The organism is Flavobacterium sp. T12S277, from assembly GCF_048514875.1.
Lineage (GTDB): Bacteria > Bacteroidota > Bacteroidia > Flavobacteriales > Flavobacteriaceae > Flavobacterium.
This window is the reverse complement of record NZ_JBLYEG010000019.1, coordinates 1-57671: the sequence shown is the minus strand read 5'-3', so window position 1 is coordinate 57671 and position 57671 is coordinate 1. Positions and strand designations below refer to the sequence as shown.

The 57671-nt window shown below is 36.1% G+C and carries 49 protein-coding genes and 1 riboswitch (1 of these 50 running past the window's edge); of the genes, 11 read left to right on the top strand and 38 right to left on the bottom strand.

What is annotated here, in order from left to right:
• Both ACN1CN_RS20745 and ACN1CN_RS20740 read right to left on the bottom strand, forming a co-directional pair.
• Positions 1 to 2023, bottom strand: partial view of a polysaccharide lyase family 8 super-sandwich domain-containing protein gene (locus ACN1CN_RS20745; RefSeq protein ID WP_419137321.1) — the 5' portion only. Its footprint begins 761 nt before the window's first position; 2023 of the gene's 2784 nt are visible here — the first part of the coding sequence; its start codon is at positions 2021 to 2023; its stop codon lies beyond the left edge, outside the window.
• Positions 2024 to 2293: 270 nt separating this feature from the next.
• The gene (locus ACN1CN_RS20740) at positions 2294 to 3496 is read right to left on the bottom strand and encodes a glycoside hydrolase family 88 protein (protein WP_419137319.1); all 1203 of its coding nucleotides are present in this window, start codon (positions 3494 to 3496) and stop codon (positions 2294 to 2296) included.
• Between the two features lie 644 nt (positions 3497 to 4140).
• Here ACN1CN_RS20740 and ACN1CN_RS20735 point away from each other — a divergent pair.
• Both ACN1CN_RS20735 and ACN1CN_RS20730 read left to right on the top strand, forming a co-directional pair.
• Positions 4141 to 5013, top strand: a complete 873-nt coding sequence (locus tag ACN1CN_RS20735; protein WP_264524838.1) for a helix-turn-helix domain-containing protein — start codon at positions 4141 to 4143, stop codon at positions 5011 to 5013.
• 96 nt (positions 5014 to 5109) lie between these two features.
• Positions 5110 to 6477 carry an amidohydrolase gene (locus tag ACN1CN_RS20730; protein ID WP_419137317.1) on the top strand — a complete coding sequence of 456 codons (1368 nt, stop codon included), beginning with the start codon at positions 5110 to 5112 and terminating at the stop codon, positions 6475 to 6477.
• A 211-nt stretch (positions 6478 to 6688) separates the two neighbouring features.
• On the opposite strand, the gene ACN1CN_RS20725 is transcribed toward ACN1CN_RS20730, so the two are convergent.
• Positions 6689 to 7672: a beta-ketoacyl-ACP synthase III gene (locus ACN1CN_RS20725; RefSeq protein WP_264524836.1), complete on the bottom strand. Its 984-nt coding sequence runs from the start codon at positions 7670 to 7672 to the stop codon at positions 6689 to 6691.
• 472 nt (positions 7673 to 8144) lie between these two features.
• Positions 8145 to 8348, top strand: a riboswitch (cobalamin riboswitch).
• 114 nt (positions 8349 to 8462) lie between these two features.
• Here ACN1CN_RS20725 and ACN1CN_RS20720 point away from each other — a divergent pair.
• The 4 genes from ACN1CN_RS20720 (at position 8463) to ACN1CN_RS20705 (ending at position 15243) form a co-directional block, all read left to right on the top strand.
• A complete protein-coding gene (locus ACN1CN_RS20720) occupies positions 8463 to 10511 on the top strand; it encodes a TonB-dependent receptor (protein ID WP_419137315.1) in 2049 nt (682 codons plus the stop codon).
• The gene (locus ACN1CN_RS20715; RefSeq protein ID WP_291287034.1) at positions 10508 to 11653 is read left to right on the top strand and encodes a YncE family protein; all 1146 of its coding nucleotides are present in this window, start codon (positions 10508 to 10510) and stop codon (positions 11651 to 11653) included. Before ACN1CN_RS20720 ends, ACN1CN_RS20715 begins: the two co-directional genes overlap by 4 nt.
• Before the next feature lie 88 nt (positions 11654 to 11741).
• Positions 11742 to 12953, top strand: a complete 1212-nt coding sequence (locus ACN1CN_RS20710) for a cell surface protein (protein ID WP_419137313.1) — start codon at positions 11742 to 11744, stop codon at positions 12951 to 12953.
• Positions 12954 to 12975: 22 nt separating this feature from the next.
• Entirely contained in the window at positions 12976 to 15243 is a 2268-nt protein-coding gene (locus tag ACN1CN_RS20705; RefSeq protein ID WP_419137312.1) for a DUF5074 domain-containing protein, read from the top strand.
• Positions 15244 to 15354: 111 nt separating this feature from the next.
• Here ACN1CN_RS20705 and ACN1CN_RS20700 read toward each other — a convergent pair whose 3' ends face one another.
• The 17 genes from ACN1CN_RS20700 to ACN1CN_RS20620 form a co-directional block, all read right to left on the bottom strand.
• Positions 15355 to 15825 (bottom strand): phage holin family protein, encoded by a 471-nt coding sequence (locus ACN1CN_RS20700; protein ID WP_419137310.1) that lies wholly within the window; start codon positions 15823 to 15825, stop codon positions 15355 to 15357.
• Positions 15826 to 15843: 18 nt separating this feature from the next.
• Positions 15844 to 16308, bottom strand: a complete 465-nt coding sequence (locus ACN1CN_RS20695) for a hypothetical protein (RefSeq protein WP_291287030.1) — start codon at positions 16306 to 16308, stop codon at positions 15844 to 15846.
• A gap of 73 nt (positions 16309 to 16381) precedes the next feature.
• Positions 16382 to 18595: a fibronectin type III domain-containing protein gene (locus ACN1CN_RS20690; RefSeq protein WP_419137308.1), complete on the bottom strand. Its 2214-nt coding sequence runs from the start codon at positions 18593 to 18595 to the stop codon at positions 16382 to 16384.
• 53 nt (positions 18596 to 18648) lie between these two features.
• Positions 18649 to 19308, bottom strand: a complete 660-nt coding sequence (locus ACN1CN_RS20685) for a hypothetical protein (protein WP_419137306.1) — start codon at positions 19306 to 19308, stop codon at positions 18649 to 18651.
• Between the two features lie 15 nt (positions 19309 to 19323).
• Positions 19324 to 20370: a hypothetical protein gene (locus ACN1CN_RS20680; protein WP_419137304.1), complete on the bottom strand. Its 1047-nt coding sequence runs from the start codon at positions 20368 to 20370 to the stop codon at positions 19324 to 19326.
• Positions 20371 to 20539: 169 nt separating this feature from the next.
• A complete protein-coding gene (locus tag ACN1CN_RS20675) occupies positions 20540 to 20842 on the bottom strand; it encodes a hypothetical protein (protein ID WP_264524825.1) in 303 nt (100 codons plus the stop codon).
• Entirely contained in the window at positions 20829 to 21116 is a 288-nt protein-coding gene (locus tag ACN1CN_RS20670) for a hypothetical protein (RefSeq protein WP_264524824.1), read from the bottom strand. The genes ACN1CN_RS20675 and ACN1CN_RS20670 overlap by 14 nt, the downstream gene beginning before the upstream one ends.
• A gap of 223 nt (positions 21117 to 21339) precedes the next feature.
• A complete protein-coding gene (locus ACN1CN_RS20665; protein WP_419137302.1) occupies positions 21340 to 21672 on the bottom strand; it encodes a hypothetical protein in 333 nt (110 codons plus the stop codon).
• A gap of 4 nt (positions 21673 to 21676) precedes the next feature.
• Complete coding sequence (locus ACN1CN_RS20660; protein WP_419137300.1) at positions 21677 to 22147, bottom strand: hypothetical protein; 471 nt, start codon at positions 22145 to 22147, stop codon at positions 21677 to 21679.
• A 4-nt stretch (positions 22148 to 22151) separates the two neighbouring features.
• Positions 22152 to 22634 carry a M15 family metallopeptidase gene (locus ACN1CN_RS20655; protein ID WP_419137298.1) on the bottom strand — a complete coding sequence of 161 codons (483 nt, stop codon included), beginning with the start codon at positions 22632 to 22634 and terminating at the stop codon, positions 22152 to 22154.
• A 390-nt stretch (positions 22635 to 23024) separates the two neighbouring features.
• Positions 23025 to 23336, bottom strand: a complete 312-nt coding sequence (locus tag ACN1CN_RS20650; protein WP_419137296.1) for a hypothetical protein — start codon at positions 23334 to 23336, stop codon at positions 23025 to 23027.
• Between the two features lie 3 nt (positions 23337 to 23339).
• Positions 23340 to 25520, bottom strand: a complete 2181-nt coding sequence (locus tag ACN1CN_RS20645) for a zincin-like metallopeptidase toxin domain-containing protein (RefSeq protein WP_419137294.1) — start codon at positions 25518 to 25520, stop codon at positions 23340 to 23342.
• Between the two features lie 36 nt (positions 25521 to 25556).
• Positions 25557 to 25901 carry a hypothetical protein gene (locus ACN1CN_RS20640; protein ID WP_419137292.1) on the bottom strand — a complete coding sequence of 115 codons (345 nt, stop codon included), beginning with the start codon at positions 25899 to 25901 and terminating at the stop codon, positions 25557 to 25559.
• Positions 25902 to 26258: 357 nt separating this feature from the next.
• On the bottom strand, positions 26259 to 26684 hold the full coding sequence (locus tag ACN1CN_RS20635; RefSeq protein ID WP_035684757.1) for a hypothetical protein: 426 nt from the start codon (positions 26682 to 26684) through the stop codon (positions 26259 to 26261).
• 138 nt (positions 26685 to 26822) lie between these two features.
• Positions 26823 to 28154, bottom strand: coding sequence for a DUF2586 domain-containing protein (locus ACN1CN_RS20630; RefSeq protein ID WP_419137289.1), 1332 nt, complete (start codon positions 28152 to 28154; stop codon positions 26823 to 26825).
• Positions 28155 to 28441: 287 nt separating this feature from the next.
• Positions 28442 to 28621: a hypothetical protein gene (locus ACN1CN_RS20625; RefSeq protein ID WP_264524815.1), complete on the bottom strand. Its 180-nt coding sequence runs from the start codon at positions 28619 to 28621 to the stop codon at positions 28442 to 28444.
• Positions 28622 to 28714: 93 nt separating this feature from the next.
• On the bottom strand, positions 28715 to 29290 hold the full coding sequence (locus tag ACN1CN_RS20620; protein WP_419137287.1) for a hypothetical protein: 576 nt from the start codon (positions 29288 to 29290) through the stop codon (positions 28715 to 28717).
• 283 nt (positions 29291 to 29573) lie between these two features.
• Between ACN1CN_RS20620 and ACN1CN_RS20615 the strand changes: the two genes are divergently transcribed.
• Positions 29574 to 30377 (top strand): XRE family transcriptional regulator, encoded by an 804-nt coding sequence (locus ACN1CN_RS20615; protein WP_419137285.1) that lies wholly within the window; start codon positions 29574 to 29576, stop codon positions 30375 to 30377.
• A gap of 55 nt (positions 30378 to 30432) precedes the next feature.
• Here ACN1CN_RS20615 and ACN1CN_RS20610 read toward each other — a convergent pair whose 3' ends face one another.
• The 11 genes from ACN1CN_RS20610 to ACN1CN_RS20560 form a co-directional block, all read right to left on the bottom strand.
• A complete protein-coding gene (locus tag ACN1CN_RS20610) occupies positions 30433 to 31197 on the bottom strand; it encodes a hypothetical protein (RefSeq protein ID WP_419137283.1) in 765 nt (254 codons plus the stop codon).
• A gap of 52 nt (positions 31198 to 31249) precedes the next feature.
• Complete coding sequence (locus tag ACN1CN_RS20605) at positions 31250 to 32464, bottom strand: hypothetical protein (protein ID WP_419137281.1); 1215 nt, start codon at positions 32462 to 32464, stop codon at positions 31250 to 31252.
• A gap of 11 nt (positions 32465 to 32475) precedes the next feature.
• Complete coding sequence (locus ACN1CN_RS20600; protein ID WP_419137279.1) at positions 32476 to 32817, bottom strand: DUF4280 domain-containing protein; 342 nt, start codon at positions 32815 to 32817, stop codon at positions 32476 to 32478.
• A 4-nt stretch (positions 32818 to 32821) separates the two neighbouring features.
• On the bottom strand, positions 32822 to 33829 hold the full coding sequence (locus ACN1CN_RS20595; RefSeq protein ID WP_419137277.1) for a hypothetical protein: 1008 nt from the start codon (positions 33827 to 33829) through the stop codon (positions 32822 to 32824).
• Between the two features lie 10 nt (positions 33830 to 33839).
• Positions 33840 to 35141, bottom strand: coding sequence for a hypothetical protein (locus ACN1CN_RS20590; RefSeq protein WP_419137275.1), 1302 nt, complete (start codon positions 35139 to 35141; stop codon positions 33840 to 33842).
• Positions 35134 to 35691 carry a DUF6046 domain-containing protein gene (locus tag ACN1CN_RS20585; protein ID WP_264524807.1) on the bottom strand — a complete coding sequence of 186 codons (558 nt, stop codon included), beginning with the start codon at positions 35689 to 35691 and terminating at the stop codon, positions 35134 to 35136. Before ACN1CN_RS20585 ends, ACN1CN_RS20590 begins: the two co-directional genes overlap by 8 nt.
• A 15-nt stretch (positions 35692 to 35706) precedes the next feature.
• Positions 35707 to 36177, bottom strand: a complete 471-nt coding sequence (locus tag ACN1CN_RS20580) for a hypothetical protein (protein WP_264524806.1) — start codon at positions 36175 to 36177, stop codon at positions 35707 to 35709.
• 61 nt (positions 36178 to 36238) lie between these two features.
• The gene (locus tag ACN1CN_RS20575) at positions 36239 to 36433 is read right to left on the bottom strand and encodes a hypothetical protein (protein ID WP_291287009.1); all 195 of its coding nucleotides are present in this window, start codon (positions 36431 to 36433) and stop codon (positions 36239 to 36241) included.
• Positions 36434 to 36795: 362 nt separating this feature from the next.
• Positions 36796 to 39000 carry a hypothetical protein gene (locus ACN1CN_RS20570; RefSeq protein WP_419137272.1) on the bottom strand — a complete coding sequence of 735 codons (2205 nt, stop codon included), beginning with the start codon at positions 38998 to 39000 and terminating at the stop codon, positions 36796 to 36798.
• Between the two features lie 296 nt (positions 39001 to 39296).
• The gene (locus ACN1CN_RS20565) at positions 39297 to 39488 is read right to left on the bottom strand and encodes a hypothetical protein (protein WP_419137270.1); all 192 of its coding nucleotides are present in this window, start codon (positions 39486 to 39488) and stop codon (positions 39297 to 39299) included.
• 20 nt (positions 39489 to 39508) lie between these two features.
• Positions 39509 to 41746 (bottom strand): hypothetical protein, encoded by a 2238-nt coding sequence (locus tag ACN1CN_RS20560; protein ID WP_419137268.1) that lies wholly within the window; start codon positions 41744 to 41746, stop codon positions 39509 to 39511.
• Between the two features lie 338 nt (positions 41747 to 42084).
• Here ACN1CN_RS20560 and ACN1CN_RS20555 point away from each other — a divergent pair, with 338 nt between their 5' ends.
• Together ACN1CN_RS20555 and ACN1CN_RS20550 are read left to right on the top strand one after the other, a co-directional pair.
• Entirely contained in the window at positions 42085 to 45966 is a 3882-nt protein-coding gene (locus tag ACN1CN_RS20555; protein ID WP_419137266.1) for a M23 family metallopeptidase, read from the top strand.
• Positions 45963 to 46652, top strand: a complete 690-nt coding sequence (locus tag ACN1CN_RS20550; RefSeq protein ID WP_419137264.1) for a hypothetical protein — start codon at positions 45963 to 45965, stop codon at positions 46650 to 46652. Before ACN1CN_RS20555 ends, ACN1CN_RS20550 begins: the two co-directional genes overlap by 4 nt.
• Positions 46653 to 46745: 93 nt before the next feature.
• On the opposite strand, the gene ACN1CN_RS20545 is transcribed toward ACN1CN_RS20550, so the two are convergent.
• From ACN1CN_RS20545 to ACN1CN_RS20515, 7 genes are all read right to left on the bottom strand, one after another.
• Positions 46746 to 47492, bottom strand: a complete 747-nt coding sequence (locus ACN1CN_RS20545; RefSeq protein ID WP_419137262.1) for a HesA/MoeB/ThiF family protein — start codon at positions 47490 to 47492, stop codon at positions 46746 to 46748.
• 346 nt (positions 47493 to 47838) lie between these two features.
• Positions 47839 to 49812 (bottom strand): cytochrome c biogenesis protein CcdA, encoded by a 1974-nt coding sequence (locus ACN1CN_RS20540; protein WP_419137260.1) that lies wholly within the window; start codon positions 49810 to 49812, stop codon positions 47839 to 47841.
• A gap of 48 nt (positions 49813 to 49860) precedes the next feature.
• The gene (locus ACN1CN_RS20535) at positions 49861 to 50667 is read right to left on the bottom strand and encodes a hypothetical protein (RefSeq protein ID WP_264524795.1); all 807 of its coding nucleotides are present in this window, start codon (positions 50665 to 50667) and stop codon (positions 49861 to 49863) included.
• A 2-nt stretch (positions 50668 to 50669) separates the two neighbouring features.
• On the bottom strand, positions 50670 to 51191 hold the full coding sequence (locus ACN1CN_RS20530) for a heavy-metal-associated domain-containing protein (RefSeq protein ID WP_419137258.1): 522 nt from the start codon (positions 51189 to 51191) through the stop codon (positions 50670 to 50672).
• A 1-nt stretch (position 51192) separates the two neighbouring features.
• On the bottom strand, positions 51193 to 51681 hold the full coding sequence (locus tag ACN1CN_RS20525) for a TlpA family protein disulfide reductase (protein ID WP_291286999.1): 489 nt from the start codon (positions 51679 to 51681) through the stop codon (positions 51193 to 51195).
• A 64-nt stretch (positions 51682 to 51745) separates the two neighbouring features.
• A complete protein-coding gene (locus ACN1CN_RS20520; RefSeq protein WP_264524792.1) occupies positions 51746 to 52126 on the bottom strand; it encodes a heavy-metal-associated domain-containing protein in 381 nt (126 codons plus the stop codon).
• 160 nt (positions 52127 to 52286) lie between these two features.
• On the bottom strand, positions 52287 to 52640 hold the full coding sequence (locus ACN1CN_RS20515) for a DUF6769 family protein (RefSeq protein ID WP_419137255.1): 354 nt from the start codon (positions 52638 to 52640) through the stop codon (positions 52287 to 52289).
• A 377-nt stretch (positions 52641 to 53017) separates the two neighbouring features.
• Here ACN1CN_RS20515 and ACN1CN_RS20510 point away from each other — a divergent pair, with 377 nt between their 5' ends.
• On the top strand, positions 53018 to 54190 hold the full coding sequence (locus ACN1CN_RS20510) for a hypothetical protein (RefSeq protein WP_419137253.1): 1173 nt from the start codon (positions 53018 to 53020) through the stop codon (positions 54188 to 54190).
• 207 nt (positions 54191 to 54397) lie between these two features.
• Positions 54398 to 57631 (top strand): sugar-binding protein, encoded by a 3234-nt coding sequence (locus ACN1CN_RS20505; RefSeq protein WP_419137251.1) that lies wholly within the window; start codon positions 54398 to 54400, stop codon positions 57629 to 57631.
• The last annotated feature ends 40 nt before the right edge of the window (positions 57632 to 57671 follow it).

Genomic DNA, 57671 nt, shown 5'->3' with positions numbered 1-57671 from the left:
CAACCGCGTATTGAAATTTGGCTGAAACCGGGGCAGTTCCATGATTGATAAAGGCAGTGGTAAAATTACCCGAAGTATTGGTGGTGTTGCTGTTGTTGCGGGAGTTTTGCTCCAATCGGTTAATGGTGACGGCATCGGTATTGCTTGAATTGCCCGGAACAACGTAGCCATTGCCTATGGCATCTGTTGCCCAAAAACTTCCCGTTTGCGTAAGGGTAAAAGTATTGCCTGTAGTAGCCGTACCGTTAACATAAGTCGCTGTTGTTGTATTGGCCAGCGCTGTTTGAAACAGAGTGGTATGAATAGGGTAGGTTCCGTTGGTATCCTTGATATTAGAACCCAGACAGAGAATCATATTTTTAAAGAAAAAATTAGACTTCAAAGCCGTCATTCCGGTAGCCGAATTGTAATCTTTATAATCCATACCAAAAACACCATTATGGTCTAAAGAGCCTACTGCCAGAAATGATTTACCGTTCATCTCTCTCATATTCCCTGTTTCAAGTATGTTTAGCGGAAGATACGCAACCGTTGTTCCGGGAAGATGCGACCAATCCCAGCCATTTTCGGTATAACCGTTTGAAATTCGGGTTACGGGAACTCCAGTTGTCAGCAATTCCATAGCGCCTGCAGAGGTATATCTTCCAAAGACATTCTCGGTGGCCGAATCCTCAAAATGCCAGATGTGTTTACTGGTTCCTTTAATACTCGCCTGATAACCATTGTATTTGTGAACGCTCAATCCGGCAAAGGGGAAATTAAATTGACCTTCGGTTATTTCAGGCAGGGGGCTAATTCCGGCATTTAAAGTCTGCATGATGTCCATCACACCACCCGGTGTATAAACCAATGTAATCGATAAGGCTGTTTGTCTCAGTAAAGCGGTATTGGCGGTTGCAGAGAGTGCCCAGAGTCTGACAAATTCTCTTCCCGCTTCCAGATTGGCAACAGGATCGGTTACATATAAAGTAGCAAGTGCGGGTCTCAAATCGTTTATCGCATCAGTATTGGTGGGAAATCTTCCGGCAAGACCTAAAGGCATTTCAAAACCTTTACTAAACTTACTGTAATTTAAAATGGCGTTTTTGAGATTGCTTTGTGCTTCAGGATTTAATTCATAAGAAGTGTTTTTCAGCATCATATTCATGATCGAAGATTGTTGCAGCGCTTCGACTCCGTACGAGTTGGAATAAGCACCTCTGTGATGATAGGTAATAAAATCGGGTTTAATACAATCGTTCCAGCCGTTGCTTATTTTGAGAGCATTGTCGATAAATCGTTTCAGGAAATCCATATCAGTCACTTTTGTAGTTGAAGCATCGTCCTGAGCCAGTACATAACAAAATCGTTGCTGAATCGATGAACGAATAACATCGGAATTGTAACCGGGATTGGTGAAATTGAAATTAGGATAATCCGGCGAAATAAAAGCGGTTAAGCTCTTAAGTGCCCCGAGATGATGGGTAAATTCTCCGGCAGCAACCAGTTCGTCTTTCATCAAAAAAACGGCAGTAGCATATCCTGAGGAGCGCAAACATATCCCGTGACCGCTGGTAATTACTTCTTCGGTGGCAGGAATGGAAACATAAGCAAAATCAGTAGTGCTGCTGATGCCTTTTGCTTTCATATAGTTGAAAAGCGCCAAAATAGAATCTCGTAATGCAGGGCTGTGGTAATCGGGATTAGGACTGGCGACTGAGCCTTTCAGCTGGTACAAAAAGACTAAGCGGATGAGCTTTTGTTCGACCAAAACCTGATATGCAGTCTGATCGGCACCAACTGTAAAATTCCATACCGGTCCGGGATTGGCAAAATCGTATGCCGAGAGGTTTTTGGCAGCGATGCCATTGCTCAGATAACGGCTGTATCTTTCGTTGACCTGTGTTTTAGAATAATCGAGATTCTCGCCCGTGAGCCAGTTTCGATATTTGACGGCAATCTCGTTTACAACACTCAACTGAGCGTACGAAAAGTTAAAAACTAAGGCTATTAGCCCGACGGATAAAAGGAATTTTTTGTGCATAAGAGTGGTTATTAATAGATTAGTGGTTAGTAATTTATTGTGTGGTATTCTTAGCAGCTAACCCGCAAAACTTCCGACGGTTAGAATCGGAGGTTTTGCGGGCTTGTAATGAAGTTGTTGGGTTTGGAATTATCTTAAAAAAATACTGTCAGTGGTTTTTTTTGCAAACAGTTAATAGTTTGGGCTAATATTTTTTTTGTAATTTCTAAACAAAAGAACTTCCTGTTTTATTTCTTTTACGCAAACAGCTTATTGCATGAACGGTTCCTTTCAGATTTCAATTTTTTTAAGAGCTGCGTATCTTTTTAAAGCTTCGAGATAATAGTAATCGGCATAATCAAGTGGGGTGTCAATTTCTGAATTGTATAAAAAAGCACCCACGCTGTGTTTCAGTAAAAAATAATTGTTTTCTCCGGGTTTCGCGAGGTAGGCATCAGAGGATAAGGATTTCAGAATCTCTTCGGCATATTGGGCGTATTTTCTTCCATCCTTAACCTGAGTACTCAAATCAAGCAGGGCTGAAGCGATTACGGCTGCTGCCGAAGCGTCCCTGGGAGCAAGTTCAGCAGTGTCCATTGCGTTGTGTACATCAAAATCCCAAACCGGTATTTTGTCTTTTGGCATACGCGGATGGTTCATAAGAAAAGCGGCAATGCTTTCGGCCTGTTGTAAAAACTTCGGGTTTTTGGTATTGGCATAACACATGGTGTATCCGTACAATCCCCAAGCCTGACCTCGTGCCCAGGCCGAATCGTCGGTAACACCCTGATGTGTTCCTTTGCGCAATACTTTACCCGTTTTTGGATCATAATCAACCAAATGATACGAACTGAAATCTTTTCTAAAATGATTTTTTATGGTGGTCAAAGCGTGCGTATTGGCTGCGGTGGCATATTCCGGTTTATCAAACGAATTGGCACTCCAATACAAATATTCAAGGTTCATCATATTGTCGATAATCACCGGATAATGCAGCCAGGTAAAATCCCAGGAACGAATGGCACCTACGGTTGGACTAAAGCGGGCATAAAGATTTGCTGCTCCGTCAGCCAGTACCGGAAGATAAGTCTTGTCCCCGGTAATTCGGTAAGCATTTCCATAAGAACAGTACAGCATGAAACCTACATCATGCGTGTTTTTTATATTTCGAATCGAATCTAAAGCAAGCGTAAACTTTTTGGCCTCTTCTGCCAAAATCTTATCCCCGGTGAGTTCGTAGCCATACCACAGACTTCCCGGAAAAAAACCGGTAGTCCAGTCTGTTAAACCGGCTAATCTCACCGTTCCGTCAGGATTTACAGAGCGCGGATTTTTCCCCGGTTTGTAAGTCTGTGCTGCTTTGTTTAACTGGAAACGGATAGTTTCGGTTGTTTTTTTTAACCAAACTAATGATGGGTCTTCGGGTTTGAGATTGGCAAATGAGTTTATGGTAATAGCAAAGACTGCTACTAATAAGCTTAGGTTTTTTTTCATGTGTACTCTTTTAGATTTATGATCTGTTCGTTCTAATGCTTTGATGAAGCGAAGTTAGATTTGAGATTCAAAATCGTCTTTCAGTTTTTATCATAAAACTTTTAAATTTGTTTAAACAGTCTGTTTTTACAGCATTAAAAAGAGTTTTTGGAAGAATCCGGTTCTTTCAATAGCTGATTTCCCGGGAGTGGTGGATGTGGTCTTTAAATTTTGCTAAGCCCGTGAAGCATAACTTTAAAATCTAAAATTAAGATAGATCTTACAAAAATATATTTTTTTAGATAATGCCATGTGGTTTATTTTAAGTGAAACGACTTTTCTGCGAAGTTGCAAGCTATGTTTCTATGTGTTAAAACAAGAATGTGTTTAAAATTTTCTAACCACATAGAAACATAGATTTTATACTCAATGTTAGAGTGATTTAAGAAAATTATAATTTTTTCACCTAGCCTTTTGTGGCTTATTTTAAGTGACACGCCTTTTCCGCGAAGTGTAATCTATGTTTCTATGTGTTAAAACAAAAGTGCGTTTAGAATCTTCTAGTTACATAGAAATTTTATGTATTAAAAATAATCCCACCCAACAGGCTACTTATTGATTAATTACATAATTTTGAAAATAGCTAACCAACACGATCAATTCCTTTGAGCAAAAATGCGATTCCAACTTTGTCTGTTTTAAATATACTTGGCGAACAAACGTTTGGTATTACCCTGTTTCGACACAGTGTTAAAGGACGCAATGAGTTTGAACAGCCTCATAAACACGATTTCTATCTTGTTTTTATGGTAGAGAATGGTTCCGGATTTCATAGTGTTGATTTTAAACAAACCAAAGTAGCCGATTATCAGATTCATTTTGTAGGGGCCGGACAGGTGCACAATTGGTCACTTGATGTAAATACGAATGGTTTTCAGCTGATGATTTCTCCTGCGATCATGACCGTTTTTTCTAATTTATCGCAGCTGCCATTTTTCGGACAGAGTTCGCCCTTCTGCCTTTCTCTAAACAAAAGCAGTTTTCAGAAAATTAAAAGCCAGCTGGAAGAAATCGAATCAGATTTACTTCAAGATGATTTGTTGACCAAAGAAATAGTGCTGCTGAGATTGCATCTGCTGTTTAAAGTATTGCAAAAGGATTACGTTCTGCAATTTCCGGATCATGATGTTGCGGCCAAATCAGAAAAAATTATAAAAAAGTTCAAGACACTGATTGAAGATCATTTTACAACCCAATTCTCGGTAAACTTTTATGCCGGGGAGTTGAATGTGACTTCTAATTATCTAAATATTCTTTCCCAAAAATTCCTGAACAAATCGGCTGGCGATGTTATTAAAGAAAGAACCATTCTTGAAGCCAAACGATTGTTAATCAGTACTGATTTGTCGGTAAAAGAAATTGCCTATCAGTTGGGTTTTAATGATAATGGCTATTTTGCCAAAGTTTTCAAAAAATACATAGGGAAAACACCAACCGATTTTAAGGAAAATTATAATCTGTACCATTCTTATCATTAATCTTCCTGTTTTAGTTTTAAAAAATTAGGTGAATTTTGCAGTTCACCATTATTTTTTGAGGGCTGGTTTCTCAGGAATATTTCACACTATTAACCAATGAGCGACAACACAATAAATCGAAAACAATTTTTAAGAATGGGAGCTGCAGCAACTGGAGCTGCATTGTTTTCCGGAATAGGCGGTACCGCAATGGCACATTCTATAGAAGAACCGGAACATATAACAGCCGCTGCGAAAGAATATATTTTAACCAATGTAAGACTGGAAGACGGTTTTGAGTACAATGAAAAAAAAGAAGTAATTGCGACCAAAACCAGTTTGTACAATGTGCATATAGCGGATGGAAAAATTAAAAATATTACCACCGCCAAACCTGATGGGAAACTAAAAAAAGTAGATGCTAAAGGTCTTTTGATGCTTCCGGGATTGCGTGACATGCACATCCATATTGATAAAACATTTTACGGTGGAAAATGGAATGCCGCACCAAGAAAGGGATTCACGGTAAAAGACATGATTACGCTGGAGCAAAAAATAATTCCGGAACTGCTTGTTGATTCTCAATACAAAGCAGAGCAGGCCATTCAGTTGATGAAAAGTCAGGGGAGCTATTTTGCCCGTTGTCAGTGTAATATTGATCCTGTGAGCGGATTAAAAAGTCTCGAGCATTTATTGGCAGCTTTGGAGAATAATAAAGACAGTTTTGGATGGGAGATTGTGGCTTTTCCACAGCATGGAATTTTATATTCGCAATCCGAACCCTTACTGAGAGAAGCCGCAAAAATGGGCGTAGATTTTATTGGCGGACTTGATCCTACAACTGTTGATGGAAATATGGAGAAATCACTTGACAGCATGTTCCAGATCGCGATAGACCATAATAAAGGCATTGACATACATTTGCACGAATCGCCTCCTTCAGGAAAAGCGGCTATCGAATATATCATCAAAAGAACCGAAGAGAACAAACAACTACAAGGAAAAACCTATATCAGTCATGGTTTTGCGCTGGCCAGAATGGATCCGAAAGATTTAGAAGGAATAGCCGAAAAAATGGGAGCACTTGGTATAGGCGTAATTTCGACAGTGCCAATCGGAAAAACCATCATGCCTATTCCGACTTTAAAGAAGTACGGTGTAAAACTGATGACGGGTACCGACAGTATTGTAGACCACTGGATGCCTTTTGGAACCTGTGACATGCTGGAAAAAGCAAAATTATGCGCACAGCTTTATGGCTGGACCGATGAGTACAATTTGAGCCGTGCTTTGCATATTGCCACTACAAATGAGGTGTTGCCACTTAACGATGCAGGCGTACGTGTATGGCCGGCAGCCGGTGATGACGCTCATTTTATTTTGGTAAAAGCAAGCTGTTCGGCCGAAGCAGTAGCCCGTTTACCCAAAAGAGAAGGTGTGTTTTTCAACGGTAAAATCATAGCGGGACAGATTGCGGGTCTTTAAAAAGCTTTTAATCAAGTTGCCCATTGGCAGAAAATTTAGTAAAAGTACCCGAATAAGAAATTGTCAGAGGCATTTCTAATTTAAGTTATACCTATAAAAAAAACAATCAGTATGAAGTACGTACTGATTGTTTTTTGTTTAAAATCGATTTTGATCTTATGATTAGTAATACGGCATCATAAGAATATAGTGTAATGTTTTTGTATAGTATTTACCATTTGATGTACATACTGCCCCAGGAAAATCCTGCTCCAAAAGCTGTAATAACAATGTTATCTCCTTTTTTAAAATCTTTTTTGAAATCCCAAAGACATAGCGGAATAGTTGCTGCCGTAGTGTTACCGTATTTTTGAATGTTTACTTTAAACTTTTCAATAGGAATACCAACTTCTTCACTTACTGCCTGAATGATTCTTAAGTTTGCCTGATGTGGAATAACCCAGTCTATCATATCCGGAGTCAATGAAGCTTTTTCCATTAGCTCTTTAGAAGTACCACTCATGTTTCTCACCGCATGTTTAAAAACGGTTCTTCCTTCCTGATGTACAAAGTGTTGTTTGTTTTGAATGGTTTCTTCTGTTGTTGATAAAAGAGAACCTCCGGCACGTACAGAAAGGAATTCAGCACCTGTTCCGTCTGTTCTGAAAATGTTCTGCTGTATACCGTGTCCTTCCGTATTAGGCTGCAATAGTACCGCACCTGCACCATCACCAAATAAAATACAGCTGTTTCGGTCTTCATAGTTCACGATCGAACTCATTTTATCGGCTCCAACCACAATAACATTTTTGTATCTGCCGCTTTCAATAAAACTCGCGCCTACCGAAAGAGCGTACAAAAAGCCACTGCAGGCCGCGTTAAGGTCAAATCCCCAGGCATTTTTCAGGCCTGCTTTTTCGCATACCAAACTGGCAGCGGGAGTAAGAATATGGTCGGGTGTTGAAGTTGCCAGTATAAGGCAATCTACATCCAGAGGATTTATATCATAGTTTTCTACTAAGTCTTTAATGGCGAAAGAAGCCATATCTGAGGTTGCCAGTGCCGGGTCGTCCAGTATGCGTCTTTCTTTTATGCCTGTTCTTGATGTGATCCACTCATCTGTTGTATCTATTCTTTTTTCTAAATCAGTATTGCTTAAAACCGTTTCCGGTACATATCCTCCAATAGCAATAATGGAAGCTTTTGTTGTATTCATTGATTTTTTTGTTTCTCTTTTAGCGTTTTTTTTATTTTGACTTTCGGCCCAAAACCTTTCTCCAGTCCATTTTACAAGAGTTTTTCGAAGAATATGTAGTATGAGGGGCATCTTCAATTACAGGGGCGCAATTTAACAATTATAAAGATGCAAAAATCTCGGAATTTGTTAATTTACTTTTAATATTTCTGTTTCACTTCATTATTAATAAAATCAAATCCTATTTCGAATAATTTTGTCTCAGTTCTTCAATGTTTATGATAAAACAACCAAACTGAACTTCCAGTTTGTCGCAAAATTGTTTTTTTTGTTACGATTGAATTTTGAATAATATCAAAGAGTGTAATTTTTCTAATACTTATCATACAAAACCTGAAACACTTTTCTTTAGTTAATTATTGAGAGATAGTCACATTTATTGTCAAAACTGTAATATCATTAAATAATTCTTGTTTTTATAAAGATAACTCTATCTTTACGCCCAGATTTTGGTCTGTTTTTTCTTTAAGAGAAAACAGTTAAAAGGGAATCAGGTGTAAATCCTGAACAGACCCGCTACTGTAAGTTCTGTACAAGTCTTTAAACGTTACTCATGCCATTGTCTCGCTTTGCGGGATGAGAAGGCTGTTTAAAGATAGAACAAGTCAGGAGACCTGCCATAATCACATAGTTTAAGACTTTCGTGGAATAAAGTTGAACAACAATAAACAGGCCCGTTATTTTGTAACGGAACTCTATCTTATTGCGTTTTTGATTATTACATCCCGGAGTTTATTTAATTAAATCAGTGATGTGTAATACCAGAAAAATACTTTTATTCCTTATTCTATTATTTGCTCCTATTGTACTTCATGCTCAAACTACTAAAGACAGTTTGCGCGTTTTGAAAGAAGTATTGCTAAAGGCAAAACCCTATCAGGAAGTAATTCCCGTACAAAGTCTCTCGGGAACACTGCTCGAAAATTTAGCCAGTCATAATGTTGCCGATGCACTTCGCTATTTTGCTGGAGTACAAATCAAGGACTACGGTGGTTTGGGCGGACTCAAAACGGTCGATGTCCGCAATATGGGAACCCATCATGTAGGTGTTTTTTACGATGGGATTCAGTTGGGAAATGCGCAAAACGGAGTGACAGATCTCGGAAAATATTCGTTGGATGATATGGAATCGCTTACGATGTACAATGGTCAGAAAAGCGAAATATTCCAGTCGGCCAAAGACTTTGCAGCGGCTTCTACGATTTACCTGCGAACCAAACGTCCTGTTTTTGAGCGTAATAAAAAGACCAGCTTATTACTGCGCTATAAAACCATGTCGATCAACTATAATGATTTTTCTTTTAGATGGGAACAAAAACTAAGCGATAAAGTAAGTCTGAGTGCAAGTTCGGAGTACATAAAATCTAATGGCGCATACAAATTCAGATACAAAAGAAACAATCTCGACGGCACTGTGGCTTATGATACCTCAGCCACCAGACACAACAGTGATATAGAAGCATTCCGTTTTGAGTCAGGTCTTTACGGTAAAATTAAAAATGGTTCCTGGGATGCGAAAGTCTACTATTACGATTCTGAAAGAGGAGCTCCGGGAGCTATTGTAGAAAATAAGTTTTCGGATGGTTTCCGACAATACGACAAGAATTTTTTTACGCAGGGTACTTTTATAAAAGATTTTAGCGAAAAATATAAATTTCAGGCCAAGGCAAAATACGCCTATGATTACACCCATTACATAGCCAGAGATACCACTAATGTGCTCGGAGAAGTGGTTACCGAAGGAGCCCAATCTGACGACAGTTATTATCAGCAGGAATATTATTTCTCCGCAGTCAACCTGTACAAAATTTTATCCACCTGGGATGTTTCACTATCGACGGATTTTCAATACAACCGTTTAAATGCCAACAGAAGAGGTATCAAAACGCTGTTTTCTTATCCGGAGCGTTACACTGCTTTGTTTGCGTTGGCAAGTTCGTACCGACTGGACGGCTTTAAGGTTTTGGGCAGTGTGGTAGGTACGCACGTGCAGGAAGAAGTACGCTACAATGCAAAAGCTCCCGACAAAACAGAGTTTACGCCGGCATTATTTTTAGGTTACAGCCCCTTTAAAGCCTACGATTTTAATTTGAGAGCTTTTGCAAAACGTATGTTTCGAATGCCCACTTTTAATGATTTGTATTATACGATGGTTGGTTCCAGTACCTTGAGACCCGAATACATGAATCAGTATGATGCTGGATTTACCTACAACATACCGTTTGAAAGCGGTTTATTAGACCAGTTTTCTCTTCAGGTTGATGGTTATTACACCAATACCAAAGATAAAATTATCGCAGCCCCAACCGGAAATTTATTCCGCTGGATGATGACCAATATCGGGGAAGTGAAAGGGAAAGGAATAGAATCGGTTGTTCATATGAAAATGCACATCAACAAAGTAAATCTGAGCGCCCATTTGAGTTATACCTATTCAGAGAGTAGAGATTATACCAAGTTTGCCGGTTTGGAATTGTCGTCTTATGGAGATCAGATTCCTTATACTCCGTGGCACAGTGGATCCGGAATTTTAAATGCGGATTATAAGTCATGGAATTTTAACTACAGTTTTATTTACGTTGGAAAACGATACAATGGAAATGTAAACAACATCAGGATTAATGAAGTACAGCCCTGGTATACACACGATTTAGCCGTGCAGAAAAAGTTTTCATTTCAGGGCTATGAAGTAAAAGGGGCAATTGAATTAAACAATGCCCTCAACCAGCAGTACGAAGTCATTTACAACTATCCGATGCCGGGCCGTACACTAAAATTTATAATCAGCATTGCGTTATGAAAAAGAGAACTACCCAATTCCTGCTTACTTTATTTGTAGCCCTTCTTTTGGTTTCCTGCAGGGAAGAAGAAACTGTTTTTCCGTCTTCAGATAAAAGCGTAGCCGCGCCCAGAGGAGATGGCAATATAGAAGGATTTTATCTTTTAAACGAAGGCAATATGGGAATGAACCGTGCCAGTATTGATGTATTCAATTACAGAACCGGAAATTATACCACCGATATTTACTCAGAACGCAACCCAACAGTCGTAAAAGAGCTGGGTGACGTAGGGAATGATATTAAAATTTACGGAAACAAAGTGTATGCGGTAATCAACTGTTCCAATAAAGTGGAGGTGATTGACAAATGGACAGCCAAAAGAATTAAAAAAATAGACATTCCGAATTGTCGGTATGTCACTTTTTACAAAAACAAAGCCTATGTAAGTTCCTATTCAGGCCCCGTTGCCATTGATCCGAATGCCGAAATTGGATTTGTAGCCGAAATCGATACCACATCCTTAGAAATAAAACGGAAAGTAACAGTGGGCTATCAGCCGGAGCAAATGGTAGTGCATAACGGAAAATTGTATGTGGCAAATTCAGGAGGTTATCGAGTACCTAATTACGACCGGACCGTGTCGGTTATCGATCTTGAAACTTTTACCGAAATAAAAAAAATAGATGTGGGAATCAATCTCCATAGCATGCAGGTAGACAGTAGAGGAGATATTTATGTGAGTTCGCGAGGCGATTATTACAACACACCTTCCAATCTTTTTGTGATCGATACGAAAACAGACGAGAAGAAAATGCAGCTTAATATTCCGGTTTCGGCAACCTGTCTCGTCGATGATTTGCTTTATTTCTATAGTGTTTCGTGGAGTTATCTCACCAATAGCAATAAAGTTTCTTACGGAATATTAGATACAAAGACCAAAAAAGTCATTAACGATAAAATTATAACGGATGGTACCGACAAGCAGATCATGATTCCTTATGGTTTACAGGTGAATCCCGAAACAAAAGAAATATATGTTACCGATGCCCAAAACTATGTCGTAACAGGTTATATCTACTGTTTTACTCCCGAAGGAAAATTAAAATGGAAAACAACTGCCGGAAATATTCCTGCTCATATTGCTTTTATAACTAAAAAGTGAGAGGTGGGATGTGAAATGTGACACATTGCGCACCAGAAATTTAGTTTGCTGTACCTCAGCAATCCTACACGATTAAAAATTAAAAAAAATGAAAAGAACCCCTTTTGCACTTTTAAAATGCACACTAGTGTTAACCCTCTTACTGGGATTTATCTCCTGTGGAACGGATCGGGAAGAGGATTTGGGAAATGAAAACCCGGGAGAAACACTAAAAGAATCCTATACGATTGACCGCTTTAAAGTACTGAACATTGATCTGAAAATGTCTGCTAATTCAAAATTAACCTGGAGTATTAAAGATTCTGTTATTTCTGAAAGCCTTCAACTGGATTTTATTAGTCCGTATTTAAAGAGCTATCCCTTGACCTTAAAAGTGGAGACCAATGGAGTTGTAAAAACCTATCAGTCTTCGATCAATGTAACAAAAGAGACTGGAACTTATAACAAGTACATTTCTAATGTGTTTGATTTTCGTCCCGGAGTAGGGCAGTTTACTAATGAACTTCCGCTGTATGCATCCGGAAATACCGAAAGCAATCTGATTAATGCCGCTAAGAAATCGCTTGTAGGTTCAAACGCGTCAATGATTTCTTTAGGAGGGTTTGGAGGTTATGTTGTATTTGGTTTCGACCATACGATTCCAAACATGAATGGCCGCGATTTCAAAGTTCTCGGAAATGCTTTTTGGGCTAACGATGCTGCTGAAGGACGTTCAGGATCTTGCGAACCCGGAATTATTCAGGTGGCTTACGATAAAAATAAAAACGGAAAACCCGATGAAGACGAATGGTACGAAATAGCCGGAAGTGAATACTTTAAAAACACAACCCTGAAGAATTACAGTATCACCTATTTCAAGCCGGATCCGAACAAACAGCCTGTTGCAGGTCAGGATTTTTGGCAAACAGATGTACAGTACATTAAATGGGAGGACAATCAGGGAGGTTCAGGATACAAAACCAAAAATGGATTTCACGAACAAAGTTATTATCCACTATGGATTGCGGAGGCTTCCTATACGCTCAAAGGAACCAAAATTAAAGACAATTATTTCGATCAAAGCGGTACCGGAAGTTATTGGGTAGGCAAAGGCTTTGATTTTGGCTATGCTGATAATGCACCAAATGGAGACGAAGGCTCTAATATCGATATTTCCTGGGCGGTAGACAAAAGCGGAAAATATGTGAAACTTCCGGGAATCGACTTTGTTAAAATACACACCGCAATCAATCAGGAAGCAGGCTGGCTGGGAGAAGTTTCTACAGATGTAGCCGGGGCTTATGACTTATACCTTAAATAATAGAATTTAAATTAAATATAATATGAAGAAAAATTACTTGTTGTTGATGTTACTTTTTGCATTTTTTATGCGTGGACAGGTAATACCGGGAGACAGATTCTCTCGTGATAGTAAACAGAATGCGGCAGCAAAAAATTGGGCTGGTAAAAGTGTGGGGGTTGCGACAACTTTTGACGATATTCAGTATTGGGTAGGTACCGGTTCTAATAAAGCAGCATTTGTAGTGCAGTGGAATGATGGTAAAAATACCGATGCCTTAATTTGGGGATTCAGATGGGACGGTACTGCAACAGGTGAAGACATGTTGAAAGCCATACTAAAAACAGACCGTCGTTTTTTCGCACTGTTGTATAAGGGAACGCAAACAGGGGCAACCGTAGGAGGACTGGGCTTTGATTTGGACGGAGTAAAAACGATCGGACTTTATAAAGGCATAGACTATACGTATCCTCTTTATCCTGCAAACGGCTTTGTGAATACAACGGCTTACGATTTTGATACCTATAAAGCGATAGATACGAATGATCACTGGCAGTCCGGATGGACGAATGGTGAATGGTCTTATTGGGGAAAAAATCCTGCTGATACTAATTTCGGTTCTATTAGCACAGGAGCTTCAGCACGTGTTTTAGAAAATGGTTCCTGGGATGTCTGGAATTATGCACCGTCGAAGAATGTATTGCCTATTGCGGGAACCTTTACCCCCGTTGCACCTTATGTAGAGGCGACTGATTTTACCAACGGTTATTTTATGGTAAACGAAGACTGGTTTGGGCACACTAATGGTTCCTTGAATTTTGTCAATAAGAACGGTAGCGTTAATTACCGAATTTATAGTACTGCAAACAACAATGAAACTTTTGGTGTTACGACTTGTTATGGAACAGTTTATGGCGATAAATTTTATTTTATTTCAAAACAGGCAGCAAGCGGAAGTGACCAGAATTTCAGCCCCGGCGGCAGGTTAGTTGTTGCCAATGCACAAAACATGAAGAAAATTGCCGGATTCGCCAATATCGGAGGAGGAGACGGACGTTCTTTTGTAGGAGTGAACGAAAATACAGGGTATATTGGTACCTCAAAAGGAATTTTTCTTTTTGATATTGCCAACCTAAAAGTGGGAACTGTAATAACCGGAACAGCTAGTGTGGGACAAATAGGCAACATGATTCGTACTTCTCAGTACGTATTTGCAGTTTCGCAAAATGGAGGAGTTTTGGTAATTGACCCTGCTAATAATACTTTGGTTAAGACAATTACAGGGAAATTCCACTCAGTAGCTCAGGCCAAAGATGGAAGTGTATGGGGAATTCAGGATCAGAAACTAATCAATATCAATGCGACAGCTTTTACGCTAACAGAATATGCAATTCCTACTACTAAATATTTAGGATCATGGGGAGCCTGGAATGCAGGAAGTTTTACCTACAGTACTCAACAGAATGCTTTGTATTGGATGAATTCTGTTAATTCGTTTACTTCAGGAACAAAAATTGTCAAATTTGATGTTGCTTCAAAAAGCTTTAATGAGAATTTTGCAACCATTCCGGGACAAACGGATGCTTTTAAGCAAATTCCTTATGGTGCGGCCTTACGTATCGATCCGGTTTCGGATGAATTGATTGTCAATACTACAGAAAACGGATTTGGACCGCATTTTCAGAAAAACTGGGTGCATACTTTTGATGCTACAGGAAACTTAATCCAGACAAAAGTTTTAGACGACTACTATTGGTTTCCCGGAACGACAGTTTTTCCGGATAATACAGCACCTGTAGTGAGTACTACTTTGCCTTCAGAGGTTTCAATCAAAGAGCCAACCGTAATCGATTTAAAAAATATAGTTTCTGATACCGATAACTTATCGGCGGCGATCGTAAAATCTGTAAAGTCAGTTAGTGATACAGAGATCGTTTCGGCCGTAATAAATGTGAATGACGAACTGGTTCTGACACCAAAAGCTTTGGGGAATGCAACCGTTGTGATTCGTTTTAATTCAAATGGTAAATGGGTTGAAAAATCAATTATAGTCAATACAACAAGCAATTTAGGTACCGGTGAATTTACGAAATTAGAACTGGCAATTTATCCTAATCCGGTTTCTGACGTATTGAATGTTAGAACGGAAGACGAAGTGTTAAAAGTAACAGTCTATGATATTTCGGGTAAATCAATTAACACTCAGATCAATAACAACCAGATTAATGTTAGCGATTTTGCTAATGGAATGTACATTATCAATATAGTGACTGATAAAGCAAATTATGTGCAGAAGTTTATTAAGAAGTAAGGTGTGATATGTAATATGTAAAATGAATAGATATAGCCCCTCTTACGGTTTGTAAGAGGGGTTTTTAATTTATAATTGTTGTTTTTATAAAAAGAACATAGTATCCTGAATCTATTCTTCAACATGATATTTGGGGTCAATGGTGATTAAGATTCTTTTAAAAAGCTGTATCAAACGATTTCTTATCGATTTTAAAATCAGGGTCATTGCGTCGAAATTCTCGACTTCTTTTTTTGTTTTTATAGCAATTATATTGCTGATGATTGAAATTCCATCACTCACGATCAGTAAATCCATTACGATAGTGATAAACCATTTAAAGTTGTAATTGAGTCCTTTGCTCATTAACGCCAAAGCTGTTGGTATCAGCAATACGGCCAGCTTGGATACAAATCCCAGCGCTAATTTTTTAAAGCTAAAGGGATTGTTTAGCACTATGGTTTTGACAACGCCCAAAAAGGTGTCCAATACCATTAGATAAAAGAGTACTTTAACAATTTCTGCATCCATTTCCAAGTAGACAAAAATTCCATAAAGTACTAATTTTAGTTCATTTGAATATTCCGAAATTTTATGCATCATCGCTTTTTTGGTTTTGTGTTAATCTTCTACTATAGATTTTTTGGCATGATCAAAATCAATTACGCCAAGCAGGTTTGTAAATCTTTTTCCGAAAATTGATAATGTATTGTCTCTTTCATTTTCACCTAAATTATCGCTAATGGTTTCCTGGACAATACCAAATTTATGGACGGAAGCGGGGGTAATAAAATTATCATTTAGTAAGGCCCCGGCGACCATATTTCCGCTTATATCAATACTTAAACTGAGTTTTCTTAAATAATTTAGAAAGCCTTTCCATTTGATGGCGGCATAGATAAAAGAAATGGGGTAAACGCCAAAAGAGCAGATTAAGGCAAATGTAAAGAGGATCCATTCGGTGTAATGTTTTTTTGAGATAAGGCGTATCGGAATTAGCAAGGCCGCTATTTGTGCCATGATCAGGATGGTTATAAAAAGCCACAGCAATGCTGAAGCTGTAAAAATAAATTTTACAATTTTCATAGCGTTTTTTAGGTTAAGAGGTTTGGGATAAGTACTCTTTTGAAGAAATTCCCCAAAAGAGTACTGGATTTTATTATCTTGGGTCGGCAGGTTTACTGTTATGAACAACTATTCCTGAAATAACATAATTGTCTACCTCCTCAACATCTAAAAGCGCTACTTCTAGTGGCTCTTCTTTGAATAAGATCGATTCGACAGGTTTAGTTTTTCCGAGTTTATCAACCAAAGACATGTTTTGTAGTACGTTTTTAGTACTTACCCATTTAAGGTTTTCACCATCTTCCGTAATTAGTATTGGATGTTCCCCTGTAGCTTTAATGACAACATCGGCCGCTTTAATTTCGTAGTAATCCGGCTGAATACTGGTTCTTTTATTGACTACAGTTACTTCTGCTTTGACAGCTTCATTTAATTTTCCATTCCATAAAAAATAATCACCTTCAGATTCGTCAATCTCATTTGGGAAAGAGAATCCTTGAAGCTTGTCGCCAACTACAATATTTTTTAGTTTTTTAGATTGGCCTGATGCCATTGTAACCAATGATTCTACATCAAAACAGGAAATAACTCTAGGTTCTGTGGTTGCCGATTCTTCAATAGTGAAATCTGATACATTACCAGAGCTATTAACTGCTCGTACTTTATAAAAATAAGTTGTGTCATAAGAGCCTGTATCAAGATAAGAGAGGTTAGAACTTGTCGCAATTAATGCCGAAGTTCCGCCCGCCGTTCGTCTCCATACCTCATAATAAGAAGCTCCACTAGAACGAGGTGGAAGATCCCATTCAATTGTTATTTTGTTCTCTCCCGATGAGTAACAGGTAATATAAGAAGGTTTTTCGATCAATAGTGCTGTTGACTCATTTATCGTAAGACTCGGATTGGATACATTTCCTGCAGCATCTTGTGCAAAGACTTTAAAACTATATAATGTTCCCGGGGATAATCCGATTACATTATAGGAAAGTAAATTGCCGTTTACCGGGACTGCTGTACCGTTGTTTACAGAGACGAGATACTTGTCAATAGCGACATTATCCGTTGCCGCAGTCCAGCTTAAGGTTAAACTTGTAGAAGCAATGTCGGATACCTTTAAATTGGTCGGGCTTGTGGGTTTTGTTGTGTCGCCTGAAAGTCCTACGTATTGAATGAAATGAACAATTTTGTAGGGATTCATTAAACTAAACTCCTGATCTCCCCCAAAAGGTTTTATTAATTCGCCATCTAAAAAATCTCCACCGTCATAATCCCCAATTGTTACTCCTTTATTACTTCCCCAAGAGCCTCCTTTCCTAAAAGCTCGACCATTTACCGGACTTATTTTTGGAAGTTCATCAATTGTCAGTTTCTTATTTTTTTCTCCTCCGGAATGTCCTAATTGTGAAAATTCAGAATCATTAGGATTAAGACCAAAAGGCATTCTTCCTCTAAGGCCTACATACTCTATCCAACCTTCAGGAAATGGCGCCGGTTTGCCCCAAATAGCAATCATTCCTTCAGGGATGGCCGATTTTTGTTTCTTCTCTAATTCTATAACACGGTTAACCAAATCTGTGACACTGTTAAGTAAAGGGTTGATTAAGGAATTTCCTTTAATAACCTGATTTGAACTGTCCAGTACTAATATAGAACCATCAGAGTTTGCTGAATTTGTATTGTTTAAATAGAGCTTTCCATCTACAGTCAAATTTCCTGTCATAGACTTTGAACCGTCACGAGGAAGATAGTTTTGTTTTATTTCCCCAATTGCAGTGGCGTTTTCACCTATTGCCTTGGTATTGGCTTTAACGCTATTATCCAGTCCGGCAAGAATTGCTTCAAGGGTTGCAAGATCCATAACCTTTCTGAAATTTTTCAGTTCATAATAATAAACTGTTGAGGATTCAGTATTATTGGTACCACTTTTATCCGCAGTATCGTATTCGGTTTGACCGATGTATTGTGCTTCATAATCAAAATAAGCCGTTTGAGATGTTCCATCGCCATATACCAAATTGGTACCGTTTCGCGTAGTTTTTAGGTAACCTGCATCAGTCCCTGGGTTAATAGGGTATAAGATTCCGCGCCTTTCTACTTTGCCTTGAGAATCTTTTTCGTTCTGATGTATAATTGCCAGGCCTTTTGTGCCATTTTTAGGGGAGGCTAAAATATAATTAAAAGCGATATCGAGGCTAAGATGCGCCTTTAAGGCTTCGTATAATTCAGATTTATCAGCTGCTTGAAGTCTTTCTAAAGTTTCCTGTTCGAGAGGAAAACCTCCTGAATGATTAAAATTTACTTTTTTCATTTTTTATTAATTTAAAGGACTGTTGTTTTTTAAGTTGTTTGTGTTGCTATTGTTTACTTTTCCGGCCCGTAAGCGTAACTTTCATAGCTCTTTCCGGCTAATTTGTAAAAGTTAAGCAGATTGTGATACTTGCTATCCGTCACATTAATAGCTGCTGTGTTTGATGCTGTTTCGCCTTTCTTTGGCTGGCTAAGAATAGTCTGATTCTTGATTAGATTTTCAGGAATAAAGACTCTGAAATTGGCATAGTTAATTTTGGTGTAATCCTTACGATGAGCGAGATAAACCGGTTTATTGTCTTTGTTATTGTATTCGTCATGTTTAAAAACTTCTAGTAACGGAATCCTTAAGGCCCCTTTTAGTATGGTGAGATCCGGTAAAACCTTGTCTGGTTCGAAATACTCTTTATGCAGGTATACATATTGTATCGTAGGTTTTACCGATTCATCTATGTAAATTAATTGGTCTAATCGTTTTTGTTCTGTACTTGCATTAGGATTGTAACTTTTGGTCGGATTAAAGGTTTCGTTCAATACTTTTTCCAGATAAATGACTTGGCCGGTATGCTGCATTTTATACAATGTTTCTTCATATATAATACGAAGTGGAGCGAGTAAAACATTGAGCCAGTTAAAATGTGTTTTTTTTCTGAGGATAGGAGGGATGAGCCATAATAATAACTTTTCCCATTTTAGAATTGTGTATTTATTCATTGTACATGTATTAGACTATTGGTTATCGCGATAAAAAGTATAAGGGATATAATTGATCTCAACCTCAAGTGTATCCAAATCAAAATAACCTGCTTTTGGAATGAAATATTCTATGTTGGTGGCATCTGTAGGTAAAGGATTCTGAGCATCACTAGGATTTTTTGCCACCGAAGTTTGAATCTTAGTCAGGACCGGAATTTTGACACCTTCCGCTTTTTGAATCGCATCAACAAGATAGGTTTTGACAAAAGCACCATTGAACTCGATGTTTTTGAGATGTTCTTTAACAGTTTCCAGTACAGGGAATTTCTCTGTATCGAATAGCAATGAGCCGTTTTTTGGATTTAAAGGATCATTTATGTGGGCTAATTCGTAATCTGCCAGTTTTTTTTGTTCCTCTTGTTTTAACTCCCTGCTTAAACTTTTTAACTGATAATATTCAATGTCTTTTGGGTCGATATAAATAGTCAAAGGATCGATGTAAACATTCAAATTCAGCTTTAGAATATCGCCCTGATCGGATGTTATAAAAATTTGATTTCCAGCATCTTTTATTTTGGCAATATATTCTTTAAAGGCATAAAGCTCATTTGGGACATCAATTCTCGAAATTTTATCCTCTTTTACCGTAGCTACTTTTATAAAAACTACGCCTACTTTATTATGAAAATAATCGGAGAATATTTCTTCCGGTTTTTTATTCGGATCAAGTACCGTTTCTAAGTCAACTTCGCTTACGGCGCAATGTTTTATGATTTTAGAATTTTCAATCTCAGCGTCGGTAAGTCCTGCGGTATCAAATCGGTAGGCACCTTCTTTCCAGATTTGCGACATTCCATAATGAAAATTTAAAGCTTGTTCGCGATACCAGTTTAGTGTATGAGGTCTTGAGATCAGGGCATTTTTTTCAACTATTTTTTCATGTACCCAAATAGCGGTAGCCATTATATTGATCCAGAGTCTCCAAATAGCCGCTTTTGAATCGGTTAGGTTATTTAGGGAGGGCTGTTTCCCTTTTTCGATCAGAATTTCATTCTGTATTTCAGCAATTGTACGTGCCATATTTTGATTTTTTACAATAGTTTAGCCTGTAAGACATGTGTAATATGCTTATAGATAATAGTTTATGTTTTGGTGTAAATACTACAGAGAAGTAGTTTTATTTTTAGAGAGTTCTAAAAAATAAAGCTTAATTGCCTCTTTTTTAGATAATTGTAAAGCAGAAGAGCTATTAATAAACGAAAAAATCTTCGTCAATAATCATATAATCAATACCGGAGAAATTGTCCAGTAAATATTGTTCTTCATCTGTAATAGAAGTTGCAGGCTTTAATTTTCGGGAATTGTAATATTCTACAATGTCCTTTTTAAAGGCCTCTCTGCCTATTTTTAAATCTTCGTATACCGAAAGATCTTCGGTAATGTTAAACTGATCATTGTCTTCTAAAAGATCAAATACTTTTTCTATACTTCCGTATTCCTGTAAAGAGAGATCAAAAATGTTTTGGTTTTCCTGTGGTTTAATAGTTTCCATCGATTCTAATGTTTTGTAAATCGTTAACATCTAATGTTTTTACATAAAAGTTGTCGTACGATAATTGTTTGTCTATTTCGTTTTCCAGTCTTAGCCTGGAGGTTGCATCCGGGCTGTTGATGTATTTTTTAATTCCTACTCCCAGAATAGGAAACTCTTTATAACTTCCTTTCTGACTTAACAATAGATGCTCTATGTTTTGCTGATCGGCATCTTTAATGAAGAAATCTCCATTTACAATTAACAAGTCATCTTCTATGATAAAATCTTTCATTTGTCGTTATTTTTTGTTGTTTTATGAATTAAGTCCTCTTTTGAATCTGCGCGCCATACTCAAAAGAGGCTGTTTTATTTGATACTGTAAAAATACGCCGGTATTTGCCTTTTACCAAGATTTTAGGGCCTGCGAATCAGTAGTTTCAGTAAGTTGAGGAGAAGTGTAATTGTGTTGATTTTCAGGTGTTTGTTTCCTGGTTTTAGCGGCGAAAAGGAGTTTTTTAGACAGCCGGTATAATGAGGTCAGTAATCACTTTAAAAACCAATTTTAGGATATTGTTTTTAATCGTATTCAGTTTTATTTTTGATATTCCGGCTATTTGAAGTGTCTCGAATGCCGTTAAATTTAACTGACTTTTTAGCAGCCATTCTAATTCTTCTTCGTTTAAATCTCCGGAAGCAAAAAGTAAGATCCAGCGTTCCAGTTTTTCTTTAGAGGTTTCTAAAAAGAGGTTCAAATTTTTCTCCAGGTCAAATTTGTTGTCTTTATAACTTTCGGTGATTATAACTTTTAATTTGCTTTTTAGCTCTTCTAATAATGGAGTGTTATTCATTGTTTTAGGTGTTGCTGTTGATTAAATAGATAAGTGCCTCTTTTGACTCTTTGTCTTTTTTGGCTTCGTATTGAATCAGTAAATCGAGAGCTTGCAAAACTTGTTTTTCGGATTCTTGTATAAAAGCTGGAGATAAAACTCCTTTCGTTTCCCATCGTTTGAAAAAACCGGCCAAAAGATTTTTTTCTTTGTCGGTTAATATTTTCCACATTAAAAAAGTGATTTCGTTATAAGGCTTGTTTTTTTCGTATTCAGTCAGTTTTTCGACTTCAAGCAATAAAGTGTTGATTTGTTCTTTATGAAGGGGATAAGGAGTGTTGGCTTTACCCATCAGGCTGGCGGTCTCAATTTTTAACGCAATCAGTTTTTGATATGAATAGGGATCGAATAGGGCCGTTTTTGTAGCCGTACAGGAGGAGATGATAAAAGCGAAAGCAATTAAAAAAACAAGCTGTTTTAATTTTATATGTTTCATCGGTTTATTTGTATAAGATTACATAATTTTTTCGGTCTCGTTTTAGTTTGCTTAGTACTTTCCAGTCGCTGTATCCTTTTTTATCAAAATGCGGAAGGTCTTTAAAAGTTTTCCAATCTCCGCCCCAGTTCCAATTGTACTTAGTGAAAATTTTCACACATTCCTGCCAATCCGAAATTTGGTCATTATCCCAGTCTTTTACCGTATCCCAGGAAGCCGTTTTGCCATCTATGATGAGACAGATATCAACCGCAAAGCCATAATTGTGAATCGATTGTCCGCCTTTGGCATTGGTTACTTTTTTCCCGGGTTTGGTTCGGCCAAAAGCATAAAGGTCTTCCTGCTCCTGAAAAGATCTGAGTCCTTGAGTAATGCGCACTTTTGCTCTTCCGGTTAAGGCAAGATCACATTCTTCGATAATTTTAGCAACTTCTTCCCGAACAGTAGGATGAAGCAAATCAATGTGTTTTTTTGTGGTTTGATCCATATTGGTATGTATTAATGATTTTAATTTTTAAGCATAAAAAGCCTCTTCTGATTATTAAAAAACAATCATGGTATTCAATATTCGATAAGGGGAATTGTGTTTTTTAATTTATTTAAGACTGAAAGAATACCTTAAATAAATCCTGAAAATATTCCTTTTTAGGAAGGGAAATTTGGTGGTGCGAGGGCTTTTAAGAACACTGTAAAAATACGCTGAAACAGTGTGTTTTGAAAATATTATAACTTTGTAAGTCAGTAGTTTCAGTAGGGCTTTGTGTGGTTTTTATAGTTTCATATTGCAGATGAAAATGAAAATAAATGATAAAAAAACACCCGTTTTTCTATTCTGGAAAAAGGGGTGTTTAATGGATTGAAAGTTGAAGTTAATACATTAATAAGAACCGTCAACTTCAATATATCCTATTTTTTTATGAATATAGAGTAATTCTAAATTTTCAGCATCAAAATAAGCAAAGCAATACATTCCTTCGAATAAGGAAGTTATTTCCCCATTTTGATCATATTCTATATCACTTTCTGTTTTAAAAGAGACAATGTAAACTTCTTTTTTTGTTTTCCCATCTCTTAATTCTGTAACCTCTTTATCTCTGCATCGCAAACCGATATCTTTATCATATGAAATTACGTTTGTTTTCTCTATCCAACTTTTTAAGTTTTGAATTATTTGCTCTTTTATAGTCATAGATTATTTTACTTTTGTTACATCAATATTCTGTTTAGTACAGTCTTCAATTATATTATTTATGTAGCTTTTTGCATCATTTATTTGCGCTTCATTAAATTTAGTTTTATTTTTCATTATTTCATCAAAAACATATTTTTCTCTTTTATAAGTTCTAATTAAATCTAGAGTTAGGTCTCCACTTATGTCTTTGGCTCCTTTAAGATATTCGTATTTTCCTATTTTTATGCACTCTTCTAAGTGTTTGTATTCATGAAAAATTTCGAATTCAGTAAAACCTCTTTTGACATAAATTGTACTAGAATATGCATTAAATCCCGCTTGTTTACCTTTTTTTATTGATTTATGACTATCAGAGACTATAACTAGTTTCGCTTTACCTTCCGAAATTACATTTATTTTTGCTTTATATTCGGCAATTTCTCTTCTATTTAGTTTTTTTGCCCCGAAAAGACCTACTTTGGTTTTTTGAGGATTGCCTTCCCAATTTGCTAAATAATCAAAAAAGTCCTCATATTCTTTGTCAGACATCTTAGAAATATCTTTCCCCGTTTCTGCTTCTACGATTCTATTTGCTTCATCAGCAACTCTTTTTATTTCTTTTGCATCTTCCGCTGTTTCGGCTAATTCTGAGGCGGCTTTTCCTTCTTTTGCTATTTTGGATAGATTAGGCAATCCAAAAGAAGCAAGATCTACTGTTACGCTAAAAGCAATCCAAAGATTGGCTAACCAGCTATAACCGTTTTCATGCCATTTTTCTAATGTGCCATTGCTTAACATGATATAATGAGTGGCATCTTTTGCTAAAACAGTTCCCGCAAGTGCTCTTGCCGCGATGGGCGCTCCTTTTGCCAGCACAACACGCAACGCACCATAAGCAGATAATAAACTCAATAAATCGGTAGCGACATTAAATAAATCCCAATTGGACTGTTTTGTAGCCATGTTGTGGAGTTTTAAGGCAATAACAAAAGTATTCTCATCGCCGACTTGCTCGCCTACATCGCCTAGTTTTGTACCGAAATTTAATTTCGCTAACGGATTAAAGGCCTTATTAGGAATGAAATATCGGGTATTGTGTACTTCTTCAACTCCTGGAGGATACATTTTGTCCAATTCTTTTGGATTACGTGCCTGCCTTGCTTTTCCAATTAGTTTGGTTTCGTTTTTATAATTATTTATTGTGATTTTCCCTGCAGACCAATCTGTTTTTACATGTGTATCTCTAAACAAATAGTAACTGTTGTCAAAATATACAGTATCCTTTGGTTTTGAACTATCAAATTCAGTTACAAGATGAGTTAAAAAGCGAAGTAAATCTTGTATTTCTGCACCATGAAGTTTTTTATAGATTTTAAATAATAATTCAGTATTACGAAGCGTATTGTATAAAAGTGCTCTGTCTTTTATCGCATAAAGAATATGTAAAACGGCTTTGTCTTCGTTTGTGTCAAAGTTTGTAGGCGTTAATGTACCTTCTAAAAATGATATATCGTTTAAAATCAAATAAAGATGTTTATACAATTCTTCATCATTCATTCTGCCAAATAAAGTTCTTGGAAGCGATTCGTAAATTACATCTAATTTGTTAGGGTTATTATTGGCTTCTTTTATCTTTTTAAGATACAGATCAATAATTACCTGATCATCGCTGGTAATTACAATTCCTAACAAATCAAAAAGAGAAATAAAAATATCAAAATCATGAACTGTAAATTTGAAAGCAACTTCTTTTAGATTATGATCAAAAATTGTTAACGTAAAATCGGTGTGATGTTCGCCAATATCGATAGCCGGTCTAAAAGTGTTTCGTACCAAATTTATCCCATTGAAAGTGTTCCATTCTAAAGATACTCCGCCTTGTTTTTGAGCTCCCTGGCTATCGGTATAATTTATACTTCCTGCTGTGTCAGGGGTGCTCATTTCATATCCAAGAAAAGTACTAAGAGAGGTGTTTGGATAAATGTTGCCAACTTTCTTTTTAATACATTCTATGACATGATTTAATGTTACAAAATGTGCAGTCCTATTTAGGTGTGAATTTTCAAAATACCTCAGCATTTCCCCGGTATTTTTATCATCCTCCTTTTGCTGACTCCAAATACCAAGCATAATTTGCCTAAAACGTGCCATTTCAGAAACGCTGGTATCTTTTAGTTCTATAGTATGGTTTTTAGTAATCATTTTTTAGTATTTTATGGTATGGCAAATGGGCAGGTGTTACAAAATCTCGACTTTAACAGGTTTCGGCTGGATATGATCGGAGAAGGCTGTGGTAATATTGAGACGTAAATCGTCTTCCTGCTCGATTTTGGCATCACCGCCCAGATAACAGTTTTTGAATAATACTTCGAGTGCTTTAAATTCGTCCATTTTGGAGGCTTGCAGTACGGCGGAACGAATGCTGATATCCGGTTTTTTGAAATAGGCAAACAAAATGGTTCCGTCGTCATCTGCAATGGTTAGTTTCACTACTTTTTTATGTTTGTATTTCCACTGATTCAATTGTGCCTGTGTAATGTTTCCGTCAAGAATGTCGATGTTTTTTGTTTTTTCTATTTCCATTTTTGAGACTTTTTATTTGTTTTTATGATAGGGTGGTTGGTGTCAGATTTAGGGAAGGCGGTTAGAGGAACCGACCGATTTAGTTTCTGCGTTTTATAGAAACTGAATTATTTAAGGGTGTAAAAAAGAGGCTGCCTGAGTTATTGTTTTGGGGTTGAATAAGCTCAAGGCAGCCTCCTGAAGAAGAATCCCTGTTTAAAACGGACTAATAAAGAGCGTGTAGAATAAGTTTGCTGGCAAAAATCATGTTCTTTTGAACTCCTTTTTTGCATAACGCAGTTGATATTGGGTTTCTCTTTTTAGTCGGTTTTAGAGACAGGGAAAGGGCATTATAATTTTAGGAATTGATCAGGAGGATTAATTCCATTCAACATGAGAACAGATTAAGTCAAAAGAAACCGCAATTTTGGTGTCTCCCTGGCTAATTCCTCTGCTGTTTGAGTTAAACTCGCAGTTTCTTACCGTATGTGTGATGACTTCGTTGCTATCGTCCAGATAACTTACAATGATGCTGAATGGGTTAATATCCTGCAATCTTTGTCCTTTTGGTAAAGCGGCCAAAATGGCTTCTACTTCGTAGTTGTATAAAGTAATGGAAGCTTTTGCCTCATATTTTCCTCTACCTCTGTGTACAGGCATATCTCCGGCTCCGTAATGGTTTTCTTTAGATACTGAGTCACTATAGTTTACAGCGGTAATACCGGTAACGATGTTACCCGCAATGCTTACTTCAATTGATGACCAGCTGTGTTGTTGTCCGTTAATTAATGGTAATTTGTTCATATGTATCTTGATTTGTTTTTTTATAATTCTGATAACGCTTAGGAGCTATGTCTTTATCCCGTTCTTGTTCGGGACAATTGAAATGGCGGTATCGTTTGTGAAATTTTATTGTTCTTGAATGCTAAGAAATAAAGCAAATTATGCCTTATCGATTCCAAAAGGATTTTTGAAACCTAAGTCAACTTTGATTTTACGGGCAGTTCCAACTGGCGTAATTTCGGCTTTCACTTTCAATTCTGAAGTTGCCAGAATGTTTTGTTTAGGATCAACATAAACATCAAAAGCTGAAACTTCCTGATTGGCAACCATGTTTTCTAAGGCGCTTCTGCATAATCCTTCAAAGCTTTTTGAAACAGATTGAGGTAGTTTTCCGTCAATATCAACTAAAACCGGAGAAGCTAATTTTGGCAATAAAGCGGTACGCAATAAACGGGTTGCTTTGTTGATGGTACGGTTGTTTTCTACATAAGCAAAGTCAGAGGTACCTGTAGAACAAGTGTGGCTGTCGTTGAAATAAACACCAGATAAGCCCGTGTGTGTTTTTACGAAAATGTATCTTTTTTCGTTTAAAGTGCTTAAAGTTCCTAATGTTTTAATTTCTTTTCCGCCTATAAAACCTGCTTTGGCAAAACCTTCGCCAGTAAGATTGAATTTTTCGATCCAGGCAATGTTTTCGGATACTTTTGCTCTGGATACTGCTCCTAATGCTAGTCCGACAGCAGCTGTGTTTTTGTATACATCTTTGAAAGTGAATTCCAGATTGACCCCGTTTGCCTGTTTCAAACCTTTATCATCACTTACGTTATAAAGATTGGAAGAATTTTTTACTTCAACTAAACGTTCTTTTGCAGCTAAAGTATAAAGTTTGTCATTTTCTGTTGTGGCACCTTTTTGAAATAATTTTTGCTCAAAAGCTTTCTCAACATCCATAGCCACTACAACAGATACATTTTCTGCGTTTAACTCAGCCAAATTGGAAGCGGTTTCAGAATCAAACCCTTTTCCTTCTAAAATGATTTCAAATGGCATGAAATCTTTGTAAGCAAGAGCTGCTTGTGTTTGTGCTTTTTTTGCAGCAGCCTCTGTTTGTGTAAATGTGGTGGTTCCGGAAAAAATAATTGCCATTTGACGAATATTTCCGTTTGCTTGTTCCTGCATAGCCATCGCCTTTCCAACTACAGTTTCGTAAGAATCTCCTTTAGTGGCCATAATATACAAGTCTCCGGAAGGATTCATCCTGAAAAATTGTTGAATTTGATAATAAGCCGATTGCCCGTACACATCATAATCAGCTGTAATTCCTAGAGTCTCTGCATCTTCTAATGAAGCCAGACGTGCTATTTTGTCTAATGCTAATTTTGCAGTTGCAGCTCCGTCAAAAAGCAATCCTGAAACCATGTCCTGTTCCGGAGTTCTTCTTCCTAATCCGCCTGATAATTTGGTAATCACTACATCGTTTAATGTACTCATAATATAGAATGTTTAAATGTTTAAAATTTGTTTTTTGCTTAATAAAAGGCAAAAGGGGAGCTGTAACAAGTGGTTAAACTTGTTAGTGTCAGTTGTTTATTTTTGTTGAAAGGGTATTCGTAATCCGGAATCCAAAGACTAGAATAAGTGCTTTTGGACGGTCAATAGTATTTGGTTTTTGCCCTGAATTGTCGGGTAAGTTTGTGGTCTGCGGGCAAGTGCAAATTTAAGGCTCAAAGGTCGTTTTTCCAAGTTTTTTGATTGTCAAAGCCAGTAGTTTCAGTAGGTTAGGCTCTGGCTTCTAAAGACAATCCTTCATTTATAATCGTGTAAATAGTGCGTTCTGTTAAGAACAAAGTATCGGAAAGTTCCGAAACCACAACTTTCATTTGTTTAGCCTGATTTCTATTTAGATAGTTAATAACGTATTCTCTTCTTTTGTCTAATAGGGTTCTGCTTCTTTTCATTTGTGGGAGTTTAGTGGTAAGGATTCGTTTTTGGTAATATGCTTCTTAGTTATCGGTTTGTTATTGAGTACTTTTGATTGCCGCAGTTCTTGTTTAGGGTGTGGTATTTAAATCTATTTCTCCTTTCACCTGATTTGGATTTATGGAGATAATGTCTGAAGTTAAATCGTATCCTAAATCTTCCAGAGCTTCGTTGCTTAATCCATTATTAAAAAGGATGTATTTCTTTTTTAATGTATTTTCGATCAGGGTTGTTTTATAAGTGATCTCCCAAATGAAATAGTCGTTTTTGTTCCAGTAGGTATGTTCATTTGTACATTGCTTTTCTTTTATTTTAAATGTTGAATTGCTGTCAATATGGCTGTTGCTATTGTTGTTCGACAATACTGCTTTGTCAATACGCTGTGCAATATCAAATGCATTTGCATAACTTGTTGAAGAAATAGTGTCGACGGGCAATACAATATACAGGCAAAAAGAAACGTCGGCTTTGTAATTCTTTTCAGAAGATGTTTCCCAGTTTATGTTGTCGTATTTAAACATTACTACTGGTGTTTCAATAGAAGTTTTAAAAATAGCATCACTGTAAAGTTGTACTGTTGGCGCATCAGCTGTAAAGGCTGACTGAATTGCGTTTTTTTTCTCGTTATAAAAGTCTTTTAAAATCATATGATGGATTATTTTTTGACAAATATACAACATATGTTTTAAATTATACAACATATTACAATAAAAAATGCAATAGTTTCAGTAATATGATTGGTGTTTTTCTGTGTAATATTCGAGTAATACAATAAGAAACAACCTGCAAATGTCTTTAAAATTAGTAGTTATATAAAAAATACTTAAAAGAATGCAATTATTTGTTATATATTATTTAGTTTTGCAACATATAGTGGAATGTGTGAAGTGTTTTAAACATATTACATAAAATAACAAATACAACTACATCATGGAGATACATGCTAAAATAAAACGTATTATAGACGAAATGAAGTTAAACAATAACTCATTCGCGAAGTTAATAGGAGTGACCAGCACTACAATAGACAGTATCACGATTGGAAGATTGCAGTCTGACGGGGAGAGGAAAAGAACCAAACCAGGTTTTGATTTGCTTCAAAGTATTATTACCCATTGCAATGTAAATCCGGAGTATTTCTTTGGAGAAAGCGAAGAGATTTTTGTTGCCAAAACAAATAGTGATGTTGTTGGATTAAATTTACCAAAAATCATAACCGTAAATGAAGACGGAGAGGAGAATATTAATTTTGTTGGGGTTAAGGCCCGTGCGGGTTATTTAGACGGCTATTCGGATCCGGAATATATGGAAACGTTACCTTCGTTCAGTATGCCAATGTTAAAAAACGGGACTTACAGGTGTTTTGAAATTAAAGGAAATTCAATGTCAACCACCATACATGACGGAGATTATCTTTTTGGGAAATATGTTGACAATTTTGATGATATTTTAGACGGAAGAATTTATGTTATTATCAGTAAAAATGACGGAGTAGTAGTGAAAAGGGTTTTAAACCGAATTAGAGAAAGCGGAAAATTAATCCTTAAATCAGATAACAGAGACGGAAATTACCCGATGTATTCTATTTATGCCGAAGATATTCTGGAAGTTTGGTATGCCAGTATGTATGCCTCAAAACAAATGCCGGACCCGATTAATATTTATGAAAAACTTCATACTCTCGAGAGTAAGTTCTTTGAACTGGAAGAGACTTTGAGAAAAAAGCAAAACTAGAGAAACAAAAAAACTGCAACAATCTGTTGCAGTTTTTTTATAGTTTGTCGGCTATTTATTTTTGAGGTCTAAAGTAGCCGTCTTTATATTTTAAATAACTTTCAGGTAATCTGTAAGTCTCTCCTGTGATGGTACATTTTACATCCTCGAGGATGTTTCCTGTTTTTGCATCTATAGTCATTACCCAGGCTTCCTTTCCTTGTTTTAATACTGCTCCAACGCTTGTCATATACTGTATCGACCAAACTCCTGATTTTTCAAAAAAGCAAACTCCCTCATTGATTAGGCTATATTCCGGATCTAATTTGAGGGCATTATTAAAAATTCCAAATTCAGATTTTTGTATTTTTTTTCGTGTAGCAAATATTTCAATTACATCCTCTATTTTTATAGGGTAGCCGTCAACTCCAAACTGAACTTTGTTTTTTGAAAGAGTATAAGATAATTTACTATCGTATTTTGGAGACCTTACAGAATAGATGTTTTGAGTTATTACATTCCCTAAAGAATCGATGCGATTTACAATAGTAACCAGGTCATGATTTAGCGCTACAGTATGTATGTATTTAACTCCTTTGGCATCATTTACAAATTGATTCTTGTAGAAGGATTCACTTTTAAACTTGATATTATCAATGCTGCCTGACCGTTTTTGTATAAAAGTGGTATCGTATTTTTTGTTTTCAAGAAGATCAGTTACATAATTTGTGTATTCTTTTTGCCAGATTCTGCCCTGCTTTTTTTTGTTAGTCGTATTTTTAGTGGCACAACTCCAGATGAAAATAAGCAGGAAAAGTAGAGCTTTAGAATAAAAACGCATATTTTTTTGTTGGATTAAAGCGTAAATATAAACAATATGCTGCTGAAAAAAGCTACAATAAAGTTTTGTCTTTTCTAATTTCGTCCCACTGCCATTTTATAATTCGCGTGCGTTTATCGGATGTTCCGGCCCTGTAATAATCCATAATATTGTCTGTTTCCCATTTTTTGAAGTAGAATTTACCATTCCCAAAACCAGGACCATTATTGAAAAAATGGGGGAGCCCCATCGTGTGTAATCCTTCGTGTACAATTGTACCTTTTTTGTATCCCAGACTGTTTGTTTTATTAAATATAAGAACAGATTTTTTAGGTGAAGGAGACCCCATTCCGTTGAGCCATCCCTTAGGAGCACCAGTTTCGGGATCGTAACCGCCGTCAACGGCATCTTTATTTATAAAATAATAGGTAAGTACTTTGGCATTGCCGCTGGTATCATTTTTTTCAATTGTTTCAAGTAATAAATCATAGTTGGAAATGTAATCCTGAATTCTGCCACCAACCGTTCGTGTTGAATTAATAGCTGCGGCGTATTTTGGGAGGGACAGATCAAGTTCTTCAACTGCAGTACTAAAATTCGCGTTTACCATTGCCTGATTAAGACCTTCCTTTGCCAGCCATTTTTGTATTTGAACAAGATTTGTGCTAAAGGTTTCGACACCAAAAAGTTTAACATTTACCAATCTTACATTAATCTTTTTTTGCTGACTGCTATTGTTTTTACAAAAGTTGAGCAATCCGATAACGTTCCCGTTTTGATCTTTAACTTCGTATAGATAATCACCAGTCAGTTCGGTATTGCAAAACACTGTAATCTCTTTTTCGTGAGCGGTTTTTGCAGGAAGCCTGTCGGGAACAAAACTCAAACCATCTTTTGGCGCCATTACAATTTCGTCTATGATTCCTTTATTGTCCCAGTTTCCAGATCCTTTATCGATATATAGGGTTAGTTTTACCTGTTCGCCGGTAACCGTAAAGTTGTCTTTGTACATACTAATCCAGGAACTATAATAGGGCAGATTGTATATTTTTGAAGGATTGTATAATTTTTCAAAGTCTGCCCAATTACCGGATTCTATTGTATTTTTATACCTTATTTCTGAACCATCATTTTTGAATCGTTGAGGTTCTCCGCTCATATAATCAATTCCGAAGCCACCATTGTAACTGCTGGTTTCTCTAAAATAAACTAAAAATTCGGCGTTTTTTGCATCAGATTTTGGAGGGGTGTTATACTCCTTGATGTATCCTGTTTTGACTTTTCCCATGAGCTGTGTTTTTATTTTTGACCGGAATCGGATGGTTTTATGATGCCTCCAACACTACAAGTTAGAAATGAAGTATCAACTACAGCTTTTGTACCGCCTATAGTAACATCATTTTTACAGGCCTGCCATTGTAATGTTGCCGGATTTGTATTGCAGGGAAAGAAGTTAGAGCCGTTTGGTTGCAGTTTGCAGGGACCAAAAACAGGAACATTTTGGATTATTTTATTGTCAGTTTCGTTACCTGCAGCTTTGTTTTGGATTAAAACTTTTTTAGCATTACTAACCACAAAATCGGTTTCAAGTTGTCCGGCGGAGCATTTTAGTTTTGCTCCATTTGTTAAATATTCGGCCATAAGATTAGTTTATGTTTACAGAGTCGCCACTAATGGTTGTATTTGCAGCAGCTTCGATTTTTATAGAGTCTCCTTTGATGGTTATGCTTTTTTTTGAGTCGAATAAAATTCCGTTAGCATCAATTGTAAACAAGCTGTCTTTTGATTTTAATTCTAATTTGTCTTTACTTACCCATGAAATATTATCTCCTAAAGTCACAACAGAACGCAGTTCGGTTAAACTGGCTCTTGAAAGTATGTTTTCACCATTGAGAAAAACATTTTCTATACTATCCTTAGTTAGTGTAGTTTTTTGTTTTTGAACACCTTGTTCGTCGTTTAAAGAAAAATTGGTTTCTGTAGGCGATATTGTAGTTTGGTTTCTTAATTTCCCCGTTTCATTTGTAAATTGAACAGATACCTGATCTTTTTTTAAGGTTAAATTCAAGCGTTCTTGTGCTTCTTTGTTCTCTATCGAATTAAAAGTTGTAGTTAGACTATCAGGAGTAAAGAGTGTCGAGGCTAAGGTTTTTTCATCCTCATTAAAATAGCTAATTTTAAAATTTTTGTCCTTGTCAAATTCAATTTTAGCGATATCAATGATTTTGGTTTCATCGGTTTCGGCTTTTGCATCCGTTTTTATATAGCGAACATGTATGTTATTACCATTGGCACTGTAATCCAGAAATAACTTGGGATCGCTTGTAGCCTCAATTCTCCCCATTACTCGTTCGACTTCAGAAAACTGTGAAATAAAAGCCCTGGTTTCAATTCCGTCTATGATTGAGGCCAAAACCCAGCTGTCTTTTTTGGGTATGGTAATAATTCCCTGTTCCAAATCCAGAATTGAGGCCTTAAGTCGTACATTTTTAATAACGGCGCCATCGGCTCGCATAATGTTTACCGTATAGGCATCCTCAGTATTGTGGGGAGATGTTGTTTCTTTATTTATTTCGATGACTTTTGCCGCAAAGGTTTCAATAATTTGATTTTTACTGGCGACATCTTTGATAAGATCGGTTATGTTTCCCATTTTTGTGTTTTTAAATTGCTTCTACTCTTCTTCCAATGTAAATCCTTTGTCTGTAGCCGTTTTCGCCATAAATGCGTTCAACTTTTTCGACCTGAAAGGTTCCGTTTTTTTCTTTATCCTTGGCATTTTCAAGAATTACTTTGTCCGTTGGCCGCACAAAAGGTTCTCCAAATGTGAGAAAGGAACCTTCAAATCCACTGGGTTTTGATTCCATTGCTCTTAAAGCAGCATACTGATACAACTCTGAAGCAACTTTTGTAGCTGTTTGTTTGAAACCGGCAGCATCATTAGGAAGATTTTCATTGTCGCTATGCAATACGTGAGTTTTTACTAATTGCCCATTCGGGTCACCTAATTCGATGTAAATTGGAGTGTTCGAATTTTTGAAGTATTTTTCTACTCGTGTGCGGGTATTTTTTGTCGATTCTTTTACAACGACCAGTTTATCTTCGATGATATTATAGCGAAATCTAAAACTTGCTTTTCCTAAAAAACCGCCTGAAACTGACTGAGCAATTTTATTTAACTTCGAACTTAAAAGACTAAGTCCTTGATTGATTAATTTTTTTGCAAGTGCTCCGGCCAATGGGCTTTTAATAAAATTTCGATCAATAAAACCGGCTAATTCTGCAGCAGTATGTTGTTGCGGATTATTGGTAATAGTAAGTACAGGAACCAGGTTTTCGGTTTTAAAATAGGTATAGATTCCTTTGTCTTTGAGCATTTCAAAAACTTGAGCCAAAGTCTGACCTCTGTTGATCATGAGATTTCCTAAATCTTCGTCAAGAGCATTGATCTTTAAAGGAAGATTTAGTTCTCTGATTCTTTTTTCAAAGAAAGTTTTCGGATTAAATTTTTCGACATTTGTTGTCGGATTTGTAGCCACCACGTTCAGAGTATCGTTTTTATCCTGAACCGTATCATCTTTTACCGCTTTTATTTTTTTAAAGGCGTACATTAAATCTTCACAGGTTATGGTAGCATTGGTATCTGATTGTACTCCCGTAATGTAACCTCTGAAAGCCGGTTTGTAATCTCCGTCATAGCCTAAAAATATTTCGATAAAATTCTCAAGCTTAAAAAAATCATGAATTGTTTTTTGTTCGCCGCTGGCATTTGCAAATAAGTTCTGGTCAAATCCTTTCGTGTCGGTATAGACTTTTTGAGGCATAACAATCGTGGCAGTATCCGTAAGAGATTTATACGAACTGTTGATTTCTACGTTTTTCACATACGTAAATTCATAAAACTTTGGAGTAGGGATGAGCCTAACCGTTTCATAAACTTTGATTCTGGCGTTTAGTTTAAGCATTGTCTCTGATTATTAGTTCTACAGTTTCGTCTGATGTGGCGCTGGCGGTAAATTTTTGAATGTTTTTTGTTCCGGAAATAGAGGGAATAGAGTAGGAGTCGATTACAAGTTCATAAATACCAAATCGGTTTAAGATCGCGTGGGTTACTCTTAAAGCATAAGGAGCATTCAGAAATTGTTTCAACAAGAAAAGTTTCTCTTTCGGATATTCATCACCACTTTCATTGGCAATTAATCCTTCAATCGAAATGCTAAAATCTCCATTGGTGATGTGTTCTTTAATGGTGGAGTCTCTGCCTTCTATTCCTTCTTTTTTGATGACTTTTGAACGATTTAAATTGACGGTAACAGCGTCTATGCGGAGACTCGGCAGATTAAGATCGTTTTTTACCAGAGGTTCAAAAATTAATGGAGCAAAAATTCTCAGGTTAAATTCACCTCCGGTTTTATCGATAATAAAATCTTTCGATTCCGATTCGTTATAGTTAATACCAGTATATTCAATGTCGTTGGTATCTAAAATTTCGTTTACATTAAAATTGAATTTCATGATTGTTTTTAGTTTTTAGTTTGAAAATGTTTTAGCAAAGGCGGTGATGAAGGTGTTTTCCAGTCTGGTTTCGTTGTGCTTTTGCAGCCAAAGTGCTTCTTCGATTAATTTGTAAAACTCATCCATTGGTAATTGATAAGGATCTACCTGAAAAGCCTGACGAATCAGAGCTGCCGACTTCTTGAATTCATCTTGTTGAGGTGTCGCATTTATGGTAAATTCGCTGTCTTTTTGGATCATTTGAATCATAGAATTTCCTGCTGAAAGCATAAATTCGTCCTCATAATTTTCTTTTTCAAGCACACATTCCTGAAACAGAAACAAAATCGCTTCATGCGGATTGTCCTTGTAGCGTTTTTGATAATTCAGAAATGTGGTAAAAGATGGTTTTTTACAGTAAGCGGTTGTTGATTGATCATCAGAAGTAAGTTTTAATACGTTACCGTATTTTTCTTTTAGTTTTTCTATTGCTTTTTCGTCTAACATTTTTTTGTTTTAAGGAATTTGTTGTTTGAGGTAATGCAGAAAAAAGGGCAGTTTTTTGATCTTAGATCGAGCTGTCCGTACTTTCTTTTTTTAGGACTTCGGCCAGGCTTTCACTTTTTTGTGACTGCATTAAGGGGCTAATTGTAAAATTTCCAATAATAATGTTGCCCTCGGGTTGCTGCCCCAAAGGGTTTTTAAAATTGCTCATGTCTGGTGCCGAAGGTGTTTCTCCTAAATCTTTGGGTGTGAAATCCATGATGGGTTTGATTTTTAATTGTTGGTATTGCTGTTAACGATGATCGCTATAGATGAGGTAGTTCCCTTTAGGAGATTCCTAAAAGTAAGCTGTACTATTATGGCGGTTTGAGAATGCCAATAGAGTTTATTAGCAGCTGTAAAAGTAAGGTATAAGGAACTGAAAAAAGAAAAATACGAGTGCTGTTTTCAGTAGTTTCAGTAGAAAGGATTTGTGGTTAAGGTGTTTGTTTTTAGTGGATTATGGTGCATTTTTTTTAATCCTTCTTTACCTTTAGACTGGCTGTGTTTTTATTCAAAAATAGTTCCCAAACCGCCATAAACTTAAAGTTTACGGCGGTTTGGGAACTATTTTTGTTTTGTTTAGAAAGTGGTTAATGCTGCTCGGGTCCATACCGTTCCTCCGGAACATACATAAATAAATCCGGCGACTGCCCGAATTTCTCCGGCACTTCCCGCCGTGGTTCCTTGTATTGGAGCTACTGTTTCGGTTCTTATTCCTCCCAAAACATGTAGTGGTGCAGTAGGTGCTGCAACACCAATTCCAATATTATTTGCTTTTTGAAAAACAGCCGAGTTTTTGAGAAGCCCCCCAGTTGATGCCAATGGAAGATAGCCATCAGTATTATTACCGCCCGTTAGAGTTGTGGAAGTCAGTGAGGAAATCTGTAAATTACCATTAGCTTTGCTATAAATAAAGTTAGGTACACTATTCATGTATCCAATTTTAAATTTACCATCTGTATCGACACCTATTCTGTAGGATCTTTCTGTTGCAAAAAAACTTCCAAATTCCATATAGGCACCTCCATCTAATGAATTATGGATTTGTACACTTCCAGGTGTATTGGAGCTAAAAGCCGCTGTCGATGAAAATTGGTTAAATATACCGTTAGTAAAGATGGTATTGGTAAAAGTTTTTGGCCCGGGTATAGTTTGAACTGAATTTTTATCGATAAAATTGTTAAGTACTGAAAGAGCTGATGTTACAAAACTTGTAGTGGCTAATTGGTCTGTATATGTCCCGGGTGCAGCAGTTGGTGCTTTTGGAATTCCTAAAAATACAGGAGAGTTAACAGGGGCAAAATAGGAAAACGGTTGTCCTGCAAGGTTTATCGAATTACTTGCTGTTCCGGTTGTATCTTGGTTTAATATAGGAAAATCACTTGCTGTTGCAATAGTATGTGCTCCGGTAGAGGTAGTGTTTTTCAGGATTCCGGTTGCAAGTGCTGTGGTAGGCTCGGCATAATCTGTTCTTACGGTTGCGATGACTGGAACTCCTGTAGAAGTAGTATTTTTTAAAATACCAGTGGGTAATTCTGAAAGTAACTTTCCGTTAATTCCTTTCACAGTCAACGATGTTGTTCCAATAGCATCACCTGTATGTGTCGCGTTTGATATTTTTGCATCTAATTGTGTTTGAATACTCGAAGTAGCATCGTTAAAAGCTTGTTGCTTTGCAGATTGAAATTTTTTGGTTTGGGTTTCCAGAATCTGATCTGCCGTATAATCTCCTGTTTGAGCGGTAATGGCTCCATTACGTCCAAAAACGGTTGTTACATCACTGGTTGGAGTTAGTAATTCCTGCCAATCTCCTATTAGTAAGGGGTTGGTGCCTTTTAAAATAAACGATTTATTGATATCAGATCTAACGGCTACATCTCCGGTTTCAACTGCCAAAGCAAGCATTTTGGTTTCTGAATCAATTACAAAGGTGTTGTTTACGGTAATAGAAGGAAGTTGAGAAGAAATTAATTTTCCGTCAGCTCCAAGACCTGCATATCCGTTTGCGGTATTTTTATGAATTGTATTTTCAGGGGTGAAATTCAACGCAGCTTGTTTTGCATTCCATATTGCTTTTTCTGTGTCAGTTACAAATCTATTCTGAGAATTCTGAACAATAATTTCCGGCGAATGATTGGCAGGATGTATATAGTTGGAGAGTGTTGCCAGACGGGTTATTTCGCTATCTGAAAGCAAACTTTTTCCGGAAGATTTATCTACTTTGTTGGATTGCAATGATTTCCCCATCTCGGCTGTCAATGCTTTATCCGCACCACCGGTAGTTAAATCGTTTACCAGAATAGTATTTAGTGAATGCTGAACAGTTTCGATGGCATCGACAATTTTTTGAACGGTATCAAGATTGGTATTATCTGAAGTCAATAAAAGGTTGATGCTGTTAATTTGATTCTTTAGAATCTTACCCTGTTCGGCACTTAAAAGCGAAGAAGAGCCACCTGTTACCAAATCATTTACAATATCTAGATATTGGCTGGCTAATTTTGCAAAATTGTTTAATGGGGCATAACCTTCGGCAACACCTTTTTGACTCTTGTCTTCTTTAGCTGAAAACAATGCATTATGAGCGTTTCTGTCAATTTTGTGAGCTTCAAATTGCAATTGATCTGCCTTGGTATCCAATGTATTTTTCAGATTGGCTACGCTGTTTTGCGGAATTTGCTCGTCTTTATGCCAAAAGCTTTGCCAGGAATCCCAAAATTGTTTTTGAGTTGGTTTTTCGCCAGTTTTGAACCAGCTTAGAATGGTATTGATATTTGTTGCCATAATATGTTTGGATGGATTGTGAAGTTAGATTACAGATGTTTAGAATATTAATCTCTCATTGTGGGACCAAGAGAGTACTAGGATTATTTAGGAATGAAAAAACAGAACAGATGCTTTTGGGTAGTTTCAACAGAAAATATTGTGCTTAGAGAAAGATGTGAGCTTGTAACTACAATAAGACAACGAGTTTCTTTTAGTATTCATTACCCAAAAGCGCTCCAGGATTATTGAATAATCTTGACTGTCTCATTTTAATAATAAATGCTCTAGTTTGTTTTTTGAGGACAACAGAATTTTTATGCTTTTTTATTTGAAAACAAGTTTGAAATACTTGGCAATGACGCAGATAAAACTAATCCGATCAGTTTGATTCTATTAATAGCTATTTCGGTCAATCCTGCGTCTTGTAAAAGGTCAAATTTAGTGTCAATGAAACCCGTTAAAACGATTAATAGGCTTGCAATTACTGCGATTTTTGATTTATTCATAGAATTTTATAGTATTGTTTTTAAGGTGCAACTGTTGTAACTGAGTATTGAATCCATCTAGTAGCTGTTTTTTCATAAATCAACCCTCCACCTGAAATGGCAGTACATACCACTCGAAAACCAGCCATCGCATTTGGATAAGTTGTATTTAGATTCGTAACCGTCAAAGCAGCTGTAGTTGCATTTTCAACAGATGTTGTAAGTTCTAAGTATTCTTTATTAATCAAACTTTTTGCACCTCCTGAAACTATTAATGTCTTATTCAAATTTGGTGCTTTAATTTCGCCAGTAGTGTCTTTGGTTAAAGCAATGTTTCCAACTCCATCAGCTATAGTGATTGTATTTGAGGCGTTAGCTAAAAGGCCTGTTACTTTTCCTAAAACCACATTGCCACTTCCTGTCGTTATACCAGTAGTATTACCACTGTTTGGTGCGAGAATCATATTATTTGAACCTGTTGTGATACCGCCACCACGCAATATAAATCCAGTCCCCGCAATTATGGTATTACCACTTCCGGTCGTTATACCACTTCCGGCCTGATCACCTATTCCAATATTATATGTTCCGGTTGTTTGATTAAATAAAGTGTTTGCCCCCACAGCCACAGCATTCCCCGTTGTATTCGAATACATTGCACCTGCGCCAATTGCGACACATAAGGCGCCATATACATTAGAATTTAAATTTCCAACGGTATTAAACATAGCACTTGTGCCAATGGCTACATTATTGTTTCCTGATACATTATTACGCAGTGAACTGGCACCAATAGCCACATTCTGATGACCATTTATATTTTTTGATAAAGCACTTACTCCCAGTGCGGTATTATAATCAGCAGTTGTATTTGCATTCAGTGCATTTACGCCAACAGCCGTATTATTATTTCCCGTTATATTACTGCGTAAGGCCCATTCTCCAAATGCCGAATTGTTTTCTCCTGTTGTATTAGCTATCATCGAATCGTATCCAATGGCGGTGTTGCAATCACCTGTTGTAAATGAGCTGCCTGTAAGAGCACTACCAAGTACAATATTCTCTGCTGCAGTCCCAAGTCCTTTTCCTACTCTTACTCCATTTATAAGTTTGTCAGCCCCTCCAAGTTCCTGAAGCGAAGTGTTATTAACAATCCCGACTTTTGTCGACGAAACGGGAGAGTTTACATCATCAAGAAGAGCAACAGTGTGCTCACCTACTTTTTGTGGAATTTTAATAACAGAATGACCTTCATTAGTGATACTATCCATTATAACAGTGGTACTTCCTGCTAATTCAGAATCTCTTAGATATAATTGGATCTTGTTTGTAGAAGCATCGTTTGCATTAAGCTCTAAACCTGTAGTTGTTTTAGATGATACAGCATGTATAGAAGCTAATCCAAAGGAGTTAATGGTTAGATCAGCAGAATTATTGCCATTTATATTTTGAAAAGTAGTCTCAATATCACCTTTAATAGACTGCATTAAATTAGTTTTTGAACTTCCAATAGTAGCAGTATTTCCTGTATCTAGTATTTGTTGTAAATTATAAGATTCATTCTTACTTGTTATTTCAGTCCATTCCCCGTTTTGCCTGCCATATTGATTTCCGTTAATAGGAGCCTCTTGGATTTCGCCACTTAAAAGAATATCTCCTTCTCCAACGATAGATTCTCCATTAATGGTTTTAAAATCGTCCGTAGTGGCCATTGTATAAGTATTATTATTAAATCTTTCTGGTTTTGCAGGAAATTCAAACAAATTACTGGATAGGGGGTCAGCTATTTTTATTATGGTACTTTTTCCATTTTTATATTTGTTTAATGAAATATCACCTCTAAAAATGGATATGTTACCCTCGTCTCCGGTTTCTAATACTCTACAGTTAAGTGATATTTGATTTGTTAATTGAAATAAGGCACTGCTGTCTGATTCACTTCCTACCGTAATATTATTATACTTATAGTTACCGTAGTTTCCCATTATAGTTGCATTACTGTACCCATGAGAATCGGTAGGGTAAGCAGCAATAGGATTGGTATCCAACACTGATTTTAATCCTTGTGAGGCATGTGCATTTTCATCAGCTAAATGATCATTTAAAACTGTTTTATCTGCTTTAGAAAAAAGCAATTCATCAATTCCTTCAATCTCTTTTACAGGAACTTTTTCAAATTTGTGACGGAAGGAATCCCAAGTGTCCCAGAATTGCGTTTGTGTTGGTTTCAAACCAGTTTTGAACCAGCTTTTAATAGTGTTTAATGTTTGTAGAGCCATATTTTTTCCTTTTTAATGATGTAAGTAAGATTTATTGAAGAAGTTTTTTAAATAAATCTTGTCAGGTATTTTAGGTCTTTTTTCCATGCTTTTAAATAATGTTTAATAGGATTGTGGGTAAATTTTAAAGTCTCGAATGCCTATGAGAAAATAAAGCTATTTGATTTTTTGAGGGTGTAAAAGTAGAACAGAAGAATGCTAAAAAAAGAAAAAAAACAGCTCCCTATTCAGTAGTTTCAGTAGAATGATAACTTGCTGAAACTACTGAATACAAGCGGTTTGAAGTTTTTAAAAGACAAACTATGGAACTACTTTTACACTCAGAAAAATAGCTACCGATGAGTAAAAATGTAATTCACAATTTCAATATTTTAATACAAGACAGTGCTGATATAAAAAGTGCCGAAGATTTAACTAATGTTATGATAAAAGAGCTGGCTAAAGTTTCAAAAGAAATGAGTCAGCAAAAGGATATAGAACAAATATGGCAGGAGCAAAAAGACCTTAAAGCTGTCATAAACAATTCTGTTACCCCAGTCGAAGAAGGCGCTGCCAATACCAATGCGAAACAAAGCAGAAAACAAAAGGTATTGGATGGCACTACTTCTTCGGTTCAGGAGAAATCGGGATTATCTTCCAGCGTTCCAATCGGAGAAGGCGTTGCTGATACTTTTGACAGAACGAAAATGAATTCTGTCTTATCAGCCAACACTACTTCTCCGGTTTCGGAAACAGAAAACGGTACCCTAAATTGGAGTAGCAGTATAACAACTCAGACTTATACAGGGCTAGAGAGCCAAGAAACCCTGAAAGTGCCTCAAACGAATAGCAATGAACCCCCTACAGAGGTTGTTAAAGCAGCAATTAAAAAGAAATTAGATCTGGCTAATACTGCAAATGACAGGGCAGCAATAGAATATTGGACCAAAATTTCTAAAGCGTTTACTGAAGGATATACGGCTAAAGATTTTGACGGTAAACCAAATGATGCCTTATTTACAGAAATGTATGCAGCTCTAAAACAATCAAATTCAGCAACAGCAATCCAAAATTTTAATTGGGAAATCGTTCGCGAAAAAATGATTAAAGCCATCAATGCCAACATACTGCAAGGCCAGATTTCTGAAGCAAAGAAGGAACGCTGGGAAATGATCAGAGACCAATTAAAAAAGGACACAACCAATATCGCAAATCTTTTCGAGCAATACAATGAGCTGTTTTTATTGTTAAGAGAAGTAGAGGGATTGGACGATTTACCTGGTACAATTACGATAACAACCAAAACCAAAATTTATCCTAATTTAAGAGCAGACCGACTTTATGCCGACATTGGAAAAGAGGCTGTTTATGTGTTTTTGAAAGAAATAAACAATGAAGATCTTCGTGGAAACGCGGTAAAAAGAGGAGCAGTCAAAATAAAAAATACAAATGCTTCTTCCTTTATCGTAGGAGAAAGTTTGGAGTTTTTCCTTGACGAAACCCTGATCGTTCAAAATGGATATAAAAACGAAGATATTAATTGGATTGTTTACAAGTCGAGAAAAGGAAAAAAAGACGAAGAAACTATTTTTGAAGATGAAGGAACATCCTTTAGTTATAATTTTGATACAGAAGGGACTTATAAAATTGAAGCCTATGGGGATGAGTATGGGGCAAACAATAAGAAAAGCAAGAAGTCATTCGCTTTTGTAGAAGTAAAAATAGTGGCTCAGGAGATTGTAATTACACCTCCTTCTATAGTTAAAGGAAAATTGGTTAGGCCTTCAGCCAAAGAGGTTTTATTTAAGACAGCCTTGAAATATCCTAAGATAAAAACATTAAATCCATTACAATTTTACTATCAAATAGAGGTTAAAACAGCCAATAAAGGAACCACAATTTCAGATGAAAAAGAACTGGATTCAACAGGCAGTATTAAACTGGTGATGCCTGATTTAGGAACTTATAAGATCAAAGTAATCAGTAAGGATCAATATGCGTTGGCACAGGAGTTTGAAATTTCGGCAATTAAAAATGAAGTTACCGGTATTGGTCCAATTATGGGAGAGTCAAACAAAAATTTGTTTTTATCGGGTGGCTCATTTAAGCCTTTTACCTTGGAAGCCAAAACCTTTAAAATCAATCCTGCCACCGACGAAGAAAGACAAGATGTAAAATGGATCGTTTATGATTCTAATAATAATCCGTATTTGACGTCAGGAGATATTTGGTATACTGAAAAAGATACTCCAAAAAGGAAGTACCTTCAAAAATGGGAATCTTTTGCGATATCTGTGCCCGATAAAGAAGGCCACTACACAGTAGAAGCCTTTAGCGACATAGCAAAAGGCGTCGATGCGAAAGCTACTTTCAAAATGCAAGTAGAGCGTCCGCAGGTAACCGAGGCGTATTGGGCCTATAGCAATGGTGACAAAAAGAAAATTTCCGGTTTTTCGGGAGAGATAAATCATGTAAAAGCGAGCATTCCGGGATATGACAATCAAAAAGTAAGAATTAATTTTTACTTAAACGGCAGCAAAGAACCTTATTATTATAACGATACGACAACAAATGAAAGTGGTGAAATAAAAAAAATTATAACTTTTGATGGCACTTTTCAGAGACGTTTTGGAGTTCAGGAAGGAAAAACAGCTAAAATTAGTTTTAAATTAATGGGCATACAAAATGACAAGTTGTATCCATTTAAGAAAAATGCCAGTGTTAATACAGCTGCGGTTTTAAATGTTGCGATGGGTGAAAAAATAACAGCTGTCTATTTTCAACATGATGGTAAAAGGGTGACAGCACAGGATGAGATTCCTCTTAGCTATGATGGTGAATATGTGACCATTGTTGCTAAAACGCAAAACATGATCGGAAAAGACATTGTACTAACTGCTCATAGAGTGGGTGAAGAACCCATTTTTAGAAGTAAGGCAAAAATAGATTCAGAGGGCAATGCATCTGGAACTTTTAAAATAACCCGTCGTAAAGGAACAAAGATTGGAGAAAAAATGAGTTACTACGTAGGTATTGAAGGATATTCTACGATGCATGTAGGTTATAAAGGATTGAATATGGTTGTGGCGGATTTTTTAAAAGAGAAATTTGATAGAAAAAACCCGCAATTAATTTGGGGAGCCAAAGTGAGTAAGGAGTTTAGAGTTAAAGTTGTTGAAATTTGTGAAAGACTTTGGCCAAAAAATACAATAGAAATGGCAAATGGTTTAATGGCTGTAATGTATAGGGAAACTGCCGGGACTTTTGCTCCGAATCAGATAGAAGGTAAAGCATTAATTCCTAAAGAGAAGATAACTAAAAATTCGTTTGATAAATACATAAAAGGGAAAAAATATTCAAGAGCAGTTGGACTAGTTCAATTTACACAGGACGCACTTAAAAGTATGGGAGAATATACAGGTGGAGGACTTGATGTGCTTAATGAATTAAAAGTTAAGTATGCTAATATGAACCAGCTTGAGCAATTGGTTAAAGTTGAAGATTATATGAAAAAAGTAAGAACGTTGCCTAGAATACCTGAGGATATTTACATGGCTGTTTTTGCCCCTGCATATGTGGGATTAGAATTAAATAAAACAATATATGAATTAGGAACAACAGATTATGGTGAAAATGATAGTTTAGATGTTGATAAAACAAAAAATGGAATACAGATCAAAGAATTAATTACTGAATATTACGAAAGTTTACGCAATGGGGAATATGGTAGAAATATTTGGAGAAATCCCCTAGATCGAATGGAATTACGGGGATGGTATAGTACTTGGAGACCAAATGATAGTAAATTTGGAATAATTCCAAAAAGAGATAAAGGAAAACATGAAGGGATTGATTTATATGCGTCTGTTGGGACTCCGGTTCATGCTTGTGTAGATGGTTTAATTGTGTTCAACAGCACAGCAGGAGGTTATGGAAATACGGTTGTCCTTAAAGGTTATTATGAATCGAAATTGTATTATTTTGCTTATTCTCATTTAAGAGAAAAGAGCAAGTTTATTGCAGATAAATCTTGGGTAAAAGCGGGCGAAGTTATTGGACATACAGGCCAATCAGGAAATGCTGAAAGTTTAACATCAGAAAAAACACATTTGCATTTTGAAGTAAGACCTTTAAAGGAATGGGGCGATAAATCAAAGGAATTTAGGGGAAGAGTTAATCCTCTAGAAGAAATTAAAGAATTATTTGTAGTTTTAGATCCCAAAAAAGAAAAACAAATATGATGAATATAATAAAGAGTAGCTTTTGTTTAATTTTGGTTTCTTTTATGTGGGTTTCATGCTCAAAAGAAAAAAGCTTATTAGAACCTGAAAAAAATGAAGCCTCGGAAAGTCTCAAGAATAAAATTCCTAAAAACTTAAAAATTGTAAAGACTGAAAAAGTAAACTTGAATAATGATTTGACTATTTTTATCTGTTTAACCTTAGATGAAAAAAAAGGAGAATATAACGAGTATTGGTTTTCGAGTAATGAAGAAATTAAACAGATAAATAAATTTTATTCTGAATCTAATAAAAAGTGGTTTGTAAATATCGACGAAGATCCAGAATTAGAAATGTTGAAAATTATAACAGAAGAAGGGGATATTGATTGTGCATTTTACAATGTTGATAAGAATAGTTTCAATTCTAAAGTTATTTTTAATTTTGATCCACTCATACTTAAAGAGAATAACAAATATTGGGGGTTTTCTGGAGATATAGATGATATTATTCTGAAAGATAAAAAACTTCTAACAACGATTGAAAACAATATTCCGGATTATGAAGAGAAAAAGATGAGCGTAAATCAAAAGAATCTTCCTATCATCTATTTTAGTAGTGATAAAAGTGATTTAGATATTATAGAAGAAAAAATAGGAAGTTGCAAGTTTATGAGCATTAGTGAAATTAAACAGAAAATTAATTAAGATACAAGCTACCGGTTTAAGGTAGCTTTTGTTTTTTTACATATATTGAAAAGCAGTTTTACTTATAAATAAAGAGAAAAACCTTATGATCTTTTACTTAAGACTCGTCAAATAAAACTCCGGAAATGTTTTTACAGGGGTGTTGGTAGCGATGTCAAATGCAATTTGGGTGCACATTCCCGCTACCAGCCACGATGCAATAGGGAGTTGGGGAGGGGACAGATTTTTGTTTTCCTTTTTGTATTTGTCCAGAATTTCTTCGAGCCATTTTTGTGGGTTTTCCCAGTATCTCATGTATTCTAAAACATAGTCGACCACATTGACTTCACTAAATTTTTCATTGGGCTTTTTTAAAACTTCAAGGCCTTCCTCCTCTGAAATGACTAATACCAATGCGCCCCATCCCAGGTTGTAGGGATGCAAAATCGGAATGTTTTTCTTCTGACAAATCGAGTCGAAGATAAGCGGAACATCCGAAGTAAAGTCCAGAGCGTTGATCGCAATTTTATGATCGGTTATGTAATTTTCAACATTCTCGGGAGTTAAAAAGCAATTGTGGATCGTGATTTTTGCCTGGCTATTGATGGCCAATAGTCTTTCTTTAAGCGCCTCTACTTTGGGTTGTGCAATATTATTTTCGGTATAATTTTGTCGATTTAAATTGGATAATTCGACAACATCCCCATCGATTATCGTCATGGTTTCAAAACCTAATCGCAATAGACATTCGGCTATAGCACTTCCGATTCCTGCTCCGCCTAATAGTATCGGAGTGTTTTTTATTAATTCCTGTTCTTCCGGGCTAATATAAAGTCTATTTCTGATATGCCTTTGTTCCATATTTATTTTTTAGAAGTGTTAAAAATTTGTCTTTTTGATAGAGATAAAAAGGGGGAACAGGAATCCTCGGGATTTATCAGAACTGTTAGTTTTTCAATCTCTATCAGCGACTAAATTATCGAAAATAATATTAATATCGAAATACAAATAATTAAAAACCATCGTTTTAAAATGTGTTCGTACACTACGACTCTATGAGAGAAATTGTAGTTAAATTTCTGTTTCGGAGTTTGATGAGGTATAATAAAAAAAGGAGATACCTAAATATCTCCCTTTTTTGTGGCTTTAACCAAACCACGATTGTGCACAACGTTTAAAAATGCACAAATGAAAAAAAATGGTACTCTTATTTTTGAAACTTTGCAATACCGGATTTCAGCCATTGCTCGTATTCGGTGATTTCAGGGGTATATCCTGTAGGTTTGCTCAGGCTTTGCTCATTAGTGTCTAATAAAATATAATAAGGCTGAGCATTTGCTTTGTAACGGGTAATCTGAAAATCACTCCATTTATTTCCAATGGATTTTATTTTCTTGCCGGTTTCTTTTGAGACATACTGTTCTTCCAGTGGTAATTCTCTTTTGTCGTCGACATATAAAGAAATTAAGACCACTTCATTGTTTAAGATGGACAAAATACGAGGATCCGACCATACATAATCTTCAATTTTTCGGCAATTCACACAGGCAAATCCTGTAAAATCCAAAAGAATAGGTTTGTTTACACTTTTGGCGTAGGCCAGTCCTTTTTCATAATCCGTGAAAGCTGTGATGTCATGCGGGCCTTTGTGCGCTCCGTCTGGTAAAGCTTTCGCAGAGGAAGCAGTATTTTTGTTAGAGCCGCCTACACCGTACGGAGATTCACTGTACGTCATTGGAGGAGGGAAGCCGCTAATTAGTTTTAAAGGAGCACCCCACAATCCCGGAATCAAATAAATTGTAAATGTCAATACGATTAATCCAACTCCTAAGCGGCCTACCGAAATCGATGATGTTGGAGAATCGTGTGGCAAGGTTATTTTTCCGAATAAATAAAACGCCAGAGTTCCAAATATTGCGATCCAAATGGCTAAGAAAATTTCTCTTTCAAACCAATGTAGCTGTAATACTAAATCGGCATTGGATAAGAATTTAAATGCCAAAGCCAATTCGATAAAACCCAAAAACACTTTTACAGTATTGAGCCAGCCACCTGATTTTGGCAACGTATTTAACCAGCCCGGGAACATGGCAAACAGCATAAATGGTAACGCTAACGCAGATGAAAAACCTAACATTCCCACGATGGGTGCGATTCCGCCTTTAGAAGCTGCTTCAACCAATAAAGTTCCAATAATTGGTCCTGTGCAGGAAAAGGAAACGATTGCCAAAGCCAGTGCCATAAACACAATACCTATGATTCCTCCTTTATCCGCCTGACGATCGACTTTATTGGCCCACGAGTTGGGTAACATGATTTCGAAAGCGCCTAAAAATGAGGAAGCAAACACGACCAATAACACAAAAAAGATAACATTAAACCATACATTGGTCGATAATGCATTTAGAGCATCGGCACCAAAAATTAATGTAATTACGGTCCCTAGAAACACATAAATCAGGATAATCGAAATGCCGTAAATAATGGCATTTTTAATTCCTTTGGCTTTGGTTTTGCTTTGTTTGGTAAAGAAACTTACTGTCATTGGAATCATCGGAAATACACAAGGTGTAAGCAAAGCGGCAAAACCGGATAAGAATGCAATAAAGAATATCATATATAAACTGGAATCCGATTTTTCAGATTCCGGTTGCTTTTCTATTGTAGTATTTGCAGCTGTTTTAACCGTTTTTTCGTTTGTAATATCCGCGGCCTGTATTTCTTTTGCTTCAAGCGTTTTGAGATTAAACTCAAAGTATTTCGTTTCGCTGATGCAATTTTCTTTGCAAACCTGATAAGAAAGTTCCACTTGTATCACTTCTTTTTCAGGATTGGTTTGTTTGATTAATTGTGTAAAAACAGCTTTGTCGGAAAAGAAGATTTCATCGACGCCAAAGATTTCGTTGAACTCTCGCTTGGTTTCGCTCTCAGTTGCTTTTCCAACAAGTTTATAATTGTTTTTACTATCATGAAATAGGAATTCGGCCGGAAGGGGGCCATCTTCTGGAGTGAATTGTGAATACACATGCCAGTCTTTTTCAATAGTTCCTTTAAAAGAAAGCTGATAGTCTGAATCGGATTTTTTCTCGATCGAAGCCTTCCATTTCACAGGATTTATAATCTGTGCCTGTACTTTGGCAAAAGCCAGAAACAGGAATAATAGATAAAGTATTTTCTTCATTTTATAGGTTTAATCAGAACGATTTGTTCCGGTGATGATAGGATTTATTTACTTCGTTACATTGAAAAAAGTATATTCCAATTTCAGGAAAACACCATCAGTTGCCATACGCTGCATAGAGCTGTACAATTCTTTTTTGTAAGCAAGGTCAATTCTGGCCTGACTGTTAATGATAAACTGAATTGAAGGCACTACGTCCAGGTACGATCTGCCATTTTCAGTTATGGTTTGTCCGGTAAACTCCAACATGGCATTGATGTTTGTTTGCTTGTAACTCGTATATTTTTTAGGATGCATCAATTTACCTACAGAGAAGGTGTAGTTTATCGCATTTTTACCCAATGCATCCGGAAAACTGTAATCGGCATTGTTTAAGGCACGTACATAACTTACGGAAGAACTTAGGGCTACTTTATGAATTAACTGAGTGGCTACCAAACCGGCTTCGTAACCCGAATTTCCGTTGGCTAAGTCTATAGCTTCCTGATTAAAATAGGAGTTATTGTAACTGTATCGCCCAAAGGCAGCCATCCTGAAATGACTTTGTAAATCGTCTACAGAAAAGAATCTGTATTTTGCATAAAAACCACCACCTTTTAGCCCCAGTCCGTTATCCTGATTGCTTAAAAAAGCTGAGGTACGCACCATTAAGTTTTTATTTACTCCCCAGGTAACTTCAGGTGTTAAATTGTACATGGAACCGCTTTCAAGTTTCTTTTCCATTAAAGATTGTCCAACACGAACCCCAATAGAACCCGCCGGAGCATTACTGGCGGGTTCGGTTACTACAAATAATTCTTGTGCGTCTATTTGGTAAGAAACAAGGAATAAGAAGATTATTGATAGATATTTCATTTTTAAAGTGCTTTTAAATAATAATCATTCTCATTCTCTGTAGCGTAATCAGGATATTTTGAGTACGATTTAAGGAGCTTTTTATACTCTTTTTGAGTCACAAAACCTTTGTCTAAAACTCTGTATTTGGCTTCTGCATGTTCTACAGGTTTTTTAATATCGATAAAAGTATAAGTGGCGTCATCGACTTTCAGCGTTGTATTATCTTCAATTTTATCTACATGAAACTTTGCCGTTAAAACCATTGAACCCACAAAGAACCCCGCTTTTTCAACTGCTTTTTTCAATACTTTTGGTTCTAATGAATTGTCTTTTTTGAAATAAACGGTAAACGTATTGGTGTTTAAATCAGTCCCAATGCTATCTACTTCTGTAAAAGATTTTAATTGTTTGTTTATGGCGTTTGAACACATAGAACAGGTTAGTCCTGTTGCCATTATTTCGGCTTTAGTAATTTGAGAATACGATTTTACACCTGCTAATAAGAAGGTAAGGGCTATGAATTTTATATATAAGGTTTTCATTTTATTTGTTGTTTTTTTTAATTTGAGCAATTATTTGAGCTTCTGTTGGATTTATGGCAATCAGTTTTCCTGATGCATCAAAAAGAAAAGTAGAAGGCAGGGCATCAACTCCAAAAGTGACGGCCGTTTTGGCGTCAAAACCTTTTGGGTCAATTAATTGCTGGTGCTTCATTTTATCTTTTTCAATGGCCTTTAACCATTTTGTTTTGTCGTTGTCTATTGATATTCCTACGATTTCAAAATTTTGACCTTTGTATTGATTGTACATTTTAACCAAATTTTTATTGGCCAATCGACAAGGAGCGCACCACGAAGCCCAGAAGTCTACTAAAACTGTTTTGCCTTTAAAAGAGTTTAGTTTAACTACGGTGTTCTTATTGTTTTGAAGCTGAACATCCGGAAAATGATCTCCTACTTTTATTTGTGCATTTGTTATAGAAACAGTTGCAATAAGCATGAATAAGGTGATTATATTTTTTATTTTCAACATGATATTTTTTTTAATATTTGTCCATAATGAGGCTCAAAAGCCTGCATTACGAACAAACTGGTTTTTAATGATGTGATGATGAATTGTTTTGTTTTTTATCACTTGGTTCTCTATCGTATTGACAACAACCGTGTAATTCGTCATAAACCGTATTTGGAGCCGTAAATTTTTCATTATCATAGCCGGCATCTGCGATACGTTTTAGAATGGTATCAAGATTTGTTTTCTGAGCATCATAAGTAATAGTAGCCATTTTGGTGGTTTCATTCCAGGTTACTTTTGCTTCTTTATTGACGTTTGCAGCAGTTTCGATAACTTTTTTGCACATGCTGCAGTTACCACTTATTTTTACCTTTTCGGTCGTTTTATTTTTGATTTGAGCGCTGGCGAAAGTAACTGATAGTAATAGCGACATTACCATCAATAATTTTGTTATTGAGTTCATTGTATGTAATTTTTTTGGATGAATTAATCCTAAAGCATAGCAGAAACGATAGCAAATACAGCTATTTCTGATACAGATCGAGATTAAAAAATAGTTTTGAATGTGGACTTTAAAAAAGCCCTTTGGATAAGACAGACCTAGGGCTGTCAGGAAAAGAAATCTAGCTTATCTTAGGTGGAAGCCAGATAGAACGGAAATCTGAAGAAATAAAGATTTCTGAGTAATAGTAAACTTGTCTTTTTTCAGAAAAACCAAAAATGGAGTGGTTTTCTGTTTGAAAGAGGGCCATTGGCGAGAAACCACAGCTACTGGTTGGGGTACATGAATTGCCCAAACAACCTTTATTGCAGTTATGCTCTTTCTCTTTAGAATCTTTTTTGTTACAGCAATCTTTCGCTGTAGATTCTTTTTTACAACATGACATTTCTTTTTTTGTTCCATGTGCATAAGTAAACGTTGGTCCCATTAGGAAACCAAGTGTAACGAATAGCAGTATGTAAAACTTTTTTGTCATAGTTGAGGACAAAGATATTTTTATTTGCCGGGTTCGCTTGTTAATTTTTTTGTAAATAATTTAGAAAAAATGGAGGGTTGGAGAATTTGCTTTTTTGAGATGAAGCTACGGGGCTTTTTAAATTAGAATTTGAGGACAGAGGGATATCATAATTTTTTATCGATTTATCATTTTTTTAGTTCCGACTGGTATTTTTTTTAGCATAGAAAGTATAAGTATAATTTGGTTAATATAGTATTGGAAGAGGATAACATTTGTAAGTAAACAAAGGTTAATTTCGAAAAATTATTTATAGAATATCAGACTGTATTGTTATGCTCTTTTAGGGCTGTCTAATATTCAAAGTACTGTATTAAAGGATCTTTTAAATTAAAAAAATGAAAAAAAAGAATGTCGCTTATTTAATTCTATTGGTTGGTGCAATTTCTATGAATGCACAGGTTGTAAAAGGAACGCAAGGGAGTAATGGTCCTGTTGGTGGTGGTACTTTAGGTTTATATGTAGGGGCTGGCGGAGGAGCGGCTGTTAATGCAAATGCTACAACCACAAATTTAAATGTTGGAATTGGAACAAATAATCCATCTGAAAGTCTGGACGTAAATGGGAATATACGTGGGAATATTTTCAAGGCAAATTCTATTACTACTGTTGGAGCTATTACTTCTGGAGGCTCTATTACCTCTAATAGTATGATACAAGGAAATACTATAACTTCAATGGGCAAGTTAGGTATTGGAACTACTACACCTCTTGGATTATTGGATATTAAAGGAGGACCTGCAGATGGTCAGTCTTTTACAAGCGTTTTAGATTCCTATTTGAAGTCTATTATGTTAAATGTTGGTTCTATCAGAGATGCACAAAATGGAACTAGATTACTTACATTCTTCGATATCCCATCATCTAACATTAATTCTAAATCTCAAGTTATGTTGAGAATTGACGACAGGGTAAATATGAATAGGCTAAAAATCAGTGCAATGGTTGATGGATACAGTGATTTAGAACTAAATAATGCAAGTCAACAGGTTTTTTTTAGAGCTTCAAATAATGGAACAGATTTTAGTTATTTAGAAATGCCAAAAGCTGATTCACATTTTGTTATAGGAGGGGAACAGGCATGGCCAATTGCTCATAAGCTTTGGGTTAAGGCAGGTACCTCAAAATTTGAAGGGGATGTTTTTGCTGATTCCAACATCGGCATTGGAACTTCAGTTTTTACGGATGGAGCAGACACTTATAAACTTTCGGTAAAAGGAAAAATAAGAGCTGAGGAGGTTAGAGTATATACTACTTGGGCCGATTATGTTTTTATGAAAGACTATAAATTACCTAGTTTAAGTGAAGTGGAAAAGTATATTAAAGAGAATGGTCATTTACAAAACGTTCCTTCTGCAAAAGAAGTTACTGAAAAAGGGCTGCAACTTGGGGATATGGTAAAAATTCAACAAGAAAAAATTGAAGAACTTACTTTGTATCTGATTCAGCAAAACAAAGAAATGGAAGCATTAAAAGCTGAGGTAAAAGCTTTAGCTGTTCAAAAAAGGTAATCACAATTAGTTTTAGTGGTTGCCCGATTAAATTTAGTGCTGTACTCCTAGGTATTGTATCCGCAAAATTGGTTAAGGTCAGACCTAATCAAATTAAATTCTATCGCTTGTTTGTAGTTTTTCCAAATTATTGAAGATTATTTTCTTTCCTATGATCGTAAAGTAATAATAATGATTTGAGGTAATAATTTTTATAAAAAAAATCAAATGAAAAAAACATATCTATTGAAGGGATTAGTTCATACTTTCATATTCCTTTTTATCAATAATTTATCCGCCCAGGTAACAAATAATTCACAAAAATTATTGCCGCAGATAATTCCGCCTTCGCCAATTGCTTATAATTTGGGGAATTATGGCAATGTTCCTGTTGGGATGCTTACAGGCTCCGCTAATTTAAATATCCCATTGTGTAGCTATAAAACAACAAATTTAGAAGTACCCATTGCTTTATTTTATGGTAATAATGGTGTAAAAGTGGATGAAATATCGTCGAATGTTGGGCAAGGCTGGAATCTAAGTTTTGGAGGTGTGATTTCAAGAATTATTAGAGACGAACCGGATGAAAAAAGACAAACGGATTTCGTTCCGCCAAATGATAACTTCACTCCTGCTCAAAAAGAATCTTATTTTAAGTTTATTGCAGAAAACGATATAATTGATAGTGAATCGGATTTGTATAGTTTTAATTTTGGAAGTTATTCGGGTAAATTTATTTATGACCATGATAATTCATTGGTCATGATGCCGGCTCAAAATGTTAAAGTAGAAAAATTGGCCGACGCCGAATCGTATACCTTTGTTATAACGACTCCGGATGGAGTTAAATATTTTTTTGGCAATAAAGAAACTACATTTATGCCAAAAGAACCGGGAGGAAGACCATTTCCTATCATTGCTACATCGGCATGGTATATTACTAAAATAGTTCATCCAAAAGGAGATGAGGTTTACTTTAATTATGCGGCTAAAAGAGATAGTTATATTACCTCTAAATCACAGACTCTCACAATGCAGTTTCCGCATGTACAATTTGATTGTAATAATTCTGTACTTACTTATGCTCCAACATTTAGCCCGATTTTTGATCATCGCCTCGATATTAGCGGGCAGGTAATAACGTCGATTACAAGTAATAATAGTGTTAATGGAGAAATTAATTTCAATTATTTAGAAAATAATAGTGCAGATGTTACCAGTGGGAATAAAAAAATAAGCGAAATAGTCATAAAAAAGAATACTATTGATGCAATTGAAAAAGTTAAGTTTAGCTATTCGACTACACCAAACAATAGGGTTTTTCTGGATAAGATTCAATATAATGATCCGGGTAAAAACTATCAATTTGAATATTTGGACAAGAATAGTTTTCCGGCTCGATTATCCTTTAGTCAGGATCATTGGGGGTATTACAATGGGAAGAACAATACTAAACTTATTCCAAATAAAACGGGCTTAGAATTTGATAATATAGAGTACGGAGGAGCAGATAAAAACCCGAATCCGGATTTTGCAAAAATAGGAATGCTGAATAAAGTAATCTATCCTACCAAAGGAAGTACGGTATTTGAATATGAACCCAATGATTATTTTGGAACTAAGACGATAGTTCCCGAAAGAACAACAGTAGAAGCCCCGATTGATAATTCAGGAGCATCGACTAAAGAGATTGTTGTAAACAGTTTGAGTAAGCAGGAAATTAAAATAAATGCGGCTGTTGCATTCAATATGTATGAATGTCCTGATGGTGATGCAGGTAAAACCAGAGCTACGGTGCGAGCCAGAAATACGGCTACAGGGAGTTATGTAGATTTTTACACTAGATTGTATAGTGGAGATCTTTTTAACCTTAATAATGCCATACAATTAAGCCCGGGACAACCACAGGAATTTATTTTGTTGGCTGAGCCTAATCAAACTTACGTAATATCAATAACATTAGGCAATTTCTCTCTGCAAATGCCACAGCGATCCTGCACGACAGCGGCTCTTAATGTAAATTATATGGCATCAGCTCCTTATGACATCCAAACGAACATAGTTACCGGAGGTATGCGGGTAAAAAGTACCAAAGATTATTCCGATAGCGGTTCAGCCCCAATTTACAAAAGATATCTTTATGCGGCTAAAAGTGATTTAACAAAATCTTCTGGAAATCCGGGGAAAATGCCTCTTTATGTTGATAGAACAGTGGATAATACTCTTTGTTATGTATATACTTCACATACACCAGTGGAGACCTATTATTTAAGAAAATTTGTAAACATATCATCTGGTAGTATTGCTTCGCTTTTTGATAATGGAAATTCAAACGTTAACTATCAGTATGTGACAGTTTCAAATGGTAATGATACTTTTATTAATGGAGGTGAAGAACATAAATTTAAAGTTCATCTGAATAATTTTAATCAGATATGGGGTGCGCTGCCGATAGCCGGTTCTTCAACAGACTACGGTTTTTTGGTTAATGGCTTGCCAGAAACTGTCACTTATTTTAATGCTAATAATAAAATAGTAAACACAACAACTAATCAGTACGATAACCTATTGCTTAAAGAGTCAAAATCATATAATACCAGAAAGCATTATGATATTTTAGGAGTAATTGTTGATTTAGGACTTCCTAATGTTAGTGTAACGGAATACAAAAACAGCTCTTACTGGAATTATTTAAAATCTAAAGAGGAAATACAATATGATGTAAATGGACTTAATCCGTTAAGTACAGTAACAAACTATTTATATAAGAATCCGAATCATTTCCAGTTATCGGAACAAAATACGAATTCCTCAAACCAAGAAGCAATTGCAACGAAATATTACTATCCGTTAGATTCAGAAATTGCAAATGAACCCTATGTTTCTGAGTTAATTACTAAAAACATGATTAATGTTCCATTGAAAACGGAAACATATAGAAACTCGTCAAAATTATCAGAACAAAAAACAGTATACACGAAGACTGCGGGGAATCTATTGGTTCCAGGTTTTGTTTATGGGGCTAAATTTCCTAACTCTAATGCTGGTTTAAATCAGTTAGAAAAGAAAGTCAGTTATGATAATTATGACGCTAAGGGTAACATCACACAATATACTATAGAAAATGGTGCTCCGGTATCGATTATCTGGGGTTATAATAAAAGCCAGCCCATTGCCAAGATCGAAAATGCCACTAACGCGCAAATAGCCACTGCTTTAGCAGTTTCTGATTTAAACACTGTTAATGAAAGCAATTTGACCGCTATAAACAACCTGCGTTCTGTACTTCCCAATACCATGATCACTACCTATACTTATATTCCATTGGTGGGAATAAGCACTATCACTGATCCTAAAGGCGATAAAATGACCTATACCTATGACGGTTTAGGAAGACTCAAATTTGTCAAAGACAAAAATGATAAGGTCCTTTCTGAAAACCAATACAATTACAAACAATAAACCAGAAGCATCATGAAAAAAGCAATTAAACTCCTTTTGG

Excerpts from the sequence above, each read along its gene's own strand:
- ACN1CN_RS20740 (WP_419137319.1), bottom strand. The coding sequence starts at position 3,496 with ATGAAAAAAAACCTAAGCTTATTAGTAGCAGTCTTTGCTATTACCATA.
- ACN1CN_RS20730 (WP_419137317.1), top strand. The coding sequence starts at position 5,110 with ATGAGCGACAACACAATAAATCGAAAACAATTTTTAAGAATGGGAGCT.
- ACN1CN_RS20725 (WP_264524836.1), bottom strand. The coding sequence starts at position 7,672 with ATGAATACAACAAAAGCTTCCATTATTGCTATTGGAGGATATGTACCG.
- ACN1CN_RS20720 (WP_419137315.1), top strand. The coding sequence starts at position 8,463 with ATGTGTAATACCAGAAAAATACTTTTATTCCTTATTCTATTATTTGCT.
- ACN1CN_RS20715 (WP_291287034.1), top strand. The coding sequence starts at position 10,508 with ATGAAAAAGAGAACTACCCAATTCCTGCTTACTTTATTTGTAGCCCTT.
- ACN1CN_RS20710 (WP_419137313.1), top strand. The coding sequence starts at position 11,742 with ATGAAAAGAACCCCTTTTGCACTTTTAAAATGCACACTAGTGTTAACC.
- ACN1CN_RS20705 (WP_419137312.1), top strand. The coding sequence starts at position 12,976 with ATGAAGAAAAATTACTTGTTGTTGATGTTACTTTTTGCATTTTTTATG.
- ACN1CN_RS20700 (WP_419137310.1), bottom strand. The coding sequence starts at position 15,825 with ATGATGCATAAAATTTCGGAATATTCAAATGAACTAAAATTAGTACTT.
- ACN1CN_RS20695 (WP_291287030.1), bottom strand. The coding sequence starts at position 16,308 with ATGAAAATTGTAAAATTTATTTTTACAGCTTCAGCATTGCTGTGGCTT.
- ACN1CN_RS20690 (WP_419137308.1), bottom strand. The coding sequence starts at position 18,595 with ATGAAAAAAGTAAATTTTAATCATTCAGGAGGTTTTCCTCTCGAACAG.
- ACN1CN_RS20685 (WP_419137306.1), bottom strand. The coding sequence starts at position 19,308 with ATGAATAAATACACAATTCTAAAATGGGAAAAGTTATTATTATGGCTC.
- ACN1CN_RS20680 (WP_419137304.1), bottom strand. The coding sequence starts at position 20,370 with ATGGCACGTACAATTGCTGAAATACAGAATGAAATTCTGATCGAAAAA.
- ACN1CN_RS20675 (WP_264524825.1), bottom strand. The coding sequence starts at position 20,842 with ATGGAAACTATTAAACCACAGGAAAACCAAAACATTTTTGATCTCTCT.
- ACN1CN_RS20670 (WP_264524824.1), bottom strand. The coding sequence starts at position 21,116 with ATGAAAGATTTTATCATAGAAGATGACTTGTTAATTGTAAATGGAGAT.
- ACN1CN_RS20665 (WP_419137302.1), bottom strand. The coding sequence starts at position 21,672 with ATGAATAACACTCCATTATTAGAAGAGCTAAAAAGCAAATTAAAAGTT.
- ACN1CN_RS20660 (WP_419137300.1), bottom strand. The coding sequence starts at position 22,147 with ATGAAACATATAAAATTAAAACAGCTTGTTTTTTTAATTGCTTTCGCT.
- ACN1CN_RS20655 (WP_419137298.1), bottom strand. The coding sequence starts at position 22,634 with ATGGATCAAACCACAAAAAAACACATTGATTTGCTTCATCCTACTGTT.
- ACN1CN_RS20650 (WP_419137296.1), bottom strand. The coding sequence starts at position 23,336 with ATGACTATAAAAGAGCAAATAATTCAAAACTTAAAAAGTTGGATAGAG.
- ACN1CN_RS20645 (WP_419137294.1), bottom strand. The coding sequence starts at position 25,520 with ATGATTACTAAAAACCATACTATAGAACTAAAAGATACCAGCGTTTCT.
- ACN1CN_RS20640 (WP_419137292.1), bottom strand. The coding sequence starts at position 25,901 with ATGGAAATAGAAAAAACAAAAAACATCGACATTCTTGACGGAAACATT.
- ACN1CN_RS20635 (WP_035684757.1), bottom strand. The coding sequence starts at position 26,684 with ATGAACAAATTACCATTAATTAACGGACAACAACACAGCTGGTCATCA.
- ACN1CN_RS20630 (WP_419137289.1), bottom strand. The coding sequence starts at position 28,154 with ATGAGTACATTAAACGATGTAGTGATTACCAAATTATCAGGCGGATTA.
- ACN1CN_RS20625 (WP_264524815.1), bottom strand. The coding sequence starts at position 28,621 with ATGAAAAGAAGCAGAACCCTATTAGACAAAAGAAGAGAATACGTTATT.
- ACN1CN_RS20620 (WP_419137287.1), bottom strand. The coding sequence starts at position 29,290 with ATGATTTTAAAAGACTTTTATAACGAGAAAAAAAACGCAATTCAGTCA.
- ACN1CN_RS20615 (WP_419137285.1), top strand. The coding sequence starts at position 29,574 with ATGGAGATACATGCTAAAATAAAACGTATTATAGACGAAATGAAGTTA.
- ACN1CN_RS20610 (WP_419137283.1), bottom strand. The coding sequence starts at position 31,197 with ATGCGTTTTTATTCTAAAGCTCTACTTTTCCTGCTTATTTTCATCTGG.
- ACN1CN_RS20605 (WP_419137281.1), bottom strand. The coding sequence starts at position 32,464 with ATGGGAAAAGTCAAAACAGGATACATCAAGGAGTATAACACCCCTCCA.
- ACN1CN_RS20600 (WP_419137279.1), bottom strand. The coding sequence starts at position 32,817 with ATGGCCGAATATTTAACAAATGGAGCAAAACTAAAATGCTCCGCCGGA.
- ACN1CN_RS20595 (WP_419137277.1), bottom strand. The coding sequence starts at position 33,829 with ATGGGAAACATAACCGATCTTATCAAAGATGTCGCCAGTAAAAATCAA.
- ACN1CN_RS20590 (WP_419137275.1), bottom strand. The coding sequence starts at position 35,141 with ATGCTTAAACTAAACGCCAGAATCAAAGTTTATGAAACGGTTAGGCTC.
- ACN1CN_RS20585 (WP_264524807.1), bottom strand. The coding sequence starts at position 35,691 with ATGAAATTCAATTTTAATGTAAACGAAATTTTAGATACCAACGACATT.
- ACN1CN_RS20580 (WP_264524806.1), bottom strand. The coding sequence starts at position 36,177 with ATGTTAGACGAAAAAGCAATAGAAAAACTAAAAGAAAAATACGGTAAC.
- ACN1CN_RS20575 (WP_291287009.1), bottom strand. The coding sequence starts at position 36,433 with ATGGATTTCACACCCAAAGATTTAGGAGAAACACCTTCGGCACCAGAC.
- ACN1CN_RS20570 (WP_419137272.1), bottom strand. The coding sequence starts at position 39,000 with ATGGCAACAAATATCAATACCATTCTAAGCTGGTTCAAAACTGGCGAA.
- ACN1CN_RS20565 (WP_419137270.1), bottom strand. The coding sequence starts at position 39,488 with ATGAATAAATCAAAAATCGCAGTAATTGCAAGCCTATTAATCGTTTTA.
- ACN1CN_RS20560 (WP_419137268.1), bottom strand. The coding sequence starts at position 41,746 with ATGGCTCTACAAACATTAAACACTATTAAAAGCTGGTTCAAAACTGGT.
- ACN1CN_RS20555 (WP_419137266.1), top strand. The coding sequence starts at position 42,085 with ATGAGTAAAAATGTAATTCACAATTTCAATATTTTAATACAAGACAGT.
- ACN1CN_RS20550 (WP_419137264.1), top strand. The coding sequence starts at position 45,963 with ATGATGAATATAATAAAGAGTAGCTTTTGTTTAATTTTGGTTTCTTTT.
- ACN1CN_RS20545 (WP_419137262.1), bottom strand. The coding sequence starts at position 47,492 with ATGGAACAAAGGCATATCAGAAATAGACTTTATATTAGCCCGGAAGAA.
- ACN1CN_RS20540 (WP_419137260.1), bottom strand. The coding sequence starts at position 49,812 with ATGAAGAAAATACTTTATCTATTATTCCTGTTTCTGGCTTTTGCCAAA.
- ACN1CN_RS20535 (WP_264524795.1), bottom strand. The coding sequence starts at position 50,667 with ATGAAATATCTATCAATAATCTTCTTATTCCTTGTTTCTTACCAAATA.
- ACN1CN_RS20530 (WP_419137258.1), bottom strand. The coding sequence starts at position 51,191 with ATGAAAACCTTATATATAAAATTCATAGCCCTTACCTTCTTATTAGCA.
- ACN1CN_RS20525 (WP_291286999.1), bottom strand. The coding sequence starts at position 51,681 with ATGTTGAAAATAAAAAATATAATCACCTTATTCATGCTTATTGCAACT.
- ACN1CN_RS20520 (WP_264524792.1), bottom strand. The coding sequence starts at position 52,126 with ATGAACTCAATAACAAAATTATTGATGGTAATGTCGCTATTACTATCA.
- ACN1CN_RS20515 (WP_419137255.1), bottom strand. The coding sequence starts at position 52,640 with ATGACAAAAAAGTTTTACATACTGCTATTCGTTACACTTGGTTTCCTA.
- ACN1CN_RS20510 (WP_419137253.1), top strand. The coding sequence starts at position 53,018 with ATGAAAAAAAAGAATGTCGCTTATTTAATTCTATTGGTTGGTGCAATT.
- ACN1CN_RS20505 (WP_419137251.1), top strand. The coding sequence starts at position 54,398 with ATGAAAAAAACATATCTATTGAAGGGATTAGTTCATACTTTCATATTC.